We start from the raw sequence: 55,695 nt of genomic DNA, 5'->3' as shown, positions 1-55,695 counted from the left end.
CCGATGTCGAAGCCGAACTTGGTGGCGATCACCACCTGGTCGCGGAAGGGCTTCAGGCCCTCGCCGACCAGTTCCTCGTTCAGGAACGGGCCATAGATCTCGGCGGTGTCGAAGAAGGTCACGCCCAGCTCGATCGCCCGGGCCAACACCTTGAACGCGTCGGCCTTTTCCAGGGCCGTGCCATAGACTTGGTTCATGCCCATGCAGCCGAGACCGATGGCCGAGACTTCGAGGCCGTCGCCGAGTGTGCGCGTCTTCATGGGGAGCTCCTTGATGCGGATTGGGCGCGGCGACCCTGCCGCCGGCCGTTCAAAGATGGGTTCGCGGCCGCGCGGGATAAGGCCAGAATTTTCACTGCTCTGATGAGCTGAATTCAACAGTCGTTTTTCGTTTGCGCAATTTTACCCTGGTTGTCGGAACGGCGTTCGGTCCACCGTCCTTGGGTCGAAGGCCGCGTTGGCCGCAATGGAGAACACCCATGCCCAAGATCACCCCGTTCCTGTGGTTCGACAATCAGGCCGAGGAAGCCGCCAACTTCTACGCCTCGGTCTTCCCGAATTCGAAGGTCAATACGGTCGCCTACTATCCCGGCGAAGCCCCCGGCGGCGGCAAGCCCGGCAAGGTGATGACCGTCGAGTTCGAGCTGGACGGCCAGAAGGTCGTCGCCCTGAACGCCGGCCCGACGTTCAAGCTGGACGAGGCCTTCTCGTTCGTCATCGACTGCGATGGCCAGGACGAGGTCGACCACTATTGGAACAGCCTCACCGCCGACGGCGGCCAGGAATCCCAGTGCGGCTGGCTGAAGGACAGGTTCGGCCTCTCCTGGCAGGTCACGCCCCGCCAGTTGATCGAGGCGACCACCAGCCCCGACCGCGAAGCCGCCGGCCGCGCCTTCCAGGCGATGATGGGGATGCAGAAGATCGACGTCGCCAAGATCCAGGCGGCGTTCGCGGGGAAGTAGGAGACTTCTCTCCTCCCCATTAGGGGGAGGTGGCGCGGCGCGAATACGCGCCGTGACGGAGGGGGTCCGCGAAGCGGTCGTGCGCGGGCCAACTCACAGGGCCCCTCCACCGCCGTTCGGCGGTCCCCCTCCCCCAGAGGGGGAGGAGAAAGGACGCTCCCGCCCCTAGGCCTTCTTCACGAACTCGGTCCGCAGGACCAGGCCCTTGACCTTGTCGACATTGGCCTCGATCTCGTCGGGGTCGCCGGTCAGGCGGATCTTCTTGACCACCGTGCCGCGTTTGAGCGTGACGCCGCCCGAGCCCTTGACCTTGAGGTCCTTGATCAGGGTGACGGTGTCGCCGTCGGCCAGCAGGGTTCCGTTGGAGTCGCGGGTTTCTTCGGACATGAGGGGCTTTCGTGATTGGGCCAGCCGCTCGGCAAGCCCTTAAGCTTTGTAGGGCTTTTCCTAAGCATTTCCCGCCGCCCGTCAATGCGATGTCGTTCACGCGCCGGAGGCCAGGCCCTAGCCCTTCTTGCGACCCCCGCCTTGTCTTCCAAGCGGGTGCTTGGTCTGGACCACGTGGGCCAGGTGTTCTCCGGCCACGTGGGTGTAGATCTGGGTGGTGGCGATATCGGCGTGGCCCAGCAGGGTCTGGATGACCCGGAGGTCGGCGCCGCCTTCCAGCAGATGGGTGGCGAAGGCGTGGCGCAGGACGTGCGGGCTGACCTTCTGGCGGTCGATGCCGGCGGCGATGGCGGCGTCCTCCAGCAGCTGGCCGACCCGGCGGGCGGTCAGGCGGCCGGCGGCGCTCCGCGACGGGAACAGCCACGGGCTGTCTTTCTGCCCCTTGGGGAAGAACTTCGGCCGCTCGACCAGATAGGCCTTCACCGCCGTGCGGGCCGCGTCGTTCAGCGGGGCCAGCCGCTCCTTGCCGCCCTTGCCCTTGACGATCAGGAAGGACGGGTCGCGGGCCAAGGCCGACAGTGGCAGGGCCAGCAGCTCGGAGATCCGCAGCCCCGAGGCGTAGATCAGCTCGATGATGCAGGACAGGCGCAGGCCTTGCGCCCCGTCCTTAGCCGTGGCGGCGGCCAGCAGGCGCTCGATCTCCTCGCGCTCCAGCACCTTGGGCAGCGGGCGGCCGGCCTTGGGCGCGGCGACGCGGCGGGACGGGTCGTCCTGGCGCCAGCCCTCGCCCAGCACGAAGCGGTAGAACTGGCGCACGGCCGAGCGGCGGCGGGCGGCGGTGGCGGGCGACAGGCCGCGCGCGCCGAGCTCCTGGAAATAGGCCTCGACGGTTTCGGCGTCGGCGTCGTCCAGGTCATGGCCCGAGCGGCCCAGGAAGCCGCGGGCGTCCTCCAKGTCCTTGCCGTAGGCGGTCAAGGTGTTGCGGGCCGCCGCACGCTCAACGGCCATCATCTCGAGGAAGGCCTCGACCCAGCCTGGCCCCTTACCGCTCATTTCACGAAGGCGAGCGACAGCAGCCCCTCGACGACGATGGCCCGGGCGTCGGCGGCCAGGCCGGCGCGGTTCAGGGACCGGGCGATGTGGGCGCGGTCGACGGGCAGCGGACCGGTCGCGCCGGCGTCGACGGCGATCGACAGGGCCAACAGCCCGGCCTCGCCCTTGCGCTTGGCGGCGCCGGCGTCCTCGACCAGCAGGGTCCGCGCGGCCGAGGCGGCCGGCTTGCCGAGGTCGAACGTGGCGAACTGGGCGCGGGCGTCGGCGTCCAGCGTCCCGCCCAGGCTGGCCAAGAGCACGGCGGCGGCCTGGGCCGGCGACTTGCTCCCACCCGAAGCGCCGCGCGCCACCAGGTTGCCCAGCACCTGGTTGTCGATCTTGCCGGAGGCGGCGGCGATCAGGGCGTCGAGAATGGCCAGGTCCGCGGCGCCAGCCCCCGGGATGCTGTCCTGCACCAGATGGCTCCGGATCGTCTGGGCGCTGGCGACGTCGCCGGCGGCCAGGGCGGCGCGGGCCATCAGGATCGGATCCTGCAGCGGCGCGCCGGCGGCGGCCAGGGCGGCGATCGAGGCGGCCGAGGCCTGGGCGGCCTCGACGAAGGTCGGCAGCGTCTTGGCCTGGCGCAGGAAGGCGAGGTCGGAGGCCTCGGCGGCGGTCAGGTCCGCGCCGGGGGCCATGCCGGCCAAGTCGCCGCCACGCGGCTTGATCAGCGGCTTCAGGGCCGGCGAAGCCGAAGCGACGGCGGCGGCCGACTGGATGTCCAGGTTCAGGCGGCGCGACAGGGCGTAGTTGACGCCGTTCTTCAGGCTGGCCGCCCCCGGCGCCGTGCTGGCCAGGGCCGCGCCCATCAGCCGGGCGTAGTCCACATCCTTGGTCTGTTGCTGGGCCAGTTGGAAGGTCAGCTGGGCGGCGTCGGCCTGGCCGGCCTTCAGCTGGCAGAAGGCCCGCAGCCGCAGCCAGTAGGCCGCGCCGCGATCGACGGTCAGGGCCTCCTGGACGCGGCAGGCCTTGTCGTCGTCGCCCGTGATCAGGGCCGCTTCGGCCGAGGCCATCGATAGCGCCGCGCTGCCGGACGCGCCTTGCGCCCGATCGAGGATGGCGTTGGCGCCCTTGGCCTCGCCCAGGGCGATCAAGGCCAGGCCCCGCTGCGCGCCCATCTCGACATTGTCGCCCACGCCCGCCGGGCCGTTGGCGCCGGTCGACAGCATGCGCCGCGCCAGGGCGGCGAAGGCCGGCGACAGCGGCTTGGAACCGGCCAACTTGGGCAGCACGTCGCGCATGATGTCGGGCGCGGTGTCCTTCCACAGGTCCGCGCCAATGCCGGTGTCGGCCACCGGGCCGGAGAAGTAGTCGGGGGCGGCCAGGCTCTTGACCTTGACCTCCTCCTGCGCGGCGGCGAAAGCCGGGGTGAGCAGGACGAGCGCGAGCGCGAGCGCGTGCGAAGAACGCATCGAAGGGACCATGGACCGGTTATGACGCATCACGAGAGTCTCGCAAACTTGGCGGTTTGGCCAAGCCTCGTGTAAACCCGCGACCGCATCATGACCGAGCCCGACGAAACCCCTGACGCCGTCCCGTCTCTCTCCCCTGGCCTGCGGGAGGACCTCGCGCCGCTGCGCGAGAAGACCATCGTACTGGTGGGATTGATGGGCGTGGGCAAGTCGAGCGTCGGCCGGCGTCTCGCGGGCGTGCTGGAGCTGCCGTTCCGCGACGCCGACAACGAGGTCGAGGCCGCCGCCGGCCGTTCGATCTCCGAGATCTTCGCCGAGCTGGGCGAGGCCGCCTTCCGCGACGGCGAGCGCCGGGTGATCGGCCGCCTGCTGGACGAGCCGCCGCACGTGCTGGCCACCGGCGGCGGGGCCTTCGTCAATCCCGAGACCCGGGCCCTGATCAACGAGAAGGCCCTCTCGGTCTGGCTGAAGGCCGACATCGAACTGCTGGCCCGCCGCGTCTCGCGCAAGGACAACCGGCCGCTGGTGCGGGGCAAGGACCCGATCCAGGTGTTGACCGAGCTGGCCAAGGTCCGCAATCCCGCCTACGCGGAAGCTCAAGTGCATGTCGAGACCGGCGACACGCCGCACGGGGTGGCGGTCGACGCCATCCTGACGGCGCTGCGCGCCAGCCGTACCTCGTAAGGAGTATCCCCATGATCCGCACCGTCCCCGTGGGCCTGGGCGATCGCGCCTATGACGTGGTCATCGGCCCCGGCCTGATCGACAAGGCCGGCGAGCGGGTGGCTCCAATTCTTGGCAAGAGTGGGTTGGGTAAGCGCAAGCGCGTGGCCATCGTCACCGACGCCAATGTCGGCGAGCACCACGGCGAGCGGCTGTCGGTGTCGCTGGAGCGGGCCGGGATCGCCGTTGACGTGATCACCATCCCACCGGGCGAGGAGAGCAAGAGCTTCGAGGGCCTGGCCGACCTGTCCGACCGCCTGCTGAGCCTGGGACTGGAGCGCGGCGACCAGATCGTGGCGTTCGGCGGCGGCGTGGTCGGCGACCTCGCCGGCTTCGCGGCGGCGATCTACAAGCGCGGCATCGACTTCGTGCAGGTGCCGACCACCTTGCTGGCCCAGGTCGACAGCTCGGTGGGCGGCAAGACCGCCATCGATACCCCGCGCGGCAAGAACCTGATCGGCGCCTTCCACCAGCCGCGCCTCGTTTTGGCCGACCTGGACGTGCTGTGCACCCTGCCCGCGCGCGAACTGGCCTGCGGCTATGCCGAGATCATCAAGTACGGCCTGCTGGGCGACTTCGCCTTCTTCGAATGGCTGGAAAAGAACGTCCACGCCGTGCTGGAGCGCGACGTCGACGCCCTGGCCCGCGCCGTCGGCCGATCGGTCGAGATGAAGGCCGAGATCGTCGAGGAAGACGAGAAGGAGGCGGGCCGCCGCGCTCTGCTCAACCTCGGCCACACCTTCGGCCACGCGATCGAGGCCGAGATGGGCTTCGGCGATGCGCTGAAGCACGGCGAGGCGGTGGGCGTGGGCATGGCCCAGGCGTTCCGCTTCTCGGCCAAGCAGGGCCTGTGCCCCAGCCAGGACGCCATCCGCGCCACCGCCGCCATCAAGGCCGCCGGCCTGCCGACCCGCCTGAGCGATGTCCGCGCCGAGCCGTTCAACGCCGACGCCCTGGTCGCCCACTGCGGCCAGGACAAGAAGGCCGAGGGCGGCAAGCTCACCTTCGTCCTGGTGCGCGGCATCGGCGACGCGTTCGTCGCCAAGGACGTGGACCGGGAGGCGCTGAAGGCGTTCCTGGTGGAAGAGGGCGCGGTCTAGATTTCCTTCTCCCCTTGCGGGAGAAGGGTTTTTTCTCAACCGCGCTTTCGCCCCTTCAGCATCAGCGCCACCCCGGCGACGAGGAAGTAGAACGCCCCAAACCCCGCATAGGGCGCGATCGCCAGGACCGTCGGCAAGGACGGTCCCGCGCCGAGCGACTGGGCGATGAAGACCCCGCCGGCCAGCGCCGACTGGGCGCCGCTCAGCACCATCGGCCACTGGCCGCCCACGGCGCGCCAGCGGCGAATCCCGGCGGCCAGCTGCAGCAGGCCCGCGAAGCCGGCCCAGACCCCGAACACGGTCAGGACGCGGCGCGGGTCGGCCTGCAGCGCGAACAGCACCGCCAGAGCGACCAGGAGGCTGATGACCACGTTGAAGGTCTGCGGCCCGTTGGCCTTGAAGCCGCCGTTGGCGCGGGCGTCCAGCGCGTTGGCCAGGGCGTCCCAGGCCGGATAGGCGACCAGCAGCATGCCGGCGGCGATCGGATTGGTCGCCCCGACCGTGACAGCGGCGGCGATCCAGGCGACCGACACACCGGCCCGCAGGAAATAGTAGCGCTTGAGACCCTCGCGCCGGGCGTCGTCGACCTGGGCCATGATGGCCTCCTTGATGCTGAATGTTTCATGCCGAGACATTATATGTCGTGACATATTTATGCTCTAGCGCCCACCCGGCGGCGAGTCCAGCCGATATTTGTCACGACATATATTTCTGTGGCAGGAAACGCCGACGATCCGGGAGTTCGCCATGTCCGACTACATCCCCACGCTCGACGAGCAGCTGTGCTTCTCGCTCTACGGAGCCAGTCTGGCGATCAATCGCGCCTACAAGCCGCTGCTGGACGCGCTGGAGATCACCTATCCGCAATACCTGGTGCTGAGCGCCCTGTGGGAAACCGACGGCTTGAGCGTCGGCGCGATCGCCGAACGGCTAGGGCTCGACTCCAGCAACGTGACGCCGCTGGTCAAGCGGATGGAGGGCTCGGGCCTGGTCTCGCGGGTCCGCAACCCGGCCGACGAGCGCCAGGTGGTCGTCAGCCTGACCGAGCGAGGACGCGGCATGCGCCAGCGCAGCGCGTGCCTGGGCCAGACCCTGTTCGACGCCGCCGGCTTCAGCGTCGAGCGGCTGATCCGGCTGAACAAGGACGTTCAGGCCTTCCGGGATTCCGTCGCGCGCTTTGTCAGCGAGCAGCCCAGGCAGTAAGGACAGGCGCGATCTCCGCACGTTGAGGACAACCCGATGCTCGCCGCCCTGCTCGGCCTCGCGCCCATCGTCATTGCGCTCTTGACCCTGTCGGCGATCTTCTCGGCCGCCGAGACGGCGCTGACCAAGGCCAGCCGCGCGCGGATGCACCAGCTGGAACGCGAGGGCGACGGCCCGGCGCGGCGGGTCAACAAGCTGCTGTCGAACCAGGAGACGATGATCGGGGCGGTGCTGCTGGGCAACAACCTGATCAACATCCTGGCCTCGGCCCTGGCGACCCAGGTGCTGACCACCCTGATCCCCGGCCCGTGGGGCGTGGCCGTCGCCACCGCCGCCATGACCGTGCTGGTTCTGGTCTTCGCCGAGGTGCTGCCCAAGACCGTGGCCATCGTCCGCTCCGACGACGTGGCCCGCGCCCTGTCGGGTCCGACCCTGTTCATCGTCAGCCTGTTCGGCCCGGTGATTTACGTGATCCAGTGGATCGTCCGCCGGGCCCTGCGGATCTTCGGCGTCAAGCTGGACATGGCCGTCGACGTGCTGGCCGCCCACGAGGAGATCCGCGGCGCGGTCGACTATCACCACGCCGAGGGCCTGGTCGAGAGCGGCGACCGGCGGATGCTGGGCGGAGTGCTGGACCTGTCGGACATGGACGTCTCCGAGATCATGGTCCACCGCAAGTCGATGGTGCTGCTGAACGCCGACCTGCCGCCGCGTGAGCTGGTCGACGAGGTGTTGGAGGCCCAGCACACCCGTATCCCGCTCTATCGCGACGAGCCCGACAACATCGTCGGCGTACTGCACGCCCGCGACCTGCTGAAGGCCCTGGCCCAGGCCAAGGATGGGGTCGAGGGCCTGGACATCGCCGCCATCGTGCGCGAGCCGTGGTTCATCCCCGACACCACCAACCTCAAGGACCAGCTCAACGCCTTCCTGAAGCGCAAGAACCACTTCGCGCTGGTGGTCGACGAGTATGGCGCGCTGCAAGGCCTGGTGACGCTGGAGGACATCCTCGAGGAGATCGTCGGCGAGATCGACGACGAGCACGACACCAGCGTCGAGGGCGTGCGCCGGCAGGCCGACGGCTCGGTCAATGTCGACGGCCACGTCACCGTCCGCGACCTCAACCGCGCCATGGACTGGCGGCTGCCGGAGGGCGAGGCGGTGACCATCGCCGGCCTGGTCATCCACGAAGCCCAGATGATCCCCGAACCCGGCCAGACCTTCATCTTCCACCGCCACCGCTTTCAGGTGTTCCGCCGGCAGAGGAACCAGATCACCGCTCTGCGGATCAGTGCGCCGCTGGACGACGGCGCCGAACCCTAAAACGGGTAGGGCCGGGCTGGTTCAAGCCCACCTTGTGGGAACCAGATCGCGAAAGCCGCGTTCTGCGCCTTTGCTGGCCTTTGGGGGGCCAAATGGGGGCGGCCAGGTTGGAGGGGCGCGTTGGCCAGGTTGGCTGAGACCGAGTTTCCCGGTGATGCGGAAGCCGACGACGGTGCGCGTCTGGCCCGGCTCGAGGCCGCCCTGGCCGAGGAAATCCGCAAGTCCGACGCCTTGGCGCGGGTGACCGAGGCGGTCGCCTCCGCCGTCGACATCGACACGGTGGTCCAGGTGGTGATCGACGGCGCCCGCGAGATCACTGGCGCGGCGTTCGGGGCCTTCTTCTACACCGTCACCGATTCCGGCGGCGAGGCCTACACGCTTTACCGGCTGTCCGGAGCCCCGCCCGAGGCGTTCTCCAGCTATCCGACGCCGCGCAAGACCGAGGTCTTCGCCCCGACCTTCGACGGCGTGGGCCCGGTGCGTTCGGACGACATCACCCAGGATCCGCGCTATGGCCGCAACGCGCCGCACCGCGGGATGCCCGAGGGCCACCTGCCGGTGCGCAGCTATCTGGCCATTCCGGTCGTCACCCGCGAGGGCGAGGTTCTAGGCGGGCTGTTCTTCGGCCATCCCGAACCCGGCCGCTTCTCGGTTCGCGACGAGACCCTGCTGGTCGGCCTGGGCGCCCAGGTGGCGGTGACGATCGGATCGATCCGCGGCGCCGCCGCCGCGCGGGCCGAGCTGGGCGAGCGCCGCCGGGCCGAGGAACGTCTCAAATTCGCGCTGGATTCGGCCCGCATGGGCTCCTGGGACCTGGACGTCGTCACCAAGGCCTACGAGACCTCCGACCTCTGCAAGGCCAACTACGGTCGCCGGCCCGACGAAACCTTCACCTTCGCGGACCTGATCGCGACGATCCACCCCGAGGACCGCCCCCGCGTCCTGGCCGCGATCGAAAGCGCCATCCGCGACGGAACGGACTACGACGTCGAGTACCGCATCGTGCTGCCCAACGGCGACCCACGCTGGCTGCACGCGCGCGGCCGCGCGGCCCAGACCACCGACGACGGCGGCGCCCGCCGCCTGGCCGGCGTCTCGCTGGACATCACCGAGCGCAAGCGCGCCGAAGAACGCCAGAAGCTGCTGGTCAACGAGCTGAACCACCGGGTCAAGAACAGCCTGGCCACGGTGCAGTCGATCGCGGCCCAGACCCTGCGTTCCAGCGCCTCGCCCGAATTCTTCCGCCAGGCCTTCGAGAGCCGACTGATCGCCCTCTCCCAGACCCACGACCTGCTGACCCGGGAAAGCTGGGCCGGCGCCAGCCTGCGCGAGGTGTTCGACGTCGAACTGCACGCCATGGCCAGCGAGGACCGGGTCGGCTTCGCCTACGACACCGACGTGCGGCTCAATCCCAAGGCCGCCGTCGCCCTGGGCATGGGCATCCACGAACTGGCCACCAACGCGGCCAAGTACGGCGCCCTCTCGACGCCCGCCGGACGCGTGGCCGTGAGCTGGACGGTCGACCAGAATCTGCTACGCCTGACCTGGACCGAAAGTGGCGGCCCGTCCGTCACCCCACCGGCTCGTCGCGGCTTCGGCGCCCGCCTTCTGGAACGCGGGCTCGCGGCCGAGCTATCCGGCGGGGTCGAGCTGACCTATGATGCCTCTGGCCTCGTCTGCCAAATGGCGTTGCCTCTGCGCGCGCTGGAGCCCTGACACATGAAGACTCTTTCGTCCCTCAAGGTCCTGGTCGTCGAAGACGAGGCGTTGGTCTCGATGCTGGTCGAGGACATGCTGACCGATCTTGGCTGCTCGATCGTCGGGCCGGCCGCTGAAATCGAGGAGGCGCTTCGCCTCGCCGGTTCGGCCGAGATCGACGCGGCCCTACTGGACGTCAATCTGGGCGGCCGTCCGATCTTCCCGGTCGCCGACGCCCTGAAGGCGCGCGGCGTGCCTTTCGCCTTCGCCAGCGGCTACGGCGAAGCCGGCCTCACCGAGGACCACAGGGGCGCGGCCGTGCTGCAGAAGCCCTTCCGCGAGGCCGATCTGCGCCGCGTACTGGAAGGCCTGGTCGGCCAGACGGCCTGATCTGGGCGTCCGAGTCAGGCCGGCCGCCGCAAGGCGCCCAAAACCACGGCACAACCGCACAAGGTTTGACCAGCCCCGTCTCGACCTTGTTCAAGGGGCGGCGGGCGCTCCGGACCTCATGCAGCGCGTTTTTAAGCTGCTTTTCGCGTGGTAGGCGGTAATCGCCGACCGAACACCGCTCGTTCGAGAGCATGAATTAACCCCTAAACGCGCCGCTCCGGCTCTATAGCTACGGTTGAATTCGGCAAGAATTTTCCAACTTTGACGTTTCGACGCTGAAATTGTGACTTTTTGGTAACGTCTGGCCACCAACCCGACCCAATTTGGCCATGATCGCTTCTAGCGCGGCCGAAAGGCTTTAACGTTCCCCGCTGAGGAATGGCCCTCTTTGCTCCCGCGCGCGGCTGGYGTGTCGGGCGCGCGTACTTTTGAGGACAACAATAACATGGCGTTGAAAACCAAGGTTCTCCTAGCAACGACGATGCTGGGAAGCCTCGCGGCTTTCGCCCCGACCATCACCTTGGCGCAAACCGCGCCGGCGACCGGTTCGGAAGCGACGTCCGTCGAGGAGGTCGTGGTCACCGGTTCGCGCATCCGCCGCGACCCGACCAACTCCCCGACTCCGCTGATCCAAGTCAGCCGCGACGAGGTCGTGGCGACCGGCCAAGCCAGCGTCATCGACGTGCTGGCCGACATCCCGGCCCTGTCGGGTTCGCAGGTGCCGGAAGACACCACGGGCGCGGGCCTGAACGACGGCGGTCTGTCGGTGCTGAACCTGCGTGACCTGGGCGCCTCGCGCACCCTGACGCTGGTCGACGGTCGCCGCCACGTGGGCTCGAACGGCGCCGGCCTGCAAGTCGACATCGACACCATTCCGCGCCTGCTGATCCAGAACGTCGAAGTCATCACCGGCTCGAACTCGGCCCTGTACGGCGCCGACGCCGTCTCGGGCGTGGTCAACTTCGTGCTGCGCAAGGACTTCGAGGGCCTGGAAATCGACGGCACCGCCGCCCAGATCAACCAGGACGGCCAGCTGAACAAGCGCATCTCGGCGCTGGCCGGCCACAACTTCTTCGACGGTCGCCTGAACGTCTACGCCTCGGGCGAATACGAAAAGAGCGACGAGGTCCGCGACAGTCAGGTCGACTGGCGCAAGAAGGCCTGGGTCCTGCTGAACAACGACACCGACGTGGCCAACAGCCAGCCCGACGGTCAGTTCGACAACATCCTGATCCACGACGCGCGCAGCCTGTCGATCGGCGCGGCCGGCGGCATCACGGTGCTGGCCTCCTCGACCCGTCCGTCGGCCAACCCGAACGACCCGGACATTCCCTTCCAGCAATGTACGACGTCGATCGCGCCGATGAGCGCGAACTGCTTCTCGCAAGAGCCGTACAATTCGTTCATCTATGACAACGCCGGCGCGGGCCGCGCGCCGTCGTTCGGCACGTTCCGCGACGAAAACGGCTTCACCCGCGTGACCAACGTCGGCGGCGACGGCCTGAACCCGAACACCGAGTTCAGCCAAGGCAGCCGCCTGCCGCGCTCCAAGGCCTATCGCTTCCAGGGCGGCGCGAACTTCAACCTCACCGAAGACATCCAGCTCTTCAGCGAAGCCAAGTACGTCAAGGAATCGACCTTCGACGAAGGCCAACAGACCTTCTTCGACATCGGCATCCTGCCGCTGGCGGCCGGCACGGTCGGCGGCCTGTTCAGCACCAGCTCGTTCAACATCGGCCTGGACAACGCCTACCTTCCGTCGAACGTGCGCGACGCCATCCGGGCGAACAGCCGCACGCCGATCACGTCCTACACCGCCTCGACCGGGGCGATCACGACGACCACGCCGATCAACGACGTGCGCGCCCGCCACAGCCTGTTCGGCCCGTTGCGCTCGCAGCTCAACAAGAAGGAGCTGCAGCGCTACGTCGTCGGCCTGCGTGGCAGCAAGGATGACCTCGGCTTCGTCCACAACCTGGCCTACGAACTGGGCTACACCTACGGCAAGCTCGAGAACAAGAACTTCGAGCGCGGCGTCGACGTCGTCCGCTTCAAGAACTCGGTGGACGCCGTGGTGGACACCGCCGGCGTCGTCAACGGCAAGGCTGGCGAAGTCGTCTGCCGCGTGAAGCTGCTGGACGCGCAAGGCGTGGCCATCCCGGACCAAAACCGGGGCGGCAACTACGCCAAGGGCACCAAGGCCTACGAGGAAGTCAGCAACTGCGTCGCCTCGCGCGTCTTCGGCCCGGGCGGCGCCTCGGCGGCCGCTCAGAAGTACTATCTGGCCGAAATCAACGTCCAGGAGCAGAACAAGCAACAGGACGCCCTGGCCTATGTCTCGGGCGAGCTGTGGGACTTCTGGGGCGCGGGTCGCATCGGTCTGGCCTTGGGCGCTGAATGGCGTCGGGAAGAAACCCAGGCCATCGGTCGCAGCAGCTCGGCCGGCGATCGCCTGCTGTTCTTGAACACCGGCCCGGACTTCGCGCCCGCCTCGTACGAGACGAAGGAATACTTTGGCGAATTCCGCCTGCCGCTGCTGCAGGATGTGCCGTTCGCCAAGAACCTGGAAATCGGCGCGGCCTACCGCCACTCCGACTACACCACGATCGGCGTGACGGAGACCTACAACTTCAACGCCATCTGGCGTCCGATCCAGGACATCATGTTCCGGGCCACGTCGGGCAAGTCGGTGCGCGCGCCGACCCTGGGCGAAACCTACCGCCCGGCGACCCAGACCTTCGCGAACAACTTCGTCGATCCTTGCGACGCTCGCGTGATCACCAATCTCACGGACGCCAAGATCAAGGCGAACCGCGAGAAGAACTGCGTCGCCATCGGCATCCCGTCCGGCACCAACATCATCTACACCAGCGGTATTCAGGGCAAGAACTCGGGCAACCCGTTCCTGAAGCCCGAGAAGTCGTTCTCGGTTACCGCGTCGATGATCATCACGCCGCGCTTCTGGCCGAACGCTACCTTCGTCGTCGATTACTATGACATCGACATCAAGGACGTGATCGCCTCCGTCACCGCCCAGGTCGCGGCCAACCAGTGCGTCAGCGGTGACGTTCTGAACGCCGGGATCTGCTCGACCGTGAGCCGTATCGGCGCTTCGCCCTCGGGCATCACGCCGGCCTATGGCATCAACGACTTCATCCAAGGGTCGGTGAACTACGCCCGGACGATGAACCGCGGTATCGACTACCAATTCCTGTACCACACCGATATCGAGAACATCATCGGCAAGGACTGGGGTCGGATCAGCTACAAGCTGAGCGGGAACTACCTGTTCGAGCAGCATGACTTCACCAACATCAGCAACCCGGACGAACACACGGACTTCGAGACGGGCCTGGGCCTGCCGCGCGTCCGCTTCGCCTCGAAGCTGACCTGGGAAGTGAACGACAAGCTCAGCCTCGCCTGGAACGCCGACTGGCAATCCTCGCAATGGCTGACCCTGCTGGGCGGCACGCGTCCGTACGACGTCGACGACGCCAAGGTCGATCCGGACAACCGCGAGTCGCGCTACTACAAGACGACGCCTTTCGTGCAGCACGACTTCACCGTGAAGTACTCTGTCCGTCCGGACCTGGTCGTCCGTGGCGGCGTGGTCAACGCGTTCGACGAAGAGCCGAACCGTTGGCTGGGCAACACCACGCAGGACAACTTCGACCTGTTCGGTCGTCGCTTCTTCGTGGGCTTCAACTATAAGATGTAAGCCAAGACCTTCGGGTCGACGCTGGGAAGGGGCGGTCTTCGGACCGCCCCTTTTTCTTTGCCCTTCGTCCCGAGCACGACCGCCAACGAAAACGCCGCCGCTGGAGCCAGCGGCGGCGTCTGGGTTTCCGATAAGGCGCGGCGCTTCAGTCCAGGTCGCGCGGCCCGAACGAATGGGGCAGCAGGCTCCAGAAGGCGATCCGCTCGGTCATCGCCCCGCCCTGCACCGAGACGATCTCGCAGGTCTCGGCGGCGAACTCGGCGATGCGCTGGCGACAGGCGCCGCAGGGCTGGACCACCGCGTCGGAACCGGCGGCGATCAGCACCTTGTCGATGCGCCGCCCGCCGGCCGTGACCATCGCCCCAATCGCCGTCTGCTCGGCGCAGGTGCCGACCGGATAGGCGGCGTTCTCGACATTGACGCCGTAGTGGACGCGCCCCTCCTCGTCGATCACCGCCGCGGCGACCGTGAACCGCGAATAGCGGGCATACGACCGCGCTAGCAGGCTCGGCAGTGTCCGCGCGGCGTCCTGCTCGAGGGAATCAGTGGATGGATTGGTGACGTCGGCGCTCATGCTGTTCCCTGCCCTCCGGCGGGATCGCGCCGGGGAGAGAGGCAATCAGCCGCAGCGCCCCAAGGCAAGCGTAAAATCGGCTCTCGGTTCAGCCCTCGCCGGGCGCCGTCGCGACGATCGACAGGGCGTGAACGGGCCCCGCCAGCTCGTCGGCCAGGGCCTTCATCACCATCCGCTGGCGCATCACCCGGGCCTTGCCCGCAAAGGCTTCGGCCTCGATTCGGAGGTTGAAATGACTCTCTCCCGAGCCGGTGTGGCCAGCGTGGCCGTGATGGCGGTCGCTGTCGTCCACGAGTTCGAGCCGCGTGGGCGAAAAAGCGTCCTGAAGTTTGCGGCGAATGGTGTCTGCGACGGCGGCCATGTGTGTCTCTTGCTTGTCAATCCTTGAACGGAATTAGCGCGGGCTTACTCTAGACGCCATGAACCGGCCGTTCGAGTACCGTCCTAAATTCACCGACATCCGGGTCCGCCCCCCCAAGAAGGGCGAGGACGACCCGGTGCACGACGTTCTGGGCCTCAAGCCCGGCGAAAAACGCTGCGACCATCCCGACTGTCGCCTGGCGGGATCGGCCAAGGCGCCGAAGTCGCGCGACATGCCGGACCAGCACTACTGGTTCTGTCAGCAGCACGCGGCCGAGTACAACAAGAACTGGAACTTCTACGCCGGCATGAGCGAGGCGCAGATCCGCGCCGCCCAGGAGCTGGAGCGCCAGACCGGCGGCCGGCCGACCTGGAGCTTCAAGGCCGACGCCAATTCGCGCGAGGCCGCCGCCGCCGCCGCCCGCGACGCCCGCGCCTTCGCCGATCCGTTCGGCGTCTTCCGCGCCCAGCAGCGCAAGGCCGAATCCGAACGCTCGGCCGCGGAACGCCGCCTGGGCAAGCTGGAGCGCCAGGCCCTGGCCGACCTCGATCTCGAGGCCGGTGTCGACGGTCCGGCGATCAAGGCCAAGTACAAGGAACTGCTCAAGCGCTGCCACCCCGACGCCAACGGCGGCGACCGCAGCGCCGAGCACAAGCTGCAGCGGGTCATCAAGGCCTACAAGACGCTGCAGAAGGCGGGGATGGTCTAGGGCCTAGAGCCAATCGGCTCATCTGGGATAGGTCCAAATCCCGCCGCCTTCCTGGGCCCTGTGCCCAGGATCCATGTCTGAGGCAGACGTGGCCTCTTTGGGTCCGCCCGGCCGAGAAACCGTGAACTCAGCCTCAATTCTGCTGAAGCTGACCCCTGGGTCCTGGGTCCTGGGCACAAGGCCCAGGAAGGCGGGTCAATTCAACGCCCGATAGTGGCGATGGGCCTAGTAGTCGTCCGGCTTGATGAACGTGTGGTCCCAGGTCGGGTATTCGCCGGCCCGAGCGGTCACGGCCTTGGCCGCCTGGCTATACCAGAGGTGATGGTCCATCCCCAGCGCCAGGTACTCGCAGTAGAGCGCGGAGTCATGGTTCCGCAGGAAGTCGTAGACCGTCGTATATTCCCAGATCTCGCCATGCGGCGGCTTGGCGCGCCGGGCCTGCCAGACCGAGGCGACCTTGTGATCCTGGCCGAACACCGACCGGGCCGGATGATGCGGCACCCGGTCCAGCGCGCGCACATAGTGCTTGATGAAGCCGGTCGCGGCCGGGTCCAGGGCCAGGCTGTTGCGAAAGGCATAGCCGGCCCCGGCGTTGGCGAAGCCGGCTGACGCCACGCCAACGACGCGGATCACGGCCGGCGCGGCCGGCGCCACGGCCCTGGCGAGGGCGCCCTGGATGTCGGCCAGCCCGCCGCCCAGGGAATGGCCCGTGATCAGCAGCTGATCCGCCGGAAGAGCCGCGGCCACGCACGCGTCGACTGCCCGGCGCAGAAAGCCCAGCGCCGGAATGATCTGACTGTCGGGATCATGCAGCAGCACCGCCGAAACATTAGCCCACCAGTCCGCGAAGGAGCGAAGCCCCTCGGTGCCCCGGTTGACTACGACCAGGCTGCGGCTAGCCGGATGATGCAGGGCGGTCGCGTCGTAGCCCCCGGCCTCATTGGCCTCGATCAGGATGTTCCAGCCCTGGAGGCCGATCAACCGGTTCTGACCCGTGTCAGGATCCTTGTAGGCCGCCGCCGCCAGGGCCGCGGCGGTCTGATCGTCGAGCGTCGGCGCCAGGGCCCGCGCCGCCAGAAATGCTCTCAGATCCATGACGCCCCCCGTGGCTGCATCAGCCACAATCCACGCGCCAGGATTGTCCTCCGCGCCCGAAGCGTCAAGCGCCGCCTCTTGCCGAGCCGCGCCAACGCGGTCCATCCTCCCGCCGCCGCGAGGTGAGGGACGATTTCTGATGACCGACAGCCATTCGGCTTCGCTCGACTCGGAGTGGCGCGCGCCGGTCGACCCGCCGACGCCGGTGACGCCGGTCCCGTTCGGCAAGCCTTGGAGCATCTGGTTCTGGGGCGGGCTGATCTCGACGACGGGCCTGGCCCTGTCCGTCGCCCCGCGTCCCGTGCTGCGCCTGCTGGACTCCCCCGTCGAGATCGCCGCCCTGCCGTGGGTGCGGTTCGCGGGCCTCGTCCTGCTGGCCTACGCCATGGGCTATCACGTCGCGGGCTGGACGGGTCAGCGCACCTACATGCGGGCCTCGGTGGTGCTGCGGGTGTTCTCGCTGGTCGTTCTGGGGGCCTTCGTGCTGCTGGACTGGCTGCCCAAGGCCTGGCTGGCCGTGGGCCTGGTCGACTTCGCCGGCGCGGTGTGGACGACGCTGGAGCTCAGGTGGCGTCCGAAGCCGAAGGTTTCCTGAACCACCGCTGGACGAAAAAGGCCGCCAGCCAGCAGGTCATGGCCCAGGCCGCGCCGACACACCAGCCGGCCAGCACGTCGCTGGCCCAGTGGACGCCCAGATAGACCCGGCTGGCCCCGATCAGCAGGCTGACCAGCACCGCCGCGCCCATCGCCAGCACCTTGACCCGCCGCCGGTCGGAAAAGCGCGCGGCCAGCACGCCAAGGGTCAGGAAAACCACGGCCGACAGCATGGCGTGGCCCGACGGGAAACTGGCGTTAGCCGCCTCGACCGCCCGATAGGCCAGCTCCGGCCGCTCGCGCTCGAACACCCGCTTCAGAACCTGGCTGATCAGGAGACCGCCGCCCGCCCCGGCGACCAGCAGCAGGCCCTCGGTCCAGCGGCGCAGAGAGACCAGCAGGGCGAAGGCCAGCAGGATCAGCAAGGTCAGCACCGCCACCGAGCCCAGGGCCGTCACGTCGGTCGCGGCGATGTGCAGCCATTGGGGCCCGATCAGCGCGTGCGGCAGGCCATCGACGCGCAAGGCGCGCAGCACCGCCAGGTCCAGCGCCCGCGTCTCGCCCTCGGCCACCTCGTCGGCGATCGACAGGAAGCCCAAGCCACCCAGGGCGACGATCAGCAGGGCGCAAGTCGCCCCCAGCTCGCGCCCCGCGGCGGCTAGAAGGCCTCGAAAGCCGATCTGGATCAAAGGCATAGCTCCATTCAGCCGAGGGCTTCGCAACAACATTTCTCTTATGAAACATGAACTTAAGCCGAACAGGCCCGTTCAGGTCCCGACCATGTCGAACCCGCTAGGTTCGAACTCTCTTCAAAGGAGACCCGATATGAAACGCTTTCTGACCGCTTCCGTCGCCGTGCTGATGCTCGCGGGCGCCGCCGGCGGCGCCTCCGCCCAGGACTATCGCCGCGACCACAACGACAATGGCCGCTACGACAGCCGCGACCGCGCCTATGACCAGGGCCGCCACGACCAGGCCCGCCGCGAGGATCGCCGCGACGCGCGGGACGACCGCCGCGAAGCGCGTGAGGACCGTCGCGAGTACCGCCGCTGGGCCCGGGGCCAGCGCCTTGACCCCCGCTATCGCGGCAACGGCTACTATGTCAGCGACTATCGCCGCTACGGCCTGCGCGCCCCGCCGCGCGGCTATCGCTGGCACCACGTGAACGACCAATACGTCTTGGCCGCCGTCGCCACCGGCCTGATCGCCTCGGTGATCCTGGCCAACCACTAGAAAACGGCCCGGAGAGGGTGTCGCGTCGCGGCGCCCTCTTCCCTCCCCTCCCCAGAGCGCGACAGGTCGCGCTCCGTGGACTCAAAACCTTCCGTTCAATTGGAAACCAATTGAACGGATGGGGGTGAAGGCGCTAAGCGGATGACATGCCCGAGTTCGCCGAAAACAGCTCCGCCAAAGATCCGCTGATCACCCTGGTCCCCGACAAGTGGGTGACGCTCCGCGACGCGTTCAGCGTCGACAGCGACATGAAGGTTCCCGCCTTCAGCCATCGCGACAGCCACGTCCCCGAGATCGACCTTGCCTACAAGTTCGACCCGCAGACCACCAAGGCGATCTGCGCCGGCTTCGCCCACGACCGTCGGGTGATGGTCCAGGGCTATCACGGCACCGGCAAGTCGACCCACATCGAGCAGATCGCCGCGCGCCTGAACTGGCCGCTGGTCCGGGTGAACCTGGACAGCCACGTCTCGCGCATCGACCTGGTCGGCAAGGACGCCATCGTCCTGAAGGACGGCAAGCAGGTCACCGAGTTCCGCGAAGGCATCTTGCCCTGGACGCTGCAGCGCCCCGTCGCCCTGGTGTTCGACGAATATGACGCCGGCCGTCCGGACGTGATGTTCGTGATCCAGCGCGTTCTGGAGGCCGGCGGCAAGCTGACCCTGCTGGACCAGAACCGCGTCATCCGCGCCAACCCGTATTTCCGGCTGTTCTCGACGACCAACACCATCGGTCTGGGCGACACCACCGGCCTCTATCACGGCACCCAGCAGATCAACCAAGGCCAGATGGACCGCTGGTCGATCGTCACGACGCTGAACTACCTGGAGCACGACGTCGAAGCCGCCATCGTGCTGGCCAAGAACCCGTCGTACGACACGGCCGAGGGCAAGCGCACCCTGGCCGCCATGGTCCGCGTCGCCGACATGACCCGCAACGCCTTCATGAACGGCGACATCTCGACCGTCATGAGCCCGCGGACCGTGATTACCTGGGCCCAGAACGCCGATATCTTCGACCACGACATCGCCCTGGCCTTCCGCCTGACCTTCCTGAACAAGTGCGACGAGCTCGAGCGCCCCACGGTGGCCGAGTTCTTCCAGCGCGCGTTCGGCACGGACCTGCCGGAGAGCGCGGCCCGGGTGAAGGTGGCCTAAAGGTTCCGCAACGCGAGCTGGATCAGCTCGAAGCCCGCCACGGCGCCCCCAATGATCACCGTCCAGGCTATGGCGACGGCCGTGAGCGGGTCGCGCTGCCACCAGCGGGTTTCGAAGGTCGAGGAAGAGGCGGCCTTGGCCATGCGCTTAACTCTGAGCACCTGCACGGGTTCGGAGTGTGTGGCCTAACGTCGACCACCGACAAGGCGGTGGCGAATATGCCGCAGCGGATGCGGGAGCAGGTTCGACATCGATCGTCCGCCGCCGCGGGCCTGGTTGACGCCAGGCTCACCCTAAGGTCGTATCGCTCCATCAAAGTTCCGGAGCGTTCGTCCATGCTGACTCGTCGCGGCCTCATGCTGTCTTCCCTGGCCCTGCCGCTGACCCAGGCCCTGCCGGACGCCGCGCGGGCTGCCGGCGCGCCGGTCGTGGCGGCGATCAAGCTGACCGAGCAGCGCGTGGTGATCGACGCGATGCTGAACGGCCGCGGCCCCTACGCCCTGGTGCTGGACACCGGCGCCATCGTCAGCGGGGTCAAGACGTCGATCGCCCAGTCGCTGGGTCTGCGCAAGCTGCGCGACGTCGGGCTCAACAACAGAAAATTCCCGCTCTACGCGGTGGACGATCTGGTGCTGGGCGGCCAAGTCCGCCAGGCGGGCGTGGCGATGTTCGGCCTTGAGGACGTGGGTCTGGGCGGCGACGGCCTGCTGGCCGCCGGCATGGTCACCGCCGTCGACAGCGAACTCGATTTCGAGCGTCAGGAGTGGCGGCTCTATCCCGGCGGCGGCATCGATCGCTCGGCCTATACCCGGCTGAAGTCGAAGCTGCGGGCCGCCGGGGCGGTGGCGGGCTCGCAACGGATCGAGGCGGAGATCGACCTGGGCGGCGTCACCGTGCGCCCGGTCTGGGACACGGGCATGCCCTGGCTGCTGAACCTCGACTTTCAGGACGCCCGCAAGCTGGGGCTGTGGAGCGACACCACGCCCTACTCACCGATCCGCACAAGGGTCTTGGGCGAGCTCAACCTGGGCATTTCGCGCATCGTGCGCGCACCGACACTGAAGATCGGCCCGGCGGTCTACGAAAACCCTCTGGTCATTGTCCGCGGTCCCTGGAGCAAGCTCGACGGGTCGGTCCTGGGCCTGCCGGTGATCCGCACGCTGAACCTGTCGGTCGAGCCCGCGACCGAGAGCCTGTGGGTGGCGCGCAACGGCCTGTCGCCCCTCCCCATGACTTACAACGGCACGGGCGTCTGGGTGGACGAGGCGCGGGGCGTGGTCAGCGTCGCCGATGTCGGGGTGGGCAGCCCGGCAGCCACCGCGGGCGTCGAGGCGGGCGACGTAATCACCGGCGTCTCCACCGTGCGCGAGGCGCTGGGCTTGCTGAACGTCCGCCGAGGCGAAACGGTGGCGCTGAAGCTGAAGCGCGGCGGGCAGGCTGTGGACGCTCATTTTGTCCCCACCGCCTATCTTTAGGCCGCTTTCGACAAGACGCCGTCATCGGAACCGGCTTAGCTGACGACCCGTTCGATCCCCATCCCCTGTTCGATCCTCGCCCCAAGCGGAGCCCCCCATGACCGACATCACCTATTCCATCGTCGAGCACGACGGCGGCTGGGCCTACAAGGTGGGCGACACGTTCTCCGAGACCTTCCCCAGCCATAAGGCGGCGCTGAAGGCCGCCAAGCGCGCGGCCGGCGAGCAGGAGCAGCCCGGCGAGACCGAGGGCATCACCTACGAGGACAAGCAGGCCGTCTGGCATCAGGAGGTCAGCTCGGGCGAGGATCGGCCGAGGACCCACGTCCAGGACAGCGAGTAGGCGCGGCGAAGCGCGTTCCGAAATCGGCCTCGATCTTGCTGCAATGAGCGTTCTGAAGCCCATTTTGAAACAGGTCGCCGCCATGTTCGTGAAGAAGAAAGAAGTCCCCGCGCCCGTGGCCCTGACTCCGTTGGAACAACCGCGCGCCGCCGCGCCGCCGGTTCAGCAGCCCGTGCCGCCGCCGGCGCGTCCGAAGCCGGCCTCGATGTTCGGCCAGGGCCTGACCATCCGCGGCGACGTCGTCGGCGACGTCGAGGTGCATCTGGACTGCGTGGTGCTGGGCGACGTGAAGGTCGGCAAGCTGATCGTCGGCCCCAATGCGCGCATCGAAGGTTCGGTCGTCTCGCAGGCCATGGAGATCCACGGCCTGGTCATCGGCGCGGTCACCGCCCAGAGCGTGCGGCTCTACAGCACGGCCCGCGTCGATGGCGACATCACCCACGAGCAGCTGGCCATGGAGTCAGGCGCCGAGTTCCAAGGCCGCAGCCTGAAGTTCCGCCGTCCCGCCCCCGCGCAGCCGCAGGCTCAGACACAAGCTCAGCCGCACCCGCAGGCGCATCAACAAGCTCACCCGCAGGCCCAGGCCCCGCGGCCGCCGCAGCCCGCGCCGGCCAATCCGCCCTCGGCTTCGCAGACGCCCTACAGCCACGTTTCGCACTGACGACGGCTGGCGGTTTTTCGGGCGCCGCGCCGACGCGACAGCCGCCAAAATCGGCATCCGCCTTCGGTCGTCGCGGGCTTCTGTGGCGCGGCGGCCACGCGGTCCCGCTTTCAGGAAAAACCACGGAACGCCGGCCCCGAGCCGGGCTTTGTTACGGTGTGGGTTGGCGAGAACCGACCCGGATCAAGGAGCCCAAATCCATGGCCGGCAAGCCGTTGCATATCGTGCCGCCCGTCTCGGGCGTAGCGGAAGTCTATGACCTCGGGCGCGGTCCCGAGACCACCGCCGAACGCGTGAAGCGCCTGCAGAACGAAGCCCGCCTGCTGGCCCGCGAGGAGGTCGAACGCCTGGACCGCGACCTTCGCCGCCTGGCCGACCAGGCCAGGTCGGTGGCCGACGGCGGCGACGCCTATCCGGCCGGCATCCGCGAACTGGCCAGCCGCATCGCGGTCGACACGGCCCAGCGCGCCGACATCCTGCGCGCCTTGCTGGAACGCCAGCACTAGGGTCCGATACCCTTTCCATCGTCATCCCGGCCGGAAGCCCGCCCGCGGGCTGTAGAGCCGGGACCCAGGGGCCACCGCAGTGCGTCGGCCCCTGGGTTCCGGACAGCCTCTGCGAGGCTTCCGGGATGACACGGATTTAGAGCTTTGATTTCTCAGGCGGCGTTCGGCCGCCCCCCTCAACACCCTCTAGGCGGCGGCGTTGGCCATCTTGCGCAGGCGTCGCGCCAGATCCTCGGGGCGGTCGGCGATCTGGTCGAACAGCGCCTGCACCTCGGCCTCGCCGAACCCCGCCGCGCGCAAGGTGCGCCAGGCGCCCGCCAGCACGGCCTCGGCGATGTCCAACCGGTCGTCGGTCAGGCGCAGGCCCGGGCCGAACGGGCTCTGGAAAGCGGCGGGCTGAGCGGCTGGCGACATGGCGGATCCTCCTGCGGTTCGCAGTAATGTTCCTTTTTTGTTCCCATTTCGCAAGAGAGTCGAGTCCTCGTTTCCAGGCTCGATCCTGAGCGCGCCGCGAAACGAAATCAGCTCCGAGGTCAGGGACGACCTCGGAGCTGGGAACGCCGAAGGGGCATTCGACGTATCGGGCCGCCGGCTCACAACGGCGACCCAATCCTGGAAAGGCTTAGCGGCAGACGGTCCGCTCGTAGTACGCGCCGTTCCAGCGGTCGTACTCGCGAGTCGTCCAGCACTCGCGGTCGCCATAGTACGGGCGAGGACCGTAGCCATAGCCATAACCGTAGCGCGGGGGCGGCGGGGCGTAGTAGCGGCGGTCGTCATAGCCACGGTCATAGTAGCGGCGGTCGCGGTGGTCGTTGTCCGAGATCGCCGCGCCGACCGCCAGGCCGACGATGCCGGCGGCGATGGCCGCGGTGGCGACGTCGCCGCCCCGGCCGCTGTGGTGGTGACGATAGCGGTACGAGTCGGCCGAGGCCGTGGTCGCCGCGGCGACCAGCGACAGGGCGGCGGCGCCGGCGGCGACCCGGCCGACCGTGGTGATGAACTTACTGGCCATGACAGCCTCCTTGGGTCTTTCGCTTCCCGGCGCGCGGCGCGTCGTCTCAAGCGTCACGGAGAACGATCGGACTGCGCGCCTGAACGGCGCCTGAACGGATCATTCAACGGGCCGCGGAACCGGTTTGTTCACCTTTTCGCGTGAAGGTGGCCAGGAACGAGGGTCTTCAAGGACCTTCGCGCTCACGGAGATCGCCATGACCAACCCCGTGTCGTACGCCCAAGGCCAGGCCCTACAGGTCCTGTCGTTCGAGGTCGGCGCCCAGACCTATTGCGTCCCCGTCAGCGCCGTCCGCGAGATCCGCGGCGTCACCCCGCCGACCCCGCTGCCCGACGCGCCGCCCTATGTGCGCGGCGTCATCAACCTGCGCGGCCAGGTCATGCCGGTCATCGACCTGTCGTGGCGCCTGGGCAAGGGCGCGGCCGAGGATGGCCCGCGCCAGGTGATCATCGTGGTCGAGAACCAGACCGACGTCGCCGGCCTGCTGGTCGACGCCGTCTGCGACAGCTTCACCGTCGAGGCCGATCAGATCAACCCACCGCCGGCCCTGGGCGACGGCGAGGACTCGCCGCTGGTCGCGGCCGTGATCACCGCCGGCGAAGGCTCGATGACGGTCCTGCTGGCCGTCAGCCGCATCCTGCCGGAACGCCCGCAGGCGATCGCGGCTTAAGGATCGCTACCAGGACTTCACCGACAGCCCGGCCAGCGTCGGGATCAGCGCGTCGTCTGGCGCGTCTAGCCGGAACGCCGTCTCGCCCAAGGTACGCGCCACCAGATACGCATAGGTCTCCCCAGGCGGAGCGATCAACAAGCGCGCCAGCCCCTTGGGTCGTCGCAGTTCACGCCCTGCTCGATTGAGTCGTCTTTCCAGCGCGACGATCTTGTTGGTGTGATCGTCGTTGATCCGCCCGGTCCCTCTCATCCAATGAAGGATCCGGTCGGCCTCGGCACATCCCTTCACAAAAGCCGGATCGGCATTTTCGGACGGCTCGTGCAGGCTAGTCATGCGCACCCTCAACGCCTCCCCGCCCAGCTCGACGAGGACCGGCGCCATTTTTTCCGATATCCGGCGCAGCTCCGCCTCGTAGGGGTAGGCGCCGCGAAAGCGCCGAAGGGCGTCGTCGCTGTACGCCATCTCCTGGCCCGCTGCGATATGTCGCCACAGGAAGCCGACCGCATAGGGCCGCAGCCAATCGTCTCCGACCAGGCCCAGCTTCAAGGCTGCCTCTCGCAGTCGGTCCAGCAGTTCGGCGGCGCGCAGATCCGCCGCCGCGGCGCGTTGGACCAGGCTCCACGTAGTGGCGCTGGCGAATATCTCGGCGATGGCGGCGGTGAAGCGATACCGACGGCTGTCCTCTACGGCCTCGACACGGGTTCCCGAAAGGCGGTCGTGCAAGGCGCCGGGCCTAACTAGCAGGAAGCCCAGCCCCGCCACGCACAGCCATCCGATGACTACGATATCGATCGGAGCGTGCGGCTGGGTCGGTGATCCTCCATGGCCATCGAGGTAGTCCGCGATCGCCATGCCGCCCGCCAGAAGCCAGCCGCCGTACAGCAGGCCGTTGCGCAGAACGACGGAGAACAGACCGGCGCGACGGCCTCGAACGGAGCGAACACGCAGCGCCAGGATCGCCTTTCCGATGGACGTCCCGAACGCCGCTTCCGACAGCATCACGACAACCGCGATGACCAACCCATCGATACGCCATCCGATACGGAGCGCCCGCCCCGCGTCACCATCGCTGTCCAGCGGAAAGGCGGCCCATTGGCGCGCCATCGCGTGTTCGCGGCCGCCACGCTTGTCCCGTCCTTCCGGACCGGCGGATAGCACCAGATAGCGGCCCGAGGGTAGGCCGAAGATTGCGTGCGTGCAGTCGCGCACCCGGTCGGGGATAAAGCCCGCATCGGCGACCATCCAGGCCGGCGCTTGGGCTCTGCTGTCGCAGCGCGGCGAAGACCAGACCTGCGCCTGGTTGAGCACGCCCCCGCTCGCCGCGAACAGCACCGGAGACAGCAGCGCGCAGGCCGCCAGAACGACGACGGCGTCGATCATCCAAGCCAGGGCGCGGCGATACAGGCCGCCCGACATCGGCGTCCGAAAGAGATAGAGTTCCGCCACGTCCTTGCACCCGCACCACCACACGTGGAACAACTTGCCCAAGCGCAGCCATAAGGTCCAGGCGGACGGCCCGCTCCAAACATTTGTTCGAACACCCCTTCCGCTCGCCCCAAACGGAACGCTAGTCTCTCGCCAAACCGACGGGAGAAACGCATGAAGGCCGCCGTTCTGCGCGAGGTGGGCAAGCCCCTCGAGATCGAGACCGTGGCCATCGGCAAGCCGGGTCCGCGCGAGGTGCTGATCCGCACCAAGGCCGCCGGCGTCTGTCACTCGGACCTGCACTTCATCGAGGGCTCCTACCCCCATCCCATGCCCGCCGTGCTGGGCCATGAGAGCGCCGGGATCGTCGAGGCGGTCGGCGACGAGGTCCGCACCGTCAAGGTCGGCGACCACGTCATCACCTGCCTGTCGGCCTATTGCGGCCACTGCGAGGTCTGCCTCACGGGCCACATGAGCCTGTGTATCTCGCCCGAGACCAAACGGCCGAAGGGCGCCGAGCCGCGCCTGTTCAAGGAGGATCTCGCGGGACAGCGAGGCCCGATGGCCCAGTTCCTGAACCTGTCGTCGTTCGCCGAGATGATGCTGGTGCACGAGCACGCCTGCGTGGCGGTGCGCAAGGACATGCCGTTCGACCGCGCCGCCCTGATCGGCTGCTCGGTGATGACCGGCGTCGGGGCGGTGATCCACACCTCCAAGGTCCAGCCGGGCGAGACGGTGGCGGTGATCGGCTGCGGCGGCGTCGGCCTGGCCACCATCAACGGCGCGGCGATCGCCGGCGCCGGCCGGATCATCGCCATCGACCGCGTCCCCGCCAAGCTGGAGCTGGCCAAGCAGTTCGGAGCCACCGACGTGATCGACGCCGCCGCGGCCGGCGACGACGTGGTCAAGATGGTTCAGGAGATGACCGGCGGCGGCGTCCATCACAGCTTCGAGGCCATCGGCCTGAAGATCACCGCCGAGCAGTCGTTCCGGATGCTGCGCCGGGGCGGCACGGCCAACATCATCGGCATGATCCCGGTCGGCACCAAGATCGAGCTGCACGGCCCCGACTTCCTGGGCGAAAAGAAGATCCAGGGCAGCTTCATGGGCTCCAACCGCTTCCCGGTCGACATGCCCCGCCTGGTGGACTTCTACATGTCCGGCCGGCTGAACCTGGACGCCCTGATCTCGCGCCGGATCAAGCTGGAGGACGTGAACAGCGCGTTCGACGAGCTGAAGCGCGGGGAGCTGGCGCGGTCGGTGATCGTGTTTGATTGACCGTCGAGCGTCCCTCTCCCCTTGCGGGAGAGGGTGGCCGCCGGAGGCGGTCGGGTGAGGGGTCGCACGAACAGAACCGCCGCGACAGACGGCTGACGCTGGGCGCCACGCCGACAGGGTTATCGCCCCCTCATCCGGCCCTTCGGGCCACCTTCTCCCGCAAGGGGAGAAGGGTAAGCTTCCGCTGTCACACGCCCGCCAAACACCCCATGCTACCTCCGGCCCAGCTTACCGGAGTTCCCCATGCCTCAGCTCGACCGTCGTAGCCTGCTCGCCGCCATCGGCGCCCTGGCCCTGCCGCCGGCCCTGGCCCGCGCCGCCGCGATCGACGCCGACGTCCGCACCGGCACGCTGAACGACGTCGAACACGTGGTGATCCTGATGCAGGAGAACCGAAGCTTCGACCACTATTTCGGAACGCTGAACGGCGTCCGGGGCTTTGGCGACCGCTTCCCGATCCCGGTCCGCGACGCCCCCGGCCGCAAGGACGCCTCGGTGTTCGTCCAGGCCCACAAGGACAGACTGCTGGCGCCGTTCGCCTTGGACAGCGCCCGGACCTTCGCCCACATGCGGGTCGAGGGCACGCCGCACAACTGGACCGACGCCCAGGACGCCTGGGACCAGGGCCGCATGGACCGCTGGCCCGAGGCCAAGAAGCCGTGGTCGATGGGCTACTATCAGCGCGCCGACATCCCGTTCCAGTTCGCCCTGGCCGACGCCTTCACCCTCTGCGACGCCTATCACTGCTCGACCCAGACCGGCACCAACACCAACCGCCTGTTCCTGTGGACCGGGACCAACGACCCGCTGGGCAAGGCCGGCGGCCCGTCGATCTCGAACTCGCACGACGACCTGCCCGAAAAAGGCGGCGCCCCGGAGTCCTACACCTGGACCACCTATCCCGAGCGGCTGCTGCAAGCCGGCGTCAGCTGGCGGGTCTACCAGGACATGGCCGACAACTTCGACGACAACCCGCTGGCCGGCTTCAAGACCTTCCGCGACAGCCACAAGGGCCTGCCGGGTTCGGACCCGCGCCTCAAGCAGCTGGGGCTTTCGACCTGGCGCCTCGACAAGCTGCGCGAGGACGTTTTGGCCGGCCGCCTGCCGCAGGTGTCGTGGATCGTCTCCCCGGCCGTCGATTCAGAGCACCCGATCCCGTCCAGCCCGGCCCAGGGCGCGGACTACACCGCCCGGGTGATCGACGCCCTGACCGCCGATCCCAAGGTCTGGGCGCGGACGGCGCTGCTGGTGATGTTCGACGAGAACGACGGCTTCTTCGACCACGTCCCGCCGCCCGCCCCGCCCTCGCGCGACGCGGCCGGCAAGCCGCTGGGCGGCTCCAGCGTCGACCTGACCGGCGAGCACCATCTGGTGCGCAATCCAACCGAGCGGAAGGCCGAGCGCGACGACCTGATGGGCCGCCCCTACGGCCTGGGCCCCCGCGTGCCGCTGTACGTGATCTCGCCCTGGAGCCGGGGCGGCTGGGTCGACAGCCAGGTCTTCGACCACACCTCGGTGATCCGTTTCCTGGAGGCGCGCTTCGGGGTGTCGGAGCCGAACATCTCGCCGTGGCGGCGGGCGGTGTGCGGCGACCTGACCACATGCTTCGATTTCAAGACGCCGAACGACCGGCCCTTCCCGGCCTTGCCGCCAACCGCCGAACCGGCCAGGCGCGCCAACGCTCTCGGGCGCACCAAGCCGCCGACGCCGGACGCGATCGTCGCGCCGGAGCAGGCCAAGGGGACGCGGCCGTCGCGCGCCCTGCCCTACGGACTGGCGGTGGACGGCCGGATCCGGGACGGCGCCATGACCCTGACCTTCTCGAACGCTGGCAAGGCCGCGGCGGTGCTGCACGTCTACGACCGTCTGCGCCTGGACGCGGTTCCGCGCCGCTACACTGTCGGACCCGGCAAGCATCTGGAGGATGTCTGGCCGGCGGGGGCGCATGACCTGTGGGTCCTGGGTCCCAACGGCTTCCATCGCCGGTTCGCCGGCCACGACACGGGCGTCGAGATCACCGCCCGCGCCCAGGGCGCGAGCCTGCTGGTGACCGTGACCAACACCCGCCCCGAGCGGCGGACGGTTGTCATCGACGCCGAGGGCCAAGACCCCTGGCGGCTCGACTTCGCCGGCGTCGACACCCAGGCGCGCGCCTTCCCGACGATGCAGGGCTGGTACGATCTGACCGCCCGGCTGGAGGGTGAAGCTGGATGGCTGCGGCGGCTGGCGGGACGGGTGGAGACCGGCGCGGACTCGATCAGCGATCCGTGGATGGGCGGGGCGGCGGTGCTGAAGCTGTAACCTTTCTCGTCATCCCGGACGGCCCGCAGGGCCGATCCGGGACCCAGGGCCGGCGCAGTGCGGTTGCCCCTGGGTCCCGGCTCTCCGCTTCGCTGCGGCCGGGATGACGAGCTAGGGTGTTGGCGAGTTTCAAGGATTCGCCATGCTCCGCCACGCCCCCTCACTCCTCGCCCTGGCCGCCGCCCTGGTCGCCCTGCCCGCGCAGGCCGCGCCCGACCCGGCCAAGGGCGTCACCCAGCTGGTCGCCTCGCCCGCCTTCAAGGCCGCGGCCGCCAAGCTGGACGCCGACTACGACCGCACGGTCGCCGACATCGTCACCCTGACCGAGATCCCCGCCCCGCCGTTCAAGGAAGAGGCCCGCGCCAAGGCCTATCTGGCGATGCTGAAGGCCCACGGCTTGTCGAACGTCGAGATGGACGCCGAGAGCAACGTCATGGGCGTAAGGCCCGGGACGGCGACGAAGGGCAAGGGCCCGTTCGTGGTCATCGCCGCCCACCTGGACACCGTCTTCCCTGAGGGCACGGACGTGAAGGTCAAGCGCGAGGGGACCCGGCTGATGGCCCCGGGGATCGGCGACGACACCCGCTCGCTGGCCACCCTGCTGGCCTATCTTCGCGCGCTGGACGCGGCCGGGATCAAGACCAAGCGCGACATCCTGTTCGTCGGCAATGTCGGCGAGGAAGGCCCGGGCGACCTGCGCGGCATCCGACACCTGTTCAACAAGGGTCCCTACAGGGGCCGGATCAGCGCCTTCTTCTCGATGGACGGCTCGGACCCGTCGCGGATCGTCGACAAGGGCGTCGGCTCCAAGCGCTATCGCGTCACCTTCAAGGGCCCGGGCGGCCACAGCTACGGCGCGTTCGGCATCGTCAATCCGATGGCGGCCATGGCCCGGGCGGTGACCGACCTCTACGCCGTCCAAACGCCGAAACAGCCCAAGACCACCTATTCGGCCAGCGTCACCGGCGGCGGCACCTCGGTCAATTCGATCCCGAACAGCGTGTTCATGGAGTTCGACATGCGCTCGGAGAGCGCGGCCGAACTGGCGAAGCTGGACCAGACCCTGGTCGGCATCCTGGACAAGGCCGTCGAAGGCGAGAACGCGGCGCGCTCCACCCAGGACGGCAAGGTGTCCTACGAGGCCAAGGTGATCGGCGAGCGGCCGGCGGGGAACACACCCCAGACAGCCGAGATCGTGGTGCTGACGGCGGCGGCGATCTCGGCCCTGGGCTTCAAGCCCGAGCACGAGGACAGCTCGACCGACTCCAACGTGCCGATGAGCCTGGGCATCCCGGCCGTGACTATCGGGGCCGGCGGCAAGGGCGGCCGCGCCCACGCGCTGGATGAATGGATCGATATCGAGAAGGCGCCGACCGTCAAGGGCATGCAGGTCGGCCTGGCGGCGCTGCTGGCGGTGGCGGGGGTGGAGTGAGTTCTATCCGTGTAGAAATCTGAGCCTTAATTCCCGTGTCATCCCGGAAGCCTCGCAGAGGCTGTCCGGGACCCAGGGGCGGCGCGCACCGCGCTTCGTCACCCCCTGGGTCCCGGCTCTACGCTTCGCTTCGGCCGGGATGACACGGAATTTTTGGGAGCTAGGTCGAGACGCGCGCCCGCCGCGTCACCAGCCAGATCCCCGCGCACACCAGCGCCAGGGCCACGGCGTTCTTCCAGGCCAGCACCGGCTCATGCAGGAACAGCGCCGACAGCAGCACGCCGAACACCGGGATCAGGAAGTTGAACACCGCCAGCATGCCGACCGGATTGTGCTTGATCAGCAGGCTCCACAGGGCGAAGGCCGCCGCCGACAGACCGGCCATGTAGGCCAGCAGGACCAGCGAGCGGGCGTCGAAGCCGGAGAGATGGCCGCCCGCGACCAGGCCGATGGCCAGGAGGGCCACGCCGCCGATCGCCAGCTGCCAGCCGGTCATCACCAAGGAATCGATCTTGCCCGAGATGCCCTTGCCCCAGATCGACCCGGCCGCCAGCACGAAGGCGGCGGCGACCACGCAGCCCTCGCCCAGCAGGCTGAATTCGAAGTCCAGCCCCCCAACGCCCCTTGGGCCGCCCAGATTCACCGCCAGCACGCCCGCGAAGCCCAGCAGGCAGCCGGCCGCCTTGCGCGGGGTCAGGCGGTCGTCGCGATACAGGAAGTGGGCCAGGATCACGCCGAAGAACGCGCCTGTGGCGTTCATGATCGACGACTTCACGCCGGTGGCGTGGGCCAGGCCGATATAGAAGAAGACGTACTGCAAGGTGGTCTGGAAGACGCCCAGGCCGATCACCCGGCCGACCATCTCGCGCGGCACGGCGACCGCCTTGCGGTTCACCAACGCCAGGGCCAGCAGGATCACGCCAGCCGCCAGGAACCGCCAGCCGGCGAACAGCATCTGGGCGGCGGTGTCGGCCTTGGCCACGTGCAGCAGGGCGTAGCCGGCCTTCACCGCCGGAAACGCGCTGCCCCACAGCAGGCAGCACAGCACCGCCATGCCGACGACGAAGCGACGGTCTTGGTAGAGGGTGTTGGTCACGGCGAGCCCGGAAAAAGACATCGCCGCCCCGCGCGGGCGGGACGGCGATGGATGATCTGTTGCGACCTTCTAGGATGCCGCTGTCGGCGCTTCAACCGAGGCAACCAACTCTCGTCATCCCGGAAGCGCGTAGCGCTATCCGGGACCCAGGGGTCGGCGCACTGCGGCTGCCCCTGGGTCCCGGCTCTCCGCTTCGCTGCGGCCGGGATGACGAACTTGTAGTGTACCTGAGAGCCCCTTACCGCAGGCTGCTCTTGGCCTTCTCGAGGTCGGCCACCGCCAGCTTGGGGGTGTCTTCGCCGCTGACGGCCGCGCCGCCGTCGGCCAGCATGCGATCGATGCGGGCCTTCTGCGACTTGAACGAGGCCAGTTCCGAACCGCCCAGGATGGTGCCTTGCGGGACCTTGGCGCCGATCGGATTGACCCGCTGACCGTTCAGCCAGACCTCGTAGTGCAGGTGCGGGCCGGTCGCCAGGCCGGTGGAGCCGACATAGGCGACCACCTGGCCCTGGCGCACGCGGACGCCGGGACGGATGCCCGGGGCGTAGCGCGAGATGTGGCCGTAGCCGGTGTCCCACTGGCCCGAATGGCGGATGCGCAGCCAGTTGCCGTAGCCGCTCCAGCGACGGGCCTCCAGCACGACGCCGTCGCCGGCGGCCAGGATCGGGGTGCCGGTGCCGGCTCCGAAATCGACGCCCTTGTGGGCGCGGGTATAGCCCAGCACCGGGTGCTTGCGGGCCCCGAACACCGAAGTGATCCGCGCGCCGTCCACCGGGGTGCGCAGCAGGAAGCCTTTGATGTTCTTGCCCAGCTCGTCGAAGAATTGCGGCTTGCCGTCGCTGTCTTTCCGGTCGAAGGCGTAGAACTTCTGGCCCTTGACCTCGGCGTATTCGAGATCGCCGGCCTCGATGGTGCGGCCGCTCTCGGTGACCTTGCGGTCGAAGACCAGACAGAAGCGGTCGCCCTCGCGGATGTCACGCGAGAAGTCGATCTTGTGCGAGAACAGCTTGGCCGCCTCGCTGATCACCGCCGGGGTGCCGCCGACGCTGGCCACGCTCTCGTAGAACGAGCCGTTCATCTCGCCGCAGGCGACCTTTTTCTCGTCGCGGACCTTCTCCTCCAGCTCCCGCAGGCGCAGGGCGCCGTCGAAGGTGCGCGAGACGGTCAGGGTCGAGGACGGGCTGGTGCGCATCGACAGGCCGATCAGGCGGGCCGGGCCGCCGACGCCCCCTCGGCTACTGCGGCGCTGGGCGATCGCGGCCTCGAAGGCCATGCCGGCCTTGATGTTGACGGTGTCGATCGCGCCCTGAAGCGTGGCGACGACCTGCTGGGCGTCTTCCGGGGCGACGCCGGCGCGCTGCACGGCGCCTTGCAGGGTCTCGCCCGGACGCACCTTGACCGCGATGTTCTCGGGACGCTCGAAACCGGGCTGGGCCTCGGCGCTGGCGAAGGCGACGTGCTGCAGGGCGGCCAGGGCGGCGGGATCCAGGGCGGCCTTCTCGATCGGCGCCTTGACGTCGTCAGCCGTCAGCTTCCAGCCCAAGCCCAGGGCGGCGAGGCCGGCCACGGCGGTGAAAACCCTCGGCGCCCAGCGCGTAGCGCTGCGTCGCGGATCAAATTCTTGCATCGTGCCCCCGTCGGTTCGATGCCGCGCAAGTCAAAATGACACGGCTGGGAAGCCCCCCAGCAATCGTCGGGCCGGAACATGCTTAGCCGCGCTCCTGACGGCAAGGACTATTCGGCGCTTCGGTCGATTTGTCACGGCTTGGTTAACGGCGGTTAAGGCCCGAACCGTAACCATATGATCCAAATAAGAAAACGCCCACCTTGCGGGTGGGCGTTTCTGGGTACGCTTTACTGTTACGCTTACTGAACTTGTGGAGACTAGGCCGCGTTGACCTGTTCGTTCGGGTCGCGCAGCACGTAGCCGCGGCCCCAGACCGTCTCGATGTGGTGCTTGCCGTGGGCCGAGGCCGCCAGCTTCTTACGCAGCTTGCAGATGAAGACATCGATGATCTTCAGTTCCGGCTCGTCCATGCCGCCGTACAGGTGGTTCAGGAACATCTCCTTGGTCAGGGTCGTGCCCTTACGCAGGGAGAGCAGCTCCAGCATCTGGTATTCCTTGCCGGTCAGGTGAACGCGATTGCCGTTCACTTCCACCGTCTTGGCGTCCAGATTCACGATGATGTCGCCGGTCTTGATGACCGATTGCGCGTGCCCCTTCGAACGACGGACCACCGCGTGGATGCGGGCGATCATCTCGTCCTTGTGGAACGGCTTGGTCATGTAGTCGTCGGCGCCGCCCGAGAAGGTCTTCACCTTCGTATCGATTTCCGACGAGCCCGACAGGATCATGATCGGCGTGTTGATCTTCGCGACCCGCAGGGTGCGCAGAACATCGATGCCGCTCATGTCCGGAAGATTGAGGTCGAGCAGGATAAGATCGTAATCGTAGATCTTACCCAGATCGACGCCTTCCTCACCCAGATCCGTCGTATAGACGTTGAAGCCCTCAGACTTCAGCATCAGTTCGATGGTCTGCGCCGTCGCGCTGTCATCCTCGATCAACAGTACGCGCATGAGCCCCTCCACGCCAAATCTGGCGCATTCGAACGTCTTAGGCGGAAGTCCGCCGGTTAAACCCTTCGGCCACTGTGGCGTAGAGTTAATTTAAGACTGGTTAATGGTGAATGTTTCCGTTGGTCGAATGGTTAATCTGATTTGCGAATCGGGTGCAAGCGGCGCGCGGCCCCTTGGACACATTGGTCGCAGGCGTCGCAGGGGACCTTTCCAAGACCCTAATTGGGCGCTTCAAATCCCTAAAATCCGTGCGCCTGCAACGATCCGAACGCCGTTACGCCATTAAGGCTCCGCCGCCGGCGGTTCGCTCATGAGGCGAGATTGCGGCGTTCTGTCGCGAGAATTTGAACGCCATGCTGGCGCTTGAAAACGCCCCGCCCCGCCGATGCCCCTTGGCGGATTTCAGGGCCGCGACGCCCCGCCGCAGGGGGTCAGGCGATATTGTCGTCGGCCAGCCAGCCGGCGGCCCGAAGCTTGGCCACGGAAGCGCGGCTGACGGGCGCCGTTTCGCCGTCGATCAGCCGTAGGCGGAGGTTGCGGCCGTCGCGCTCGACGCCGATGATCGCCCGCCGCGCCACCCACCATGAGCGATGGGTCTGCAGTCCCTCGACGCCCGCGAGCCCCGCCGTGACCCGGCCCAAGGGCCCCATCTCCAGTCGCGAGCCGTGCTCGGTGCGGATCCGGACATAGTGGTCCTCCATCCGCAGATAGAGGATGGCGCCCGGATCGACGGCCGACGGCGCGGCGTCGACGGGGACCAGCGGCGCGACGCTCTGCGGGCGCATCCGCACGCGCAGGAAATAGTAGATGATGACGATCGGGGTCGCGGTGGCGACGCACTGGCCGTACCAGGCCAGCGGCGATACGGCGTGCGCGATCTGCGGCCAGAAGGTGACGGCGATCGCGCGTAGCGGCGGCGCCTGTATCGCGCTTCCGAACAGGATGACGGGAGGGACCGTCGCCCAGTCCGGCGCGCCGATCCGTCGCGCGCCCGCCGCGGCCAGTCGCGTCAGGCAACCGAACAGCAGAAACCCGCTGAGCATGCCGCCGACCCAATAGACGATCCGCAGCGGCGGGTTATCGTTGAAGAAGCTGCCGAACGGCCCCATCAGCCCCAGCAGCAGCCCGATCCCCACGCCCACGGCCAGGTCGACCGCCCATTCGCGGGGCGCGCCAAGCAGGGGTGAAGCGTGAGCGGTCATGCCCTTTCTATAGAGCGGCGTTAGGCGGAGTCGCCAGTCTGACCCACTCGCCCCCTCACGAACCCGTTCGCCCATTCGCGCAGGAGCGCTGGCGAGCCGCCATCCGGGCCGTCACAGCGGGGACATCGTTCACCGCTCAGGACCCCCGGACCCATGTCGTTCCGCGCCTTCTTCTCCGTCGCCGCCGTAGCGGCCGCCGCCTTCGGATCTTCCGCCCTTGTTCCCTCCCGGGCCCACGCCGCCAATGCCGGCTTCATGGTGCTGCAAGAGCCCCGACCGAACGGGCCGCCGGTCCAAGTCGGGATCTGGTACCCGACCGACGCCGCGCCCAAGCCGATGGCCCTGGGCTCATGGGGCCACACCGTCGCGGCCGGCGCGCCGATCGTCGGCGAGCGCCTGCCGCTGATCGTCATGTCGCACGGCAACGGCGGCTTCTTCGGCGGCCATGCCGACACCGCCCAGGCGCTGGCCGAGGCTGGCTTCGTGGTCGCCGCCCTCACCCACCCCGGCGACAACTACAAGGACCAGAGCCGCGCCACCGCCATGACCGACCGTCCGGCCGCCCTGTCGGCCCTGATCGGCTGGATGCTGGACGCCTCGCCGCTGAAGGCGAAACTGGATCCGGCCCGGGTGGGCGCGTTCGGCTTCTCGTCGGGCGGCTTCACCGTGCTGGCCGCGGCCGGCGGCGAGGCGGACATCCGCAAGGTCCCCGAGCACTGCAAGACCCATCCGGACAATTTCGACTGCAAGCTGACCGCCAGCAACCCGCCGCCCGCCGACGCCCTGACCGCCAGGTGGGTCCACGACTCCCGGATCAAGGCCGTGGTCTCGGCCGCTCCGGCCATGGGCTTCACGTTCGGGACCGACGGGCTGAAGGGGATCACCGTCCCGGTGCAGTTGTGGAAGGCCAGCGACGACGAGATCCTGCCCGGCGACGAATACGCCGAGTTCGTGCACCGCCATCTGGGCCGGCCGCACGATTATCATGTCGTCTCGGGCGCGAAGCACTTCGACTTCCTCACCCCCTGCGACACCGCGCCGCCGGCCGATCTGCAATATCTCTGCGCCAGCGCCCCGGGCTTTGACCGGCGGGCGTTCCACCGGGACTTCAACACTCAGGTCACCCGGTTCTTCACCGACCAATTGGTCGCACCGGGCAAGGCGCTTCCGAAGGGCTGACTTCACACCCGGTTAACCACGATGGCGGAGTCTGCGCAGGTCATTTAGGAGCCGCCTTGCGTAGCCTCATCGCCGCCGTCGAACGTATCGATCCGCTGACCATCTACGGCCGCGTGGCCGCCGTGAACGGCCTGCTGATCGAGGTCCGCGGCGGCCTGACCCGGCTGTCGGTCGGCGCTCGGGTCGAGATCCAGCGCGCGGGCCAGAAGCCCCTGCCGGCCGAAGTCGTCGGCTTTCGCGAGACCCGCGCCCTGCTGATGCCGTTCGGCCCCGTCGAAGGCGTCGGCCCGGGCGCGGAGATCCGCTTCATGCCGGAAGGCGCGGTCGTCCGCCCGACCAAGGCCTGGCTGGGCCGCATCATCAACGCCTTCGGCGAGCCGATCGACGGCCTGGGTCCGCTGCCGCAGGGCGAGGTTCCCTATCCGCTGAAGACCTCGCCGCCGCCGGCTCACGCCCGCGGCCGGGTGGGCGAACGCCTGGACCTGGGCGTGCGCTCGATGAACGTCTTCACCACCACCTGCCGGGGCCAGCGCCTGGGCATCTTCGCCGGCTCTGGTGTCGGCAAGTCGGTGCTGCTGTCGATGCTGGCCAAGGAGGCCACCTGCGACGCCGTCGTCGTCGGCCTGATCGGCGAGCGGGGCCGCGAGGTCCGCGAGTTCGTGGAAGAGACCCTGGGCGAGGAGGGCCTGCGCCGCGCCGTCGTCGTGGTCGCCACCTCGGACGAACCGGCCCTGACCCGTCGCCAGGCCGCCTACATGACCCTGGCGGTCAGCGAGTACATGCGCGATCAGGACCTGGAAGTCCTCTGCCTGATGGACTCGGTGACCCGCTTCGCCATGGCCCAGCGCGAGATCGGCCTGGCCGCCGGCGAGCCGCCGACCACCAAAGGCTATACGCCCACCGTCTTCACCGAACTGCCCAAGCTGCTGGAGCGCGCCGGTCCCGGGCCGATCCGCCCCGACGGCACCGTGGCCGCGCCGATCACCGCCCTGTTCACCGTCCTCGTCGACGGCGACGACCACAACGAGCCGATCGCCGACGCCACGCGCGGTATTCTGGACGGCCACATCGTCATGGAGCGCGCCATCGCCGAGCGCGGCCGTTTCCCCGCCATCAACGTGCTGAAGTCGATCAGCCGCACCATGCCGGGCTGCCAGCACCCGCACGAGCGCGACATCGTCAAGGGCGCGCGCCAAGTCATGGCCGCCTACGCCAACATGGAAGAACTGATCCGGATCGGCGCCTACCGCGCCGGAGCCGACGAGGTCGTCGACCGCGCCATTCGCCTAAATCCGGCAATCGAAGCTTTCCTCAGCCAGGATAAGGAAGAAGCAACTAGTCTGGACGACTCTTTCGGCTACCTGGGGCAGATCCTGGCGAGTGAGTACTAATGACCAAATGGGCCGCCTCGCTGATCCGCATCTCGAACCACGAGGTCGAGACCCTGCAGAAACGCCTCGCCGAGATCGTCGAGCGCCGCGTCGCGGCTGAACTGCGCATCGCCATGCTGGACGCCGAGGCCGAGGCCGAAGCCAAGAACGCCGAGAACGACGCCGCCGCCGGCTGGTACATGATCGGCTATCGCGAGGGCCACAAGCGCCGCAAGGCCGACATGCTGCTGCAGGTCGAGCAGTGCCAGATCGAGGAAATGGGGGCCCGGGACGCGCTGTCCGAGGCCTTCGAGAACCTCAAGAAGTACGAACACGTCGCCGAGCAGGCCAAGGTGCTGGCGGCCAAGAAGTTGGGCGCCTACGAGGCCGCGCAGATGGACGAACTGAGCATCCGCCGCGCCGCGGTGGGCGGACGGTAAGCATTCCATCATGAGCGCCACTTCCCCTCGTCATCCCGGCCGCAGCGCGCAGCGCGGAGAGCCGGGACCCAGGGGCGGCGCGCACGGCGTTCCTTCACCCCCTGGGTCCCGGATCGCCCCTTCGGGTCGTCCGGGATGACGAGAAAACTTGCTCTCACAAGGCGGGCCGCGCTGACTTCCGCCTTGGCCCTCTCGGCCTGCGGCCGTGAAGCCGCCAGCCAGCCCCCCGGAAACCAACAGACCGCCACCCCGCTGAAGTCGATCGCCTCCACCCCGGTCGGGGCCTGCGTGCAGCATGCCCAGATCCAGGACCCGGCCTTCGCCGAGCTGTTCGCCCGCCACTACTCCCAGCTCACGCCCGAGTGGGAGATGAAGATGGAGTACATCCTCCAGGACGACGGGCGCTTCCGCTTCGACCGCCCCGACGCCATCGCCGAGTTCGCGCGGCGCCACGGGATCCGGCTCTATGGCACCACCCTGGTCTGGTACGACCAGGCCATGCCCGCCTTCGTGAAGCTGGACGGCCAGGGCAAGCCCTTCGCCGACGCCTATCGCAACTACATCCTGGCCGTCGCCGGGCGCTATCGCGGCCAGGCCGTGGGCTGGGACGTGGTCAACGAGGCGGTGGCGGACGACGGCGTCGAGCTGCGCCAGTCGATCTGGACCCGCAATCTCGGCGTCGACGAGCACATGGTCCTGGCCTTCCATCACGCCAAGGAAGCCGATCCGAACGCGGTGCTGTTCGTCAACGAGTACCACCTCGAGAACAACCCGACCAAGCGCGCGACCTTCATGCGCATGGTCGAGCGCCTGCTGAAGGCCGGCGCGCCGATCGGCGGCATCGGCACCCAGAGCCATCTGGATCTCGACTTCACGCGCCCCGGCATGGGCCGCGCGGCGATGGCCGACCTGGCCAGCTTCGGCCTGCCGATCCACGTCTCGGAGCTGGATATCTCGCTCGGCGAAAAGCCTGACTTCTCGCGCCTGCCCGATCTGCTCGCACGCCAGGCCGAGCTGGCTCGCGAGCTGGCGGAAACCTATATGGCCCTGCCGCGCGAGCAGCGCTTCGCCTTCACCGTCTGGGGCCTGCGCGACCGCGACTCCTGGCTGCGCGGCCAGTCGGGCCAGCGGCCCACCGACCAAGGCCTGCCCTTCGATGACGCCGGGCGGCCCAAGCCGATGTTCCAGGCGCTGGCGGACGTGTTGTCGGGGTAGACGCCGGGAACGCCCCCTCCGTCTCGTCGCCTATCGGCGCCGATCCACCTCCCCTGTTTCACGGGTGAGGAGGGTGCGGCTTCCTCCTCCCATGCGAAGCGGGGGAGGTGGCGCGATGCGAATACGCATCGTGACGGAGGGGGCGTTTTTCCCCGAACCCCGTTCTCATACACCAAATCTCAAGCCGCTCCTCCCAAGGTGCCGCTATGAAACTGATCCACGCCCTCCAGGACATGGACAGCGAGAACTCGCTGTCGGCGCGCTTCCGTCGGGCGCGGGCCGCCCGCGTGGTCGCCCTGATCGAGACGACCTTCGCCGAACGCGGCCGGTGCCGCATCGCCGACCTCGGGGGCGAACCGACCTACTGGAACATCCTGTTCGACCGGCAATTCCTCGAGGCGAACAAGGTCCATATCAGCCTGTTCAACCCGCAGCCGTTCACCGTGGACGACCCGCTGTTCACCGCCGCCGTCGGCGACGCCTGCGACATGCACGAGCACGCCGACGACAGCTTCGACCTGGTCCACTCCAACTCGGTGATCGAGCACGTCGGCGACTGGGTGCGCATGGAGGCCTTCGCCAAGGAGTGCCGCCGCCTGGCGCCCCGTTACTATGTGCAGACGCCGTATTTCTGGTTCCCGGTCGAGCCGCACTTTTCGTCGCCGTTCTTCCATTGGCGCTCGGAGCAGACCCGGGCCAAGCTGCTGATGAAGCGCCCGCATGGCTTTTCGGAAATAGCCCCGGACATCGGGGCGGCCATGCGCGACGTCCAACACGCCCGGCTGCTGGACAAGGCCCAGTTCACGTTCCTGTATCCCGACGCCCGCCACGTGGACGAAAAGGTCCTGTTCCTGACCAAGTCGCTGATCGCGATCCGCGACTAGGGCGACGGCATGTGGGGGTTCGCGCAGACCGAGAGCATGAAGGCCGGGGCCAAGGCCGCGGCCCTGGTCTGCGCCTATGTGGCGGGCCTGGCCTACAGCCTGTTCCTGGCCGGCGCGACGCACAACATCCCGACGATCTGGACCGCCAACGCGGTGGCGACCGCCGCCGTCATGGTTCTGAACCGCCGCCAGGCCCTGACCTTCATGGTCGCCAGCGCGGCCTTGCACATCACGCTGGAGCTGGTTGTCGGCTTGCCGGTACGCTTCGTCCTGATCGCCACGGCGCTCGACGCCGTGCAGACGGTCGGCACAGCCGTCCTGCTGCGCTGGATGCGCGTTCCGACCCGGGTGCGCGATCCGCGCGGCCTGTTCCTGGTCATCGCCGTCGCCTCGGTCCTGACGGCGATCGGCGCGATCGGAGTCAACGGCGTGCTGGCCGTCGACCGCGGCGCGCCGTTCTTCCACGGCTGGAGCGACTGGGCCACATCCAATGTCCTGGGCGTGGCGGTCGTCCTGCCCGTGATCCTGATCCTGCTGGACCCCCGGCATCGGGAGGGCTTTCACGTCCGTCCGCTCGAGGCGGCCGGAACCCTGCTGCTGGTGATCGGCGCCTCGTCCTGGGTGTTCGTCAACGACGCCGCCTTCCAGGTGCTGCTGTTCGCCCCCGCCCTGCTGGCGGCCTTCCGGGGCGGCCCGCGCGCGGTGGCGGTGGTGGTCACCACCTCGATGGCCGTGGCCATTCCAGCGGTCCTGCAGCGCACCGGCCTGGACATCCGCGTGGCCCTGGCCCCGCTGCGCCACGCCCTGGTGTTCCACATCGTGCTGTACGCGGTCAGCTTCGTGGCCGCCCTGGCGCTCAGCCGTCAGGCGCGCCTGCAAGCCCTGCTGATCCGCCGCCAGTCGGCCGCCCGCGCCGCCCAGGCCCGCGCCCAGGCCGCCAGCCAGGCCAAGTCCGACTTCCTGGCCACGATCAGCCACGAGATCCGCACGCCGCTGAACAGCATCCTGGGCTTCGCGTCCCTGGTGGCCGACGACCCCAGCCTGTCGCCCGAGAACCGTCGTCGCCTGGACCTGGTCGGGCGCGCCGGGCGCTCGCTGGCCGAGATCGTCGGCGACCTGCTGGACTTCGCCAAGGTCGAGGCCGGCCGCCTGGACCTGGCTCTGACCCCGACATCGCCCGCCGCCCTGCTGCGCGACACCGTGGCCATTATCGCCCCCGAGGCCGCCGCCAAGGGCCTGACCCTGAGCACCGCCTTCGACGAGACGGGCGAGGGCGACGTCGACGCGCCCCTGGCCCTGGACGAGACCCGCCTGCGCCAGGTGCTGTTGAACCTGCTGGCCAACGCCCTGAAGTTCACCGCCGAGGGCGGCGTCACCGTCAAGCTCACCGCCGGTCCCGCGCCCGGCGCCCTGCGGTTCGAGGTGATCGACACCGGCATCGGCATCGCCGCCGAGGTGCAGGCCCGCCTGTTCCAGCGCTTCTCCCAGGCCGACAGCTCGATCAGCCGCAGCTATGGCGGCACGGGCCTGGGCCTGGCGATCAGCCGGGCCCTGGTCACCCGCATGGGCGGTGTGATCGGGGTCGAGAGCCAGCTCGGCCAAGGCGCGCGCTTCTGGATCGACCTGACGGCCGAGCCGGCCGCCCTCCCCGCGCCTGTCCACCGCCCGGCCCCGCGCACCGCCGCCGATCGCGCGGCCCGCGTGCTGCTGGTCGACGACCACCCGATGAACCGCGAACTGGGCAAGGCCCTCCTGACCCTGGCCGGTTGCGAGGTGATCACCGCCGACGACGGCGCCCAGGCCGTGGAGATCGTCCAGGTCGGCGATTTCGACCTCGTCCTGATGGACGTCCACATGCCGGGCATGGACGGCCTGACCGCCGCCCGCGCCATCCGCGCCTTGCCCGGCGCGATCGCCGCCATCCCGATCGTCGCGCTCAGCGCCGACGTCCTGCCCCAGCAGATCGCCCGCTGCCGCGCCGCCGGCATGGACGACCACGTCGCCAAGCCGATCCGCCGCGAGGAACTGTTCGCCGCGGTGGCCCGGGCGCTGGAGCCTCGAGACTCCGTGGCCGAGGCGGTCGGCGGCTAGGCCGCGCCACCCGCTCGGTTCGTGACCTCGGTGACTTTCACGGTCGTCGTTCCCACCTAGGGTCTCTGTCCTCGACCGAACGGAGTTCCTCATGCCTCTCGTCCGCATCTCGCTGCTCAAGGGCAAGTCGCCCGAATATCTGCGCGCCGTCGCCGACGGGGTTCATGCGGCCCTGGCCGAGACCTACGCCGTGCCGCCCGACGACCGCTTCCAGCTGATCGACCAGTACGAGCCCGGGACCTTCGTCTACGACCCCGACTATCTGGGCATTCATCGCACCGATGACCTGGTGATGATCCAGATCACCGCCGCCGCCACGCGGGACACGGCGACCAAGCAGGCGCTCTACAGGGCGATCGTCGAGCGGCTGACCCGCGATCCGGGCCTGCGCCCCGAGGACGTGATGATCGCCATCATCCCCAACCAGCGCGAGGACTGGTCGTTCGGCCACGGCCTGGCTTCGTACGTGAAGGGCTAGCCTCGGCGTCGCGCACCGCACCGCACCGTTAAATCGCGTCACGACCATGGCCGATCCCAACGCGGCGCTGGTCGACCACAAGCCGCAGGCCAGAACGCTGGAACACGCCTGAGATTGAATACCGTGTCATCCCGGACCCGCTTGATCCGGGACCGCCGGAAGCGCTGAGCCTGTTGCGGTCCCGGCTCTCCGCTGCGCTACGGCCGGGATGACAACAGCCGGTTCATGCGCCCCGTCCTACTTCGCCGGGTCCAGGCCGATCACGGTCACCGAGTGCGGCGGCAGCTCGAGCACGGCCGACTTGCCGCTGGCCTTCACGGCGATCGGCTTGGGCGCCACGCGGGTGGGGGCTTCGAAGGTGTTGAAGCTACCCATCTGGTCGGCAGACAGGGTCTCGCCCTTGGCGCCCGCGGCGACATAACCGGCCACGGCGGCGTCGACGCGCAGCGGCTGGTTCGGATCCAGGTTGGTCAGGGACAGCCACAGCTTGCCGTCCTTGCCGACCGCCGCGATGGCGTCCAGGCGCGGCAGGCTGATGTCGCCCGCCTTGTACGTCCCGGCGTCATAGGCCATCGGCACGAACCGGGCGTCCTGGAACGGCGTGTACATCCGGAACACGTGATAGGTCGGCGTCAGCAGCATCTTCTCGCCGCTGGTCAGGACCATGGCCTGCAGGACGTTGACCATCTGGGCGACATTGGCGCCCTTCACCCGGTCGGCGTGGCGCGCGAAGATGTTGAGGTTCAAGGCCGCGACCAAGGCGTCGCGCTGGGTGCTCTGCTGATACAGCGACGAGCCGGGCGCGCCGTCCTCGACCTTGAACCAGGTCCCCCACTCGTCGACGAATAGGCCGACCTTCTTCTCGGGGTCGTACTTGTCCATGATCGCGGTGTGCTTGCTGACCAGCTCCTCCATCCACAGGGTGGTCTTCAGCAGCGACGCATACTTGGCCTCGTCGAAGCCGGTCGCCTGCTCGCTGGCCTTGGGCCAGGTATAGCTGTGCAGCGAGACGCCATCGATGTCCCAGCTCCAGACCTTCTTGGACCAGGCCTGCATCACCGTCTCGGTCCAGGCGTAGTCGTCGCGGTCGGGGCCGACGGCGATCTTCAGCATCTTCTGGTCGCCGCTCTTCTGAGCGGGGTTGTAGTTCTTGGCGAAGTTCGAGAACCGTCGCATGTCGTGGACATATTCGGCGGCCGTCATCGAGCCGCCGCAGCCCCACGCCTCGTTGCCCAGGCCCAACATCGCCACCTTGTAGGGCTTGGCGCGGCCGTTGGCGGCGCGCAGCTGGCCCAGCTCGGTCGGCTGGTCGGTGGTCATGTATTCCAGCCAGTCGGCCGCTTCCTCCGGCGTCCCCGAGCCGACATTGACCGAGACGTAGGCCTGGGATCCGATCTGATCGACGAAGTCCATGAATTCGTGGGTGCCGAAGGCGTTGCTCTCCAGCACGCCGCCCCAGCTGGAATTGATCGTCGCCGGGCGATCCTTCCCGATGCCTTTCTTCCAGTGGTACTCGTCGGCGTAGCAGCCGCCCGGCCAGCGGACGTTCGGGACCTTCAGCGCCTTCAGGGCCGCGACGACGTCGTTGCGGACGCCGCGGGTGTTGGGGATCTTCGAGTCCGGCCCGACCCAGACGCCTTCGTAGACGCCTCGGCCGAGATGCTCTGCGAATTGTCCGAGTATATTGCGATTGATGACCGCGCCAGGCTTGGCGGTATCGACCGTCACGGTGATTTCCGGCGTGGCGGCCTGGGCGGAAAGCGCCATGGCGGCGGCGATGACAAGCGGCGCGGCGAACCCAAACGGCCTCATGACGACTTCCGATCCCTAGTGTTTTTGTCTGACTATTTGAAGCGTAGATGGCAGCGGAAGTCGATTGTCAAGATCGGTCTCCCATTTTCTGATATCGATATCATAACCTTTCCTTCTCCCCTTGCGGGAGAAGGTGTCGGCGGAGCCGACGGATGAGGGGTCGAAAGGCCTGTCGGCTTGGCGCCCAGCCGCTGCCGCCCATCGCGGCGGATGCTTCCTTCAACCCCTCACCCGACCGCCTTCGGCGGCCACCCTCTCCCGCAAGGGGAGAGGGGAAACACATCGCCAACGAAAAACGCCCCGGCCTTGCGGCCGGGGCGTCTTGTCTTCTGACCGAGATCCGGACGCTTACGAGTCCAGGAAGCTCCGCAGCTTCCGCGACCGCGACGGGTGCTTCAGCTTGCGCAGGGCCTTGGCCTCGATCTGGCGGATGCGTTCGCGGGTGACCGAGAACTGCTGGCCGACTTCTTCCAGGGTGTGGTCGGTGTTCATGCCGATGCCGAAGCGCATGCGCAGCACGCGTTCTTCACGCGGCGTCAGCGAGGCCAGCACGCGGGTGGTGGTTTCGCGCAGGTTCGACTGGATCGCGGCGTCGATCGGCAGGATCGCGTTCTTGTCCTCGATGAAGTCGCCCAGGTGGCTGTCTTCCTCGTCGCCGATCGGCGTTTCGAGGCTGATGGGCTCCTTGGCGATCTTCAGGACCTTGCGGACCTTTTCCAGCGGCATGGCCAGCTTTTCGGCCAGCTCTTCCGGGGTCGGCTCGCGGCCGATCTCGTGCAGCATCTGGCGGCTGGTGCGGACGATCTTGTTGATCGTCTCGATCATGTGCACCGGGATGCGGATGGTGCGGGCCTGGTCGGCGATCGAGCGGGTGATCGCCTGGCGGATCCACCAGGTGGCGTAGGTCGAGAACTTGTAGCCGCGGCGATACTCGAACTTATCCACAGCCTTCATCAGGCCGATATTGCCCTCCTGGATCAGGTCCAGGAACTGCAGGCCGCGGTTGGTGTATTTCTTGGCGATCGAGATCACCAGGCGCAGGTTGGCCTCGACCATTTCCTTCTTGGCCTGACGGGCCTCGCGCTCGCCCTTTTGCACGGTCTGGACGATGCGACGGTAGTCGTCGATCGGCACGCCGGTCTCGGTGGCCAGGGCGGCGATCTCGCCACGGATGTCGGTGACCGACTGGGCGTCGTTCTCGACGAACTTGGTCCAGCGCACGCCCATGCTTTTGACCTGATCCGACCAGGTCGGGTTCAGCTCCGAGCCGAAATAGGCCTTCAGGAACTCGCTGCGGCTGATGCCGTAGCTGTCGGCCAGGCGCAGCAGGCGGCCTTCCAGGCCGATCAGGCGCTTGTTGATCGCATAGAGCTGTTCGACCAGGGCCTCGATGCGGTTGTTGTTCAGCTTCAGCGTCTTCAGGTGCTGGATGATCGTCGCCGACAGGCCCTCATAGGCCTTGCGGTCGGCGTCGGTCAGGTCCTCGCCCTTCAGGCGGCTGCCGACCAGCTTGTCCTGCAGCTTGCGGAAGCTTTCGAACTCGCTGGCGATGGCGTCCAGGATGGCCATCACGCCTTCGCGCAGCTCGCCTTCCATGGCGCTGACGGTCGGACCGGCGCCGTCGTCGAAATCGTCGTCGTCGTCACCCTCGGCGCCCTCGGGCTTGGCTTCGCCGGCTTCTTCGTCGACCGGTTCGGCCGGTTCGGCGTCCTCGGCGGCCGGCTGGGCGGCGACGCCGTTGATGGCGGCATAGGTGCCTTCCAGGTCGATCACTTCGCGCAGCAGAATGCGGCCTGTGCCCAGTTCCTCGCGCCATACCATGATGGCTTCGAAGGTCAGGGCCGACTCGCAGAGGCCGCGGATCATGGTGTCGCGACCGGCCTCGATGCGCTTAGCGATGGCGATTTCGCCCTCGCGCGACAGCAGCTCGACCGAACCCATTTCGCGCAGATACATGCGCACGGGGTCGTCGGTGCGGTCGTAGGCGGCCGGCTTGTCGCTGGTGATGACCGTGGTGTTCTCGTCGCGGGTGGCGACTTCGCCGCCCTCGGAACCCTCGGCGTCTTCTTCGGCCTCGACGACGTTGACGCCCATTTCGCTGAGCATGGCCAGCGTGTCTTCGATGGCGTCGGGGCTGACTTCCTCTGACGGCAGCACCTTGTTCAGCTCGTCCATGGTGACGTAGCCGCGGGCTTTCGCCTGCTTGATGAACTTCTTGACGCCGGCGTCGGTCAGGTCGAGCAGCGGGCCGTCACCACCGGTGGTTTCGGGCGCTTCCGTCTCGGCCGAGGAATTGTTGCTCATCAAGCTCTCCGAAATCGACACCGCCGTCTGTGCAAGAGCGGCGCCGAAAAAATCCGTTTCGAAAAGGCCTTACCAGCCCGGCCAGCGCTGTGACTCAGCGCACTCCCAAGGATCACGTTCCCGTCAGAAGCCGCCCGGCCGCGCGCTCAATCGCCATGTGGAAGGGCTCCGCGGGAAACCCGGCGGAGACTGTAAGGCATGAGCGCGGCCTGACGCCTCCCTATTCGGGTAGACGACCACTGGGGACCTGGGGCCGCGGCGAGGGTGACATCCTATTTCGATGAGGGCGCGCGCAACGGCGGCCCGAGCGATGTCAATCAGCTGCTTGGCAAATCCTTGAGTCGGCATGTGGCTTTGGGTGACGCCGGTGTCAAGATGGTGGCGGCAGGTTTCGGCTGCCCAAACACCGATTTCCCCCTCCACCGACCTCCCCGGCGAACGCCGGGGCCCAGATTCATCCGGGGCGGTTTGGGTGGGCGCGCCCACGGCCTTGCAAACAGTCCGACGTCGGTGGGTTCGTCTGGGCCCCGGCGTTCGCCGGGGAGGTCGGAGAAAAGTCTCAGTGCAGAACCTGCGACACCAGCTCGGGATCGGTCCAGCCGCCGCTGTCGATCAAGCGCTTCACCGCGTCGCGTTCGGTCTTCAGGCGGATCAGGGTGTTGGAGTCGCCCTCGTGGGCCAGGTCGGTCTTGGCCTCGTCAACCGCCCGCTCCAGGGCCGTCAGGCGGATCAGCAGATCGAACGCCTGCGACCAAAGGCCACGGATCGCCGCCTCCGGGCTCTGGGCCGCGCTCTGCCCGGCGTCCAGCGCCTTCACATGAGCGGCCGAGCGCTCCAGGGCGGCCAGGGTCGCGTCGTCATAGCCGACCGAGGCCAGGCGACCGCGCAGCATCTTGGTTTCGACGTGGTCGGCGTCCATGCGCAGATTGACCAGCTCATGGGCGATGGCGTCCAGGCGGTGATCGCCAAACCCCTGGGCCATCAGCACCTCGATCCGGTCGTCGACCACCTTGGGATCGCGGAGCGCGGCGACCAGCAGCGCGGCCGAGAACGGGCGCGGCGCCTGCTGCAGGACCTGGGCGGCGTGGCGGCCCTCGGGCGTCGAGCCGGCCAGCGGCGGATTCTTGCCGAAGCGACGCGGGCCGTTGTTGTCCCAGCGGGCGCGGGCCATGGTGCGCCCCGCCTCGCTCGGGGTCTGGGCCTGACGCCGCGCGGCCCGCATCTCGTCGAGGCGGTCCAGCAGCTCTTCCTTGTAGGCGTGGGCCAGATCCTTGTCGGCGATGGTCGCCGCCAAAGTCCGCAGCCGGACCTTCAGATTAGTGCGCTGCTCGGGCGTGTCGAAGGGCTCGATCTCCCTTTCGCGCTCGAACAGGGCCTGGACGAACGGCTTGGTGTCGTTGAGCTGGGCCTTCAGCGCCGCCGGCCCCTGCTCGCGCAGCACGTCGTCGGGATCCTTGCCGCCGACCGGCATCGAGAACCGGAACGAGCGGCCGGGCTTCAGCAGCGGCAGGGCGCGGTCGATCGAGCGGTGGGCGGCGCGCTGGCCGGCCTTGTCGCCGTCAAAGCACAGGGTCGGCTCGGGATGCAGGCGCCACAGGGCCTCCATCTGCTCCTCGGTCAGGGCCGTGCCCATGGCCGCCACGGCCGGCACGCCCGCCCGCTGGCAGGCGATGACGTCCATATAGCCCTCGACCACCACCATCGGCGGCTTCTCGCCCCCGCTCTGGCCGGCGTGCAGGATCTTGCGGGCCTCGAACAGGCCGTACAGCACCCGGCTCTTGTGGAAGAGGCTGGTCTCGGGACCGTTCAGGTACTTGGCGCGGGCCTGCGGATCCATGGCCCGGCCACCGAACGACACCACCTTCCCCCGGCCATCGGTGATCGGGAAGATGATGCGGTCGCGGAAGCGGTCATAGGGCTGGCCGCCGTCCTCGGGCGCGATCAGCACGCCGGCGTCGATCAGGTCGCCCGGCTTGGCGCCCTTGGCGATCAGATAGTCCTTCAAGCCCGTGCGGTTGTTCGGTGCGAAACCGACGTGGAAGCGAGCCCACTCGCTCTCCGGCAGGCCGCGCTTTTCCAGATAGGCGCGGGCCTCCTTGCCGACCGGCCGGCGCAGCTCGCTCTCGAACCAGGCGGCGGCCAGTTCCATCCAGTCGCCCAGGGACGAGCGTTTCTGCTCCTCGCGGGCCGCGCGCGGATCGACCTCGGGCAGGCTCATGCCCGCCTCGGACGCCAGGCGCTCGACCGCCTCGGCGAAGGTCAGCCGCTCGGTCTCCTGCAGGAAGCTGATGATGTCGCCGTGCTTGCCGCTGGAGAAGCAGTGGTAGAAGCCCTTCTCGTCATTGACGAAGAACGACGGGCTCTTTTCCTTGGTGAACGGCGACAGCCCCGCGTACTCGCGCCCCTGCCGACGCAGCTTCACCGTCTTGCCGACCACGTCGGACGGGCGAAGGCGGGACTTCAGTTCTTCGAGGAAGCGGTCGTCGAAACGCATCTAGAGTGGGCGGCGCGCGAGAAGTTAACGCATCACCATATGGGGACGGCCTGCGTCCGTATCGGTCGCCAGCCATATTCCACAGCTTTGTGCACAGTTTTGGCCCGCGGATCTCAAGCTCGGCACTAGGAACACCGTTTCCGGCCCGGCCGTTTTGAACGCTGGGGCGCCTCGACGCGCCCTCGCCCAGAACGCCACGGAGAAGACCCATGCCGCAAAGATGGAACGATCGCGAAGGCCGCTTCGACGTCGAACCGGATCGCGATTTCGATCAGGACCCAGGCTACGGCTACGACGCCTCGCGCCGGGCCGACCCGACCTATGACAATGCGTACCGCGGAGACGGCGGCTATCGCGGCGGCCGCCGTCGCGGCGGTAGCGAATTCCTGCGCGCGGCCCGGCAGGGCGGCGACATCGGCTATGGCCGGGTGCGTTCGGGCGCGGACTATGCCGGCGCCGCCGGCGGTATTCGCCAGCCGGGCGACTGGGGCCGCGTAGGCGGCCACGATTTCGGCGGCGCGACCGGCGACTACGGCGCCGGCGGCTATTCCAGCCCGACGGCCGACTATGGCGACGAGCGCTATTTCGACCACCGCGACCGGGACCGCTACGACTATGGCGACCCCAGCGGCGAGCGCGGCTACCGCGCCTTCGGGCCGCGTCGCCCCCGCCCTCCGTACGCAGCGGGTCACGAGGAACGCACCTGGTTCGACCGGGCGCGTGACGAGGTCTCGTCGTGGATGGGCGACCACGACGCCCTGCATCGGCGCGAGCACGACGCCGTCGAGCGCGGCGAGCACCGGGGCCGCGGCCCCAAGGGCTACCGCCGCTCGGACGAGCGCATCCGCGAGGACGTCAGCGACCGCCTGACCGACGACTCCTGGCTGGACGCCGCCGGCATCGAGGTCTCGGTGTCGAACGCTGACGTGACCCTGTCGGGCACGGTCCGCTCGCGCGAGGACAAGAAGCGGGCCGAAGCCCTGGCCGAGCGCGTCTCGGGCGTCGACAACGTCCAGAACAACCTGCGGGTCGACCGTGGGACGGTCGCCGCGACAGACACCGGGGCGGATCGGGGAACCGACCGGCCCGCGCCGATCGTGCCGCTGTCCGATCCGATGGGGTGACGCAAGATGCTCCCCCGCTTGCGGGGAGCATCTATTTCGGGTTGCCGATCGGTCGCTAAGTTTCGGCGCTGAAACGAAAAGCGCTCCGCGTACCCATGTTCTGCGCGTCGAGGCCAACTTGCCCTCGACAAGCCGGTGTTAACGCCACAAACATCCCGACTTCTCGCCGCGGGAGGCACGCCCGCGCGCCGCATTGGGGTGTTTCGTGAAAGCGCTGTTCTTCTCCGTCTCCGTCCTGTCCCTGGCCGCCACCGCGGCTCTGGCCCAGAGCCAGCCGATGCCGGAGGCGGCTCCCGCCACCCCGCCGATCGAAGCGCCGCGCGACATCCCCTACGCCGGGACGCTGAAGCTGACAGTCGACGCCACCGACCTGGACCGCAAGATCTGGAACGTCACCACGACCATGCCGGTCAGCAAGGCCGGCGACTTCGTGTTCCTGTACCCGCAGTGGGTCCCGGGCGGCCACTCGCCGCGCAACGACCTGGACAAGCTGGCCGGCCTGGTGGTCACCGCCAACGGCAAGCGCATTCCGTGGGTGCGCGACGTGGTCAGCGTCAACGCCTTCCATGTCGACGTCCCGGCCGGGGTCAGCGAGCTGCAGATCAGCTACCAGTTCCTGACCGCCGTCGAGGGCAAGGTCGGCCGCATCGAGGTCACGCCCGAGATGCTGAACCTGCAATGGCTGCAGGTGACGATGTACCCGGCCGGCTACTACACTCGCCAGATCCCGATCGAGGCCAGCGTCAAGCTGCCGGACGGCTGGAAGCTGGCCACCGCCCTGGAGACGGCCAAGACCGACGGCCCGGTCACGACCTTCAAGGCCACCACCGTCGAGACCCTGGTGGACTCGCCGATCTTCGCCGGCAAGTACTTCAAGTCGATCGACCTGGATCCGACCGGCCCGGCCCCGGTGCGCCTGAACCTGGTCGCCGACCGTCCCGAACTGCTGGAGGCCAAGCCCGAGCAGATCCAGATCCACAAGGACCTCGTCCAGCAGGCCTACAAGCTGTACGGCTCGCACCACTACGACCACTACGACTTCCTGGTCGCCCTGTCGGACAACATTGGCGGCATCGGGCTGGAGCACCACCGCTCGAGCGAAAACCGGGTCGCGCCGAAGTACTTCACCGAGTGGGACAAGAACTTCGTCGGCCGCGACCTGCTCAGCCACGAATACACCCACTCGTGGAACGGCAAGTTCCGCCGCGCCGCCGACCTGTGGACCCCGAACCTGAACGTGCCGATGCGCGACAGCATGATGTGGGTCTACGAGGGCCAGACCCAGTACTGGGGCAACGTCCTGGCCGCGCGCTCGGGTCTCTTGACCAAGCAACAGGCCATGGACTCGATCGCCGCCACCGCCGCCCTCTACGACAATCGTCGCGGCCGCGATTGGCGTCCGGTGCAGGACACCACCAACGACCCGATCATCGCCAACCGCAAGCCGCTGTCGTGGCTGAGCTGGCAGCGCAGCGAGGACTACTATTCCGAAGGCCTGCTGGTCTGGCTCGACGCCGACACGCTGATCCGCGAGAAGACCGGCGGCAAGAAGTCGCTGGACGACTTCGCCAAGGCCTTCTTCGGCGTCGACAACGGCTCGTACGTGCCGCGCACCTATACGTTCGAGACCGTGGTCGACACGCTGAACGGCGTCTACGCCCATGACTGGGCCAGCTTCCTGAAGACCCGCATCCAGGAGGTGCAGGAAAAGGGCCCGCTGGATGGCTTGGCGCGCGGCGGCTACAAGCTGGTCTACACCGACACCCCGACCGAGTTCATGAAGTCGGCCGAGACCAAGGCCAAGAACACCCCGCTGTCCTATTCGCTGGGCCTGACGGTGGGTTCGGACGGCATTCTGACCGACGTGCAGTGGGGCGGCCCGGCGTTCAAGGCCGGCTTGACCCAAGGCCTGACGGTCGTGGCGGTCAACGGCGAGGCCTTCGACGGCGACAAGCTGAAGGCGGCGGTCGCCGCGGCGGCCAAGCCGGATGGCCAGCTGGTCGAGCTGCTGCTGAAGGACGGCAGCCGCTACAAGATGGTCAAGATCGACTATCGCGGCGGCCTGCGCTACCCGCGCCTGGAGAAGGTGGCCGGCGCCCCCAGCCGTCTCGACGACATCCTGACGCCGCGCAAATAGCGACATTCGCGCGCAGGTTGCGAGCCGTTCGCGGCCTGCGACGAAATGCGGAAGGGCGGGAAGCCGACACTTGTGTCAGCTTCCTGCTTGTTCAATCCCTCTGAACGCGTACCGAAAAAGGGCCCGCTCCCTCTCCCAAGGCGGGCCCTTTTTTGCGCCTGGAGCTTCCCTCCAAACTGGGGGCGCCGGATTACGGCGAGTTCACTAGATCCGCTACGCATGTAGCGCTACACCTGTAGCGTAAACAGCCGCGCGGAGACCGTCGTGATCGAATCCCTGCCCAGACGCGAACGCGAAGTCTTCGAGGCGCTGTGCCGGCTGGAAGCCAGCACCACCGCCGGCGTCCGCAACGCCCTGTCCGACCCGATCAGCGACTCCGCCGTCCGCACCATGCTGGCGCGGCTCGAGGCCAAGGGCCTGGTCGAGCGCACCGCGGGTCCCGACGGTTTCCTGTACCGCCCCGCTGAGCAGGCCGAGGCGGTCGCCGCCGGCGCGCTGCGGCGGATGATCGACACCTTCTTCGCCGGCTCGGCGGCTAGCGCCGCCACCGCCCTGCTGGGCCTTGGCCAGCGCCTGACCCCCGAGGAAGCCGCCGCCCTGGAGCGGGTCATCGACAAGGCCGTGGAGCGCAAGCCATGAGCTGGATCGTCCTCGCCTCGCTGCTGGCCAAGTCCAGCCTGATCGCCGGCGCCGGCCTGGCCAGCGCCCGCTTCCTGGCCCAGCGCCCCGCCGACCGGGCGGACATCCTGCGCGCCACGGTCTGCCTGCTGCTGGCCCTGCCCGTTATCACCGCCCTGTTGCCGACCCTGGACCTGGCGCTGCTGCCGGCCCTCGCGCCCGACCCCGCGCTTCCGGCGACGGCGATGACGGGCGAGGTCGGAACGATCGCTGTCCCGGACACGTCGGACGCCCCGCCTTGGCGCGCCCCCGGCCGCATCGTCGGGGCCCTGTGGCTGTTCGGGGTCGTCGCCTTCGCCGGACGCCTGGCCCTGGGGCTGCGCACCCTGGACCGCTGGACTCGCCGGAGCGACGCGGTGACCCAGGCCGACTGGCTGGACACGCTGGACCGCCTTGCCCCCGCCGACCGTCCCAACCTGGTGTCCAGCGACCGCCTGGCCGGCCCGATCAGCTGGGGGGTCGCGCCCGGCCACATCGTCCTCGACCCGGCCAGCGTCGCCGACAGCCGCGCCGCGCCCGCGATCCTGGCTCACGAGCTGGCCCACCTGCGCCGCCATGACTGGGTGTTCCTGATCCTGTCGCGGCTGGCCCTGGCGCTGTTCTGGTTCAACCCGCTGGTCTGGCGCCTGCAAGCCGCCCTGACCGAACGCTCGGAGGAGGCCGCCGACGCGGCCGCGCTCGAGAGCGTCGACCGCACCCTCTACGCCCGCGCCCTGGTTCGCCTGGCCGCCCACCCCAACACCCACGCCGCTAGGGGCGTCGCCATCGCCATGGCCGCCGACAGCAAGACGCTGAAGACAAGGATCGCCTGCATCATGACGAACACGTCCGCGCGCCGCCGTCCCCTGACGGTCGCCCTCACCGTCCTGGCCCTGGCCGCCGTGGCCACGCCCCTGGCCGCCTTGGCCGTGACCCGCCAGGACTGGGTCGCCCCGCCCGTCCCGCCGGTTCCGCCCATGCCGCCCGAAGCCCCGCCCGCGCCGCCGGAACCGCCAGCCCCGCCCGCCTTCCGCGTGCCTCCGGCTCCGCCCGCGCCGCCAGCGCCCCCCGCCCCTCCGGCTCCGCCGCCGCGCGCGGGCAGCCACGTCCACATCCACAACAGCTTCCGGGCACCCTCGGCGGAGGAGATCCGCGCCGCCGACGAGGCTCGCGCCCACGCCGAAGACGCCCGAGCCCAGGCCGAAGAAGCGCGGGCCGAGGCCGAGGAAGTCCGCGCCCACATCCAGGAGGCTCGCCGCCGCGGCGAGGAAGCGCGTATCGAGGCCGAGATCGCCCGCCGGGCCGGCGACCAAGCCCGGGTCGAGGCTCAACGGGCCCGGATGGAAGGAGACCGCGCTCGGCGCGAAGGTGAACGGGCTCGCGCCAGGGCCATGATCGACGCCGACCGGGCCCGCGCCGAGGGCGAGCGCGCCCGCCAGCGCGCGGCGCGGGAAATGGTCCGGGCGCGCGCCCAGATGGCCGACGGCGCCGACCAGATGCGGGGCGGCGCTCGCGAAATGCGCGCCGAAGCCGCCCGGCTGCGCGATCCGGCCTATCGCGCCAAGCAGATCGCCGAGAACCGCGCGCGCGGCCAGACCGTCACCGACGCCGAGCTCGTGGAGCTCTCCAACCGCCTGCCGAGCCAGGCCGACCACCTGGAGCGCCAAGCCGATCGGCTGGCGGAGCGGGCCCGCGACCCGAGCTAGCTCCTAGCTTCGACAGGACCCCCTTCACGTGTCATCCCGGCCGTAGCGCAGCGGAGAGCCGGGACCCAGGGGCCACCGCACTGCGCCGGC

General features: G+C 68.3%; 51 protein-coding genes and 3 pseudogenes (1 of these 54 only partly in view). 33 read left to right on the top strand and 21 right to left on the bottom strand.

Translation table 11 applies throughout. The features are described from left to right. On the bottom strand, window positions 1–260 hold the 5' end (the start) of the coding sequence (locus tag AC1DSO_RS07960; protein WP_477068325.1) for an aldo/keto reductase. Its footprint begins 742 nt before the window's first position; the window shows 260 of its 1,002 coding nt (coding positions 1–260); the start codon lies at window positions 258–260; the stop codon falls past the left edge of the window. Between the two features lie 218 nt (window positions 261–478). Between AC1DSO_RS07960 and AC1DSO_RS07955 the strand changes: the two genes are divergently transcribed. Next, on the top strand, window positions 479–961 hold the full coding sequence (locus AC1DSO_RS07955; RefSeq protein ID WP_477068324.1) for a VOC family protein: 483 nt from the start codon (window positions 479–481) through the stop codon (window positions 959–961). Window positions 962–1,126: 165 nt separating this feature from the next. Here the strand turns inward: AC1DSO_RS07955 and AC1DSO_RS07950 are convergent, their stop codons facing one another. The 3 genes from AC1DSO_RS07950 to AC1DSO_RS07940 form a co-directional block, all read right to left on the bottom strand. After that, complete coding sequence (locus AC1DSO_RS07950) at window positions 1,127–1,348, bottom strand: alkylphosphonate utilization protein (RefSeq protein WP_291871567.1); 222 nt, start codon at window positions 1,346–1,348, stop codon at window positions 1,127–1,129. A 117-nt stretch (window positions 1,349–1,465) separates the two neighbouring features. Next, window positions 1,466–2,401 (bottom strand): site-specific tyrosine recombinase XerD, encoded by a 936-nt coding sequence (locus AC1DSO_RS07945; protein WP_477068323.1) that lies wholly within the window; start codon window positions 2,399–2,401, stop codon window positions 1,466–1,468. Then, window positions 2,398–3,882, bottom strand: a complete 1,485-nt coding sequence (locus AC1DSO_RS07940; RefSeq protein WP_477068343.1) for a hypothetical protein — start codon at window positions 3,880–3,882, stop codon at window positions 2,398–2,400. Before AC1DSO_RS07940 ends, AC1DSO_RS07945 begins: the two co-directional genes overlap by 4 nt. 60 nt (window positions 3,883–3,942) lie before the next feature. On the opposite strand from AC1DSO_RS07940, the gene AC1DSO_RS07935 reads away from it, so the two are divergent. Continuing rightward, window positions 3,943–4,536, top strand: a complete 594-nt coding sequence (locus AC1DSO_RS07935; protein WP_477068322.1) for a shikimate kinase — start codon at window positions 3,943–3,945, stop codon at window positions 4,534–4,536. Window positions 4,537–4,547: 11 nt separating this feature from the next. After that, entirely contained in the window at window positions 4,548–5,675 is a 1,128-nt protein-coding gene (aroB, locus tag AC1DSO_RS07930; RefSeq protein WP_477068321.1) for a 3-dehydroquinate synthase, read from the top strand. Between the two features lie 35 nt (window positions 5,676–5,710). Here the strand turns inward: aroB and AC1DSO_RS07925 are convergent, their stop codons facing one another. Next, window positions 5,711–6,271 carry a DUF308 domain-containing protein gene (locus tag AC1DSO_RS07925; protein WP_477068320.1) on the bottom strand — a complete coding sequence of 187 codons (561 nt, stop codon included), beginning with the start codon at window positions 6,269–6,271 and terminating at the stop codon, window positions 5,711–5,713. A gap of 151 nt (window positions 6,272–6,422) precedes the next feature. Between AC1DSO_RS07925 and AC1DSO_RS07920 the strand changes: the two genes are divergently transcribed. The 5 genes from AC1DSO_RS07920 to AC1DSO_RS07900 all read left to right on the top strand — a co-directional run bounded on the left by AC1DSO_RS07920 (window position 6,423) and on the right by AC1DSO_RS07900 (window position 14,007). Continuing rightward, on the top strand, window positions 6,423–6,878 hold the full coding sequence (locus AC1DSO_RS07920) for a MarR family winged helix-turn-helix transcriptional regulator (RefSeq protein WP_477068319.1): 456 nt from the start codon (window positions 6,423–6,425) through the stop codon (window positions 6,876–6,878). A 36-nt stretch (window positions 6,879–6,914) separates the two neighbouring features. Next, the gene (locus tag AC1DSO_RS07915; protein ID WP_477068318.1) at window positions 6,915–8,201 is read left to right on the top strand and encodes an HlyC/CorC family transporter; all 1,287 of its coding nucleotides are present in this window, start codon (window positions 6,915–6,917) and stop codon (window positions 8,199–8,201) included. A 120-nt stretch (window positions 8,202–8,321) separates the two neighbouring features. Next, window positions 8,322–9,917 carry an HWE histidine kinase domain-containing protein gene (locus tag AC1DSO_RS07910; RefSeq protein WP_477068317.1) on the top strand — a complete coding sequence of 532 codons (1,596 nt, stop codon included), beginning with the start codon at window positions 8,322–8,324 and terminating at the stop codon, window positions 9,915–9,917. A gap of 3 nt (window positions 9,918–9,920) precedes the next feature. Beyond that, window positions 9,921–10,289 (top strand): response regulator, encoded by a 369-nt coding sequence (locus AC1DSO_RS07905; protein ID WP_047407811.1) that lies wholly within the window; start codon window positions 9,921–9,923, stop codon window positions 10,287–10,289. A 445-nt stretch (window positions 10,290–10,734) separates the two neighbouring features. Further along, window positions 10,735–14,007, top strand: a complete 3,273-nt coding sequence (locus AC1DSO_RS07900) for a TonB-dependent receptor domain-containing protein (protein ID WP_477068316.1) — start codon at window positions 10,735–10,737, stop codon at window positions 14,005–14,007. 145 nt (window positions 14,008–14,152) lie between these two features. On the opposite strand, the gene cdd is transcribed toward AC1DSO_RS07900, so the two are convergent. Together cdd and AC1DSO_RS07890 are read right to left on the bottom strand one after the other, a co-directional pair. Then, window positions 14,153–14,581, bottom strand: coding sequence for a cytidine deaminase (gene cdd / locus AC1DSO_RS07895; RefSeq protein ID WP_477068315.1), 429 nt, complete (start codon window positions 14,579–14,581; stop codon window positions 14,153–14,155). A gap of 88 nt (window positions 14,582–14,669) precedes the next feature. Beyond that, a complete protein-coding gene (locus AC1DSO_RS07890; protein ID WP_477068314.1) occupies window positions 14,670–14,942 on the bottom strand; it encodes a BolA family protein in 273 nt (90 codons plus the stop codon). A 58-nt stretch (window positions 14,943–15,000) separates the two neighbouring features. Here AC1DSO_RS07890 and AC1DSO_RS07885 point away from each other — a divergent pair, with 58 nt between their 5' ends. Next, window positions 15,001–15,651: a J domain-containing protein gene (locus tag AC1DSO_RS07885; protein ID WP_477068313.1), complete on the top strand. Its 651-nt coding sequence runs from the start codon at window positions 15,001–15,003 to the stop codon at window positions 15,649–15,651. A 225-nt stretch (window positions 15,652–15,876) separates the two neighbouring features. Here AC1DSO_RS07885 and AC1DSO_RS07880 read toward each other — a convergent pair whose 3' ends face one another. Beyond that, window positions 15,877–16,746 (bottom strand): lipase family protein, encoded by an 870-nt coding sequence (locus AC1DSO_RS07880; protein WP_477068312.1) that lies wholly within the window; start codon window positions 16,744–16,746, stop codon window positions 15,877–15,879. 139 nt (window positions 16,747–16,885) lie between these two features. Between AC1DSO_RS07880 and AC1DSO_RS07875 the strand changes: the two genes are divergently transcribed. Further along, the gene (locus AC1DSO_RS07875) at window positions 16,886–17,341 is read left to right on the top strand and encodes a hypothetical protein (RefSeq protein ID WP_477068311.1); all 456 of its coding nucleotides are present in this window, start codon (window positions 16,886–16,888) and stop codon (window positions 17,339–17,341) included. On the opposite strand, the gene AC1DSO_RS07870 is transcribed toward AC1DSO_RS07875, so the two are convergent. Continuing rightward, window positions 17,310–18,035 carry a phosphatase PAP2 family protein gene (locus AC1DSO_RS07870; RefSeq protein WP_477068310.1) on the bottom strand — a complete coding sequence of 242 codons (726 nt, stop codon included), beginning with the start codon at window positions 18,033–18,035 and terminating at the stop codon, window positions 17,310–17,312. The two genes, AC1DSO_RS07875 and AC1DSO_RS07870, sit on opposite strands and share 32 nt — an antisense overlap. 130 nt (window positions 18,036–18,165) lie before the next feature. On the opposite strand from AC1DSO_RS07870, the gene AC1DSO_RS07865 reads away from it, so the two are divergent. After that, window positions 18,166–18,573 (top strand): RcnB family protein, encoded by a 408-nt coding sequence (locus tag AC1DSO_RS07865; RefSeq protein ID WP_477068309.1) that lies wholly within the window; start codon window positions 18,166–18,168, stop codon window positions 18,571–18,573. 146 nt (window positions 18,574–18,719) lie between these two features. Further along, window positions 18,720–19,730 carry a cobaltochelatase subunit CobS gene (gene cobS / locus AC1DSO_RS07860; protein WP_477068308.1) on the top strand — a complete coding sequence of 337 codons (1,011 nt, stop codon included), beginning with the start codon at window positions 18,720–18,722 and terminating at the stop codon, window positions 19,728–19,730. Here the strand turns inward: cobS and AC1DSO_RS07855 are convergent. Then, window positions 19,727–19,873 (bottom strand): hypothetical protein, encoded by a 147-nt coding sequence (locus AC1DSO_RS07855; protein WP_477068307.1) that lies wholly within the window; start codon window positions 19,871–19,873, stop codon window positions 19,727–19,729. The genes cobS and AC1DSO_RS07855 overlap by 4 nt on opposite strands. Before the next feature lie 192 nt (window positions 19,874–20,065). Between AC1DSO_RS07855 and AC1DSO_RS07850 the strand changes: the two genes are divergently transcribed. The 5 genes and pseudogenes from AC1DSO_RS07850 to AC1DSO_RS07830 form a co-directional block, all read left to right on the top strand. After that, window positions 20,066–21,205 (top strand): pepsin/retropepsin-like aspartic protease family protein, encoded by a 1,140-nt coding sequence (locus AC1DSO_RS07850; protein WP_477068306.1) that lies wholly within the window; start codon window positions 20,066–20,068, stop codon window positions 21,203–21,205. Window positions 21,206–21,302: 97 nt separating this feature from the next. Next, complete coding sequence (locus tag AC1DSO_RS07845) at window positions 21,303–21,548, top strand: DUF2188 domain-containing protein (RefSeq protein WP_477068305.1); 246 nt, start codon at window positions 21,303–21,305, stop codon at window positions 21,546–21,548. An 82-nt stretch (window positions 21,549–21,630) separates the two neighbouring features. After that, window positions 21,631–22,209 carry a bactofilin family protein gene (locus AC1DSO_RS07840; RefSeq protein WP_477068342.1) on the top strand — a complete coding sequence of 193 codons (579 nt, stop codon included), beginning with the start codon at window positions 21,631–21,633 and terminating at the stop codon, window positions 22,207–22,209. Window positions 22,210–22,409: 200 nt separating this feature from the next. Next, a complete protein-coding gene (locus AC1DSO_RS07835; RefSeq protein WP_477068304.1) occupies window positions 22,410–22,715 on the top strand; it encodes a hypothetical protein in 306 nt (101 codons plus the stop codon). Between the two features lie 55 nt (window positions 22,716–22,770). Beyond that, window positions 22,771–22,863 (top strand): annotated as a pseudogene (locus AC1DSO_RS07830) (hypothetical protein); the annotation flags it as partial. A 38-nt stretch (window positions 22,864–22,901) separates the two neighbouring features. On the opposite strand, the gene AC1DSO_RS07825 reads toward AC1DSO_RS07830, so the two are convergent. Continuing rightward, on the bottom strand, window positions 22,902–23,129 hold the full coding sequence (locus AC1DSO_RS07825) for a hypothetical protein (protein WP_047407835.1): 228 nt from the start codon (window positions 23,127–23,129) through the stop codon (window positions 22,902–22,904). 208 nt (window positions 23,130–23,337) lie between these two features. Then, complete coding sequence (locus AC1DSO_RS07820) at window positions 23,338–23,727, bottom strand: hypothetical protein (RefSeq protein ID WP_477068303.1); 390 nt, start codon at window positions 23,725–23,727, stop codon at window positions 23,338–23,340. 196 nt (window positions 23,728–23,923) lie between these two features. Here AC1DSO_RS07820 and AC1DSO_RS07815 point away from each other — a divergent pair, with 196 nt between their 5' ends. Beyond that, window positions 23,924–24,397: a chemotaxis protein CheW gene (locus AC1DSO_RS07815; RefSeq protein ID WP_477068302.1), complete on the top strand. Its 474-nt coding sequence runs from the start codon at window positions 23,924–23,926 to the stop codon at window positions 24,395–24,397. 6 nt (window positions 24,398–24,403) lie between these two features. Here AC1DSO_RS07815 and AC1DSO_RS07810 read toward each other — a convergent pair whose 3' ends face one another. Beyond that, entirely contained in the window at window positions 24,404–25,888 is a 1,485-nt protein-coding gene (locus AC1DSO_RS07810) for an RDD family protein (RefSeq protein WP_477068301.1), read from the bottom strand. A 111-nt stretch (window positions 25,889–25,999) separates the two neighbouring features. Here AC1DSO_RS07810 and AC1DSO_RS07805 point away from each other — a divergent pair, with 111 nt between their 5' ends. Both AC1DSO_RS07805 and AC1DSO_RS07800 read left to right on the top strand, forming a co-directional pair. Then, window positions 26,000–27,103: a Zn-dependent alcohol dehydrogenase gene (locus AC1DSO_RS07805; RefSeq protein ID WP_477068300.1), complete on the top strand. Its 1,104-nt coding sequence runs from the start codon at window positions 26,000–26,002 to the stop codon at window positions 27,101–27,103. Between the two features lie 243 nt (window positions 27,104–27,346). Continuing rightward, window positions 27,347–29,404: a phosphocholine-specific phospholipase C gene (locus AC1DSO_RS07800; RefSeq protein WP_477068299.1), complete on the top strand. Its 2,058-nt coding sequence runs from the start codon at window positions 27,347–27,349 to the stop codon at window positions 29,402–29,404. A gap of 8 nt (window positions 29,405–29,412) precedes the next feature. Here AC1DSO_RS07800 and AC1DSO_RS07795 read toward each other — a convergent pair. Continuing rightward, a pseudogene (locus AC1DSO_RS07795) lies at window positions 29,413–29,537 on the bottom strand (hypothetical protein); the annotation flags it as partial. Between the two features lie 9 nt (window positions 29,538–29,546). On the opposite strand from AC1DSO_RS07795, the gene AC1DSO_RS07790 reads away from it, so the two are divergent. Beyond that, window positions 29,547–30,836 (top strand): M20/M25/M40 family metallo-hydrolase, encoded by a 1,290-nt coding sequence (locus AC1DSO_RS07790; RefSeq protein WP_477068298.1) that lies wholly within the window; start codon window positions 29,547–29,549, stop codon window positions 30,834–30,836. A gap of 160 nt (window positions 30,837–30,996) precedes the next feature. Here the strand turns inward: AC1DSO_RS07790 and AC1DSO_RS07785 are convergent, their stop codons facing one another. From AC1DSO_RS07785 to AC1DSO_RS07770, 4 genes are all read right to left on the bottom strand, one after another. Beyond that, entirely contained in the window at window positions 30,997–31,953 is a 957-nt protein-coding gene (locus tag AC1DSO_RS07785) for a DMT family transporter (protein WP_477068297.1), read from the bottom strand. Window positions 31,954–32,170: 217 nt separating this feature from the next. After that, window positions 32,171–33,559 (bottom strand): peptidoglycan DD-metalloendopeptidase family protein, encoded by a 1,389-nt coding sequence (locus tag AC1DSO_RS07780; RefSeq protein ID WP_477068296.1) that lies wholly within the window; start codon window positions 33,557–33,559, stop codon window positions 32,171–32,173. Between the two features lie 257 nt (window positions 33,560–33,816). Further along, the gene (gene ctrA / locus AC1DSO_RS07775) at window positions 33,817–34,512 is read right to left on the bottom strand and encodes a response regulator transcription factor CtrA (RefSeq protein WP_047407858.1); all 696 of its coding nucleotides are present in this window, start codon (window positions 34,510–34,512) and stop codon (window positions 33,817–33,819) included. 431 nt (window positions 34,513–34,943) lie between these two features. Further along, a complete protein-coding gene (locus AC1DSO_RS07770) occupies window positions 34,944–35,714 on the bottom strand; it encodes a LytTR family DNA-binding domain-containing protein (RefSeq protein ID WP_477068295.1) in 771 nt (256 codons plus the stop codon). Window positions 35,715–35,867: 153 nt separating this feature from the next. On the opposite strand from AC1DSO_RS07770, the gene AC1DSO_RS07765 reads away from it, so the two are divergent. The 7 genes from AC1DSO_RS07765 to AC1DSO_RS07735 all read left to right on the top strand — a co-directional run bounded on the left by AC1DSO_RS07765 (window position 35,868) and on the right by AC1DSO_RS07735 (window position 43,371). Then, a complete protein-coding gene (locus AC1DSO_RS07765) occupies window positions 35,868–36,893 on the top strand; it encodes an alpha/beta hydrolase family protein (RefSeq protein WP_477068294.1) in 1,026 nt (341 codons plus the stop codon). A 56-nt stretch (window positions 36,894–36,949) separates the two neighbouring features. Then, complete coding sequence (gene fliI, locus AC1DSO_RS07760; RefSeq protein WP_477068293.1) at window positions 36,950–38,284, top strand: flagellar protein export ATPase FliI; 1,335 nt, start codon at window positions 36,950–36,952, stop codon at window positions 38,282–38,284. Then, on the top strand, window positions 38,284–38,703 hold the full coding sequence (locus AC1DSO_RS07755) for a flagellar export protein FliJ (protein WP_477068292.1): 420 nt from the start codon (window positions 38,284–38,286) through the stop codon (window positions 38,701–38,703). The genes fliI and AC1DSO_RS07755 overlap by 1 nt, the downstream gene beginning before the upstream one ends. 135 nt (window positions 38,704–38,838) lie before the next feature. Continuing rightward, window positions 38,839–39,918 carry an endo-1,4-beta-xylanase gene (locus tag AC1DSO_RS07750; RefSeq protein WP_477068291.1) on the top strand — a complete coding sequence of 360 codons (1,080 nt, stop codon included), beginning with the start codon at window positions 38,839–38,841 and terminating at the stop codon, window positions 39,916–39,918. A 206-nt stretch (window positions 39,919–40,124) separates the two neighbouring features. Further along, window positions 40,125–40,802: a class I SAM-dependent methyltransferase gene (locus AC1DSO_RS07745; RefSeq protein ID WP_477068290.1), complete on the top strand. Its 678-nt coding sequence runs from the start codon at window positions 40,125–40,127 to the stop codon at window positions 40,800–40,802. A 9-nt stretch (window positions 40,803–40,811) separates the two neighbouring features. Then, a complete protein-coding gene (locus AC1DSO_RS07740; RefSeq protein ID WP_477068289.1) occupies window positions 40,812–42,893 on the top strand; it encodes a hybrid sensor histidine kinase/response regulator in 2,082 nt (693 codons plus the stop codon). Between the two features lie 91 nt (window positions 42,894–42,984). After that, window positions 42,985–43,371 (top strand): tautomerase family protein, encoded by a 387-nt coding sequence (locus tag AC1DSO_RS07735; RefSeq protein WP_477068288.1) that lies wholly within the window; start codon window positions 42,985–42,987, stop codon window positions 43,369–43,371. A 237-nt stretch (window positions 43,372–43,608) separates the two neighbouring features. Here AC1DSO_RS07735 and AC1DSO_RS07730 read toward each other — a convergent pair whose 3' ends face one another. From AC1DSO_RS07730 to dnaG, 3 genes are all read right to left on the bottom strand, one after another. Further along, window positions 43,609–45,183 (bottom strand): alpha-N-arabinofuranosidase, encoded by a 1,575-nt coding sequence (locus AC1DSO_RS07730; RefSeq protein WP_477068287.1) that lies wholly within the window; start codon window positions 45,181–45,183, stop codon window positions 43,609–43,611. A gap of 348 nt (window positions 45,184–45,531) precedes the next feature. Continuing rightward, on the bottom strand, window positions 45,532–47,487 hold the full coding sequence (rpoD, locus tag AC1DSO_RS07725; RefSeq protein ID WP_477068286.1) for an RNA polymerase sigma factor RpoD: 1,956 nt from the start codon (window positions 47,485–47,487) through the stop codon (window positions 45,532–45,534). Between the two features lie 559 nt (window positions 47,488–48,046). Continuing rightward, entirely contained in the window at window positions 48,047–49,981 is a 1,935-nt protein-coding gene (gene dnaG / locus AC1DSO_RS07720; RefSeq protein ID WP_477068285.1) for a DNA primase, read from the bottom strand. Window positions 49,982–50,190: 209 nt separating this feature from the next. On the opposite strand from dnaG, the gene AC1DSO_RS07715 reads away from it, so the two are divergent. The 5 genes and pseudogenes from AC1DSO_RS07715 to AC1DSO_RS07695 all read left to right on the top strand — a co-directional run. Further along, on the top strand, window positions 50,191–51,105 hold the full coding sequence (locus AC1DSO_RS07715) for a BON domain-containing protein (RefSeq protein ID WP_477068284.1): 915 nt from the start codon (window positions 50,191–50,193) through the stop codon (window positions 51,103–51,105). A 193-nt stretch (window positions 51,106–51,298) separates the two neighbouring features. Continuing rightward, window positions 51,299–53,242 carry a M61 family metallopeptidase gene (locus AC1DSO_RS07710; protein ID WP_477068283.1) on the top strand — a complete coding sequence of 648 codons (1,944 nt, stop codon included), beginning with the start codon at window positions 51,299–51,301 and terminating at the stop codon, window positions 53,240–53,242. A gap of 264 nt (window positions 53,243–53,506) precedes the next feature. Continuing rightward, window positions 53,507–53,881 (top strand): BlaI/MecI/CopY family transcriptional regulator, encoded by a 375-nt coding sequence (locus AC1DSO_RS07705; RefSeq protein ID WP_477068282.1) that lies wholly within the window; start codon window positions 53,507–53,509, stop codon window positions 53,879–53,881. Beyond that, on the top strand, window positions 53,878–55,605 hold the full coding sequence (locus tag AC1DSO_RS07700; RefSeq protein ID WP_477068281.1) for a M56 family metallopeptidase: 1,728 nt from the start codon (window positions 53,878–53,880) through the stop codon (window positions 55,603–55,605). The genes AC1DSO_RS07705 and AC1DSO_RS07700 overlap by 4 nt, the downstream gene beginning before the upstream one ends. A gap of 29 nt (window positions 55,606–55,634) precedes the next feature. After that, window positions 55,635–55,695: pseudogene (locus AC1DSO_RS07695) on the top strand (hypothetical protein); the annotation flags it as partial.

Source organism: Caulobacter sp. P4_E5 (assembly GCF_056401555.1).
Note: the sequence above shows the minus strand (reverse complement) of the source record. Positions and strands in the feature narration are given on the sequence as shown.

Bases quoted from the DNA above. Each gene is read 5' to 3' on its own strand.
- AC1DSO_RS07955 (WP_477068324.1), top strand. From the start codon at position 479: ATGCCCAAGATCACCCCGTTCCTGTGGTTCGACAATCAGGCCGAGGAA.
- AC1DSO_RS07950 (WP_291871567.1), bottom strand. From the start codon at position 1,348: ATGTCCGAAGAAACCCGCGACTCCAACGGAACCCTGCTGGCCGACGGC.
- AC1DSO_RS07940 (WP_477068343.1), bottom strand. From the start codon at position 3,882: ATGCGTCATAACCGGTCCATGGTCCCTTCGATGCGTTCTTCGCACGCG.
- AC1DSO_RS07935 (WP_477068322.1), top strand. From the start codon at position 3,943: ATGACCGAGCCCGACGAAACCCCTGACGCCGTCCCGTCTCTCTCCCCT.
- aroB (WP_477068321.1), top strand. From the start codon at position 4,548: ATGATCCGCACCGTCCCCGTGGGCCTGGGCGATCGCGCCTATGACGTG.
- AC1DSO_RS07925 (WP_477068320.1), bottom strand. From the start codon at position 6,271: ATGGCCCAGGTCGACGACGCCCGGCGCGAGGGTCTCAAGCGCTACTAT.
- AC1DSO_RS07920 (WP_477068319.1), top strand. From the start codon at position 6,423: ATGTCCGACTACATCCCCACGCTCGACGAGCAGCTGTGCTTCTCGCTC.
- AC1DSO_RS07915 (WP_477068318.1), top strand. From the start codon at position 6,915: ATGCTCGCCGCCCTGCTCGGCCTCGCGCCCATCGTCATTGCGCTCTTG.
- AC1DSO_RS07905 (WP_047407811.1), top strand. From the start codon at position 9,921: ATGAAGACTCTTTCGTCCCTCAAGGTCCTGGTCGTCGAAGACGAGGCG.
- AC1DSO_RS07900 (WP_477068316.1), top strand. From the start codon at position 10,735: ATGGCGTTGAAAACCAAGGTTCTCCTAGCAACGACGATGCTGGGAAGC.
- cdd (WP_477068315.1), bottom strand. From the start codon at position 14,581: ATGAGCGCCGACGTCACCAATCCATCCACTGATTCCCTCGAGCAGGAC.
- AC1DSO_RS07890 (WP_477068314.1), bottom strand. From the start codon at position 14,942: ATGGCCGCCGTCGCAGACACCATTCGCCGCAAACTTCAGGACGCTTTT.
- AC1DSO_RS07885 (WP_477068313.1), top strand. From the start codon at position 15,001: ATGAACCGGCCGTTCGAGTACCGTCCTAAATTCACCGACATCCGGGTC.
- AC1DSO_RS07880 (WP_477068312.1), bottom strand. From the start codon at position 16,746: ATGGATCTGAGAGCATTTCTGGCGGCGCGGGCCCTGGCGCCGACGCTC.
- AC1DSO_RS07875 (WP_477068311.1), top strand. From the start codon at position 16,886: ATGACCGACAGCCATTCGGCTTCGCTCGACTCGGAGTGGCGCGCGCCG.
- AC1DSO_RS07870 (WP_477068310.1), bottom strand. From the start codon at position 18,035: ATGCCTTTGATCCAGATCGGCTTTCGAGGCCTTCTAGCCGCCGCGGGG.
- AC1DSO_RS07865 (WP_477068309.1), top strand. From the start codon at position 18,166: ATGAAACGCTTTCTGACCGCTTCCGTCGCCGTGCTGATGCTCGCGGGC.
- cobS (WP_477068308.1), top strand. From the start codon at position 18,720: ATGCCCGAGTTCGCCGAAAACAGCTCCGCCAAAGATCCGCTGATCACC.
- AC1DSO_RS07855 (WP_477068307.1), bottom strand. From the start codon at position 19,873: ATGGCCAAGGCCGCCTCTTCCTCGACCTTCGAAACCCGCTGGTGGCAG.
- AC1DSO_RS07850 (WP_477068306.1), top strand. From the start codon at position 20,066: ATGCTGACTCGTCGCGGCCTCATGCTGTCTTCCCTGGCCCTGCCGCTG.
- AC1DSO_RS07845 (WP_477068305.1), top strand. From the start codon at position 21,303: ATGACCGACATCACCTATTCCATCGTCGAGCACGACGGCGGCTGGGCC.
- AC1DSO_RS07840 (WP_477068342.1), top strand. From the start codon at position 21,631: ATGTTCGTGAAGAAGAAAGAAGTCCCCGCGCCCGTGGCCCTGACTCCG.
- AC1DSO_RS07835 (WP_477068304.1), top strand. From the start codon at position 22,410: ATGGCCGGCAAGCCGTTGCATATCGTGCCGCCCGTCTCGGGCGTAGCG.
- AC1DSO_RS07825 (WP_047407835.1), bottom strand. From the start codon at position 23,129: ATGTCGCCAGCCGCTCAGCCCGCCGCTTTCCAGAGCCCGTTCGGCCCG.
- AC1DSO_RS07820 (WP_477068303.1), bottom strand. From the start codon at position 23,727: ATGGCCAGTAAGTTCATCACCACGGTCGGCCGGGTCGCCGCCGGCGCC.
- AC1DSO_RS07815 (WP_477068302.1), top strand. From the start codon at position 23,924: ATGACCAACCCCGTGTCGTACGCCCAAGGCCAGGCCCTACAGGTCCTG.
- AC1DSO_RS07805 (WP_477068300.1), top strand. From the start codon at position 26,000: ATGAAGGCCGCCGTTCTGCGCGAGGTGGGCAAGCCCCTCGAGATCGAG.
- AC1DSO_RS07800 (WP_477068299.1), top strand. From the start codon at position 27,347: ATGCCTCAGCTCGACCGTCGTAGCCTGCTCGCCGCCATCGGCGCCCTG.
- AC1DSO_RS07790 (WP_477068298.1), top strand. From the start codon at position 29,547: ATGCTCCGCCACGCCCCCTCACTCCTCGCCCTGGCCGCCGCCCTGGTC.
- AC1DSO_RS07785 (WP_477068297.1), bottom strand. From the start codon at position 31,953: ATGTCTTTTTCCGGGCTCGCCGTGACCAACACCCTCTACCAAGACCGT.
- AC1DSO_RS07780 (WP_477068296.1), bottom strand. From the start codon at position 33,559: ATGCAAGAATTTGATCCGCGACGCAGCGCTACGCGCTGGGCGCCGAGG.
- ctrA (WP_047407858.1), bottom strand. From the start codon at position 34,512: ATGCGCGTACTGTTGATCGAGGATGACAGCGCGACGGCGCAGACCATC.
- AC1DSO_RS07770 (WP_477068295.1), bottom strand. From the start codon at position 35,714: ATGACCGCTCACGCTTCACCCCTGCTTGGCGCGCCCCGCGAATGGGCG.
- AC1DSO_RS07765 (WP_477068294.1), top strand. From the start codon at position 35,868: ATGTCGTTCCGCGCCTTCTTCTCCGTCGCCGCCGTAGCGGCCGCCGCC.
- AC1DSO_RS07755 (WP_477068292.1), top strand. From the start codon at position 38,284: ATGACCAAATGGGCCGCCTCGCTGATCCGCATCTCGAACCACGAGGTC.
- AC1DSO_RS07750 (WP_477068291.1), top strand. From the start codon at position 38,839: ATGACGAGAAAACTTGCTCTCACAAGGCGGGCCGCGCTGACTTCCGCC.
- AC1DSO_RS07745 (WP_477068290.1), top strand. From the start codon at position 40,125: ATGAAACTGATCCACGCCCTCCAGGACATGGACAGCGAGAACTCGCTG.
- AC1DSO_RS07740 (WP_477068289.1), top strand. From the start codon at position 40,812: ATGTGGGGGTTCGCGCAGACCGAGAGCATGAAGGCCGGGGCCAAGGCC.
- AC1DSO_RS07735 (WP_477068288.1), top strand. From the start codon at position 42,985: ATGCCTCTCGTCCGCATCTCGCTGCTCAAGGGCAAGTCGCCCGAATAT.
- AC1DSO_RS07730 (WP_477068287.1), bottom strand. From the start codon at position 45,183: ATGAGGCCGTTTGGGTTCGCCGCGCCGCTTGTCATCGCCGCCGCCATG.
- rpoD (WP_477068286.1), bottom strand. From the start codon at position 47,487: ATGAGCAACAATTCCTCGGCCGAGACGGAAGCGCCCGAAACCACCGGT.
- dnaG (WP_477068285.1), bottom strand. From the start codon at position 49,981: ATGCGTTTCGACGACCGCTTCCTCGAAGAACTGAAGTCCCGCCTTCGC.
- AC1DSO_RS07715 (WP_477068284.1), top strand. From the start codon at position 50,191: ATGCCGCAAAGATGGAACGATCGCGAAGGCCGCTTCGACGTCGAACCG.
- AC1DSO_RS07700 (WP_477068281.1), top strand. From the start codon at position 53,878: ATGAGCTGGATCGTCCTCGCCTCGCTGCTGGCCAAGTCCAGCCTGATC.